Genomic DNA, 57,671 nt, shown 5'->3' on the forward strand with positions numbered 1-57,671 from the left:
GATTCCATTCGACTAAGGAAATATTGTAATTTTCACCTAATCGTACAAACATATCTTTCGCGTAGTCAGATATGGCATCGTCAATCACTTTTCTGCGATATTTTACGACCAGAACGAGACGATAATACAACAAGAACACTGAATGATTATTATTGTCTAATTCCATTGATATAACAGCCTTTCTTTTATATAAGACTGATTATATCATAGTACAAAAAAAGAGACAACTTTAGGCTACGCCTAACCGAAATTCATCTCCCACTTTCACTGGTGCTGGCGCACCTTCACGTTTAGAAGTAGGAGACTTCTTTCGGAGGGAAGTTAAAATTGGCGGGTTTTTCAAAAACATGCGTGCAATTGCCAAGCGCTGTTTTTGACCGCCAGAGAGCTTTAATCCCCTCTCACCGATTTGCGTGTCATAGCCGTTTGGCAGTGAAGCAATCAAGTCCGTCAAATGCGCTTTTCGCGCTGCCGCTTCAATATTTGCTTTATTTCTTGTTGTAGTGGCTTTACTAGCGTCACGTCGTGCTTATCATGATAACGAGCTGTGTTATAGGCTATAAGCAGCAGGTGTTTATTTCCTATAAGTTCTTCTTTTTCTAAGCGCGTTAGCCAGCTTTCTAAGGTTTCGCCGCGCTTGCGCCCGAACGGTTCTCGAAGTTCTTTTTCAAGCGTAAAGATTTGTTTCCGAATAGGCGATGCAGGTGCTTTGATAGGAACACGCTTATTAGGCATATGTACAAAGGAGTCAGCGGCCATTGCCGTTTCTAGCTGCACGCTATGCCATTGCTTTTTTCTCATCAGGCGAATACAGATATAACTAATTACTGATAACATCACTACCACTGCTAAAATATAAATCCAGTCGGTGACAGAAGTGTTTGTCTGCGTAACACCTTCTGCCCATTTTGGCGTTCCTGCTTTCATCTTTTCAGCAGCTTCTTCTACCTCACTGCCCGCGTTTAATTGTAACCACTCAAACAAAGGCTTTAATATCTCCCCCGCCCCATATGCCAGTAAACCCATAATATGTGCAAGTACAAACCGAATATAGGGAAGGAGCAAGAGTAAGCCGAAAGAGATTACAGAAACTCCCACTATAATGAGCAGTCGAGCCATACTTTGCTTATGATTATGACTCGTCCATACAAGGGTTAAAATCCCTTGTAAAAGGAGTAACAGCCACGACTCTATAGATGCAATCTCCATATGCAAAAAGGTAGCGATTACAGGAATGCCTGCCGTATACAAGAGCATTTCTTTTGGTGTTTTATCCTGTTTTAGAACGAGAACTAAATAAGCACATACAAGCAAAGCTCCGTCTATAATAGGGAAAACATATACAGCCGTTGCGAATTGCATCATACATACAACGACAAATAAACGTTTAAACCTTGCGACTAGTATGTACAAAACACTGCTTAGTGTTAGAAACAGTAATACCTCTGCAATAGGTAGACGTAGCTGTAGACTAAGCAGGATAAGTAAAATAGCATTAGCCGCGTAGCGCAGATAGGTTGGTAACATGCTCCACCACTCCTTTATCGGAAACAATATACATTGGTGCATGAGTAGCAGGTATGTGTTCCTTGTTTACTCCTACAAAAATAAGAGTCGCAGACGGTTCGCGTTTGCTCATATAGTAGTGAACAAAGCGATTTCCTTGAATCAAGACATGCTCTTGCGAAAGGCGAGCTAAGTCTTCTAAAGCCAGTACTACATTTGGAATCCCTTCCTTCATAGAGATATGAACCGGCCCTTTTTCTGTCATCACACTTATGAATAGTTCAAAGGGAATTTTCTTCTCAGCTGCGTATTTGCATATATAAGCTGTATAAGAAATCAACTCTTCCATGTTTGCTTTCCAGCCTACCGCACGGCTTGAAGCTAAGCATAAACAAATGCTCCAAGACAAATTGCGTACAGGCTGATATACTTTTGCCTGTAGTTGTTGCGTTTTTGCAGAGGCCTTCCAGTGAATAGAGCGAAACGACTCTCGTTCATACGGCTTTATGCCTAGCAATTCTGCTTCGTCACGATAATAGGACAACGTTGTCTTATAAGTACCGGATGTTTCTTGATGAAGCTGCTGCAAACCATTTACTGTTTGCAATGCTGGGTACACAAGAATTTCTGTTTTCAGTTTATGTATGGTTGGCAGGTGGATGTGCGTCAGGTGAAATGGATCACTGACGATGCACTCTAAACGTTTTATGTGATAGGCTCCTCGTTTTACTGCTGTAAACGTAAAATCCCATTGCTGACGTGCATGTGCATCTAGCACGAAAGGAAAGGAAATCATGTTTTCGGATACATGATGGGCACTTGTTTCAGATTGTAGTTTGGCATCCGTTCGAAACATGCACGAACCGTTCACAAGCGGCAGCTTAGCACGGTTTTCTATGACAACGCTAATTACACCTGATTCATTTGGAAATAGACGCATGGTTCGCGCACTGTCATGAACAATTATATGATGCTCCATATGTCTAACATAGTGGTGCACAAATGCTGCTAATAAGTAGTACGCAATCAATAAAAAAGACAGCGGCGTGTATCCAAAAAAGAACACACAAACAAACGCAATTGGAATAGTCAGTTTAATAATATGATCCTGAAGCAGCAAAGGAACAATCTCCAAGCGCTGTCCTCTCATCGCCCTTCTATCTCCACAGGAACGTCTACACTTGTTACGATATTGTTTAATGCTTCTTGTTTTGTAACCCGAAGCGTTCCTTCCATTGATAATACTAAGCGATGACTCCATACATAAGGCAACATTGTCTGCATGTCTTGCGGCGTACAATATGTACGACCTTGTAAAAAAGCAAATGCCTGGGCCGCTCGCATCAGCGCCAGGGTTCCGCGCGGACTAATTCCTACTTCGATGTATTCATGCTGACGTGTTGCTTGCGCTAAGCGAATTAAATACTCCTCGACTACGGGGGTCATATGTACGGTCTTTACCTGTTCTTGTAGTGTGCAAATAACAGATGTGTCTATAACTGCTTCTAATGCTTCAAATGGCTGGTGCTGGCGGAAGCGGCGAATGATTTCTAGCTCCTCTTGCGCATTTGGATAGCCGATTGGAACTGTCATTAAAAAGCGATCCAATTGCGCATCGGGAAGCGGAAATGTTCCTTGTGATTCGATTGGATTTTGGGTTGCGATTACAAAAAACGGTCGCGGCAGCGGCGTTGTTCGTCCTTCAATCGTCACTTGACGCTCTTCCATTGCTTCTAATAAACTCGATTGCGTCCGCGGCATCGCACGGTTAATTTCATCAGCAAGCAGGACATTCGCAACAACAGGACCAAGACGCATCGTAAAGTCACCAAGCTTTGGATTAAAATACTCCATACCTGTCACATCGCCAGGCAGAACATCTGGTGTAAACTGAATTCTTGAAAATTGTCCCCCAATACTTTTCGCCAACGTTTTCGCTAACAACGTTTTTCCTGTACCTGGTACGTCTTCAAGTAAAACATGTCCATCAGCAAGCAACGATACGAGCAATAAATCTACCACATGTTCTTTACCAATAAAAACGGAAGAAATATTCCTCTTTAACTCTTGTAGCATATATACCCACCCTCATCAAAATGTAATTTAAAACCAGTTCATATTATTATAATATAAATAACCGCGATTTTTAATTAAATATTCAGAAATTAGATAAGTAGAATTTGTGATATTTAGTGAGATTAGGACTTAAGAGGAGCAACTATCTCGTAAAATCATACATACGCGATGAACGTTATTCTACATAGAAAAAGCACAGCTTTTCGCTGTGCCTCTTCCTTACATTCCTTCTGCTGTAGCCTCATTTCTTCTCTTCTTCATAAGCGGTACAAGCGTCAAAATTCCAAGCGCTAGAAGGACCGCGGCTACTTCATAAATATATACGATGGACATATGTGTTTTTAGCCAGCCAGATGCAGACATGCTAATCACCATCGTTCCCATGAAAAGAGGATTGAGTATGCCGTTTACACGTCTTATAAATTTTTGAAACAGTTGTCCAAAGCTAGCTTTTGTACCTTCCATTGTTTCAGACATAACAAAGCCTCCTGTTTTTTCTAGACAGGAGGCTTTCTCAGGGCAAAACGAGATAAAACACGTCTACAGAAATGTTTTATATACATTTTGTTCTCAAAAGGCTGCACTAATCCTATCCAGAAAAGTATTTCGTATTTCCTTTACGACTTTTTCTACATAGAAATTAGTTCATCATCACCCTTTGCTAACCCTTCCGTAAGTTGTTACTTCTATACTATGGCATTTATTATAAAAAAATTAACAAAAAACAGAACAAATATTCCCTTTAGAGAAGAACTGACATTGTACAGTTGCGATCAGTTCTTAAAAAATGGACGGACTACATAAGGTCTTCTTTTTGTTCCATTCTTCGCTTTACAATTTCTTTTTCCATCATTACATACATATCCTGCACACCGCTTTCACATGCTCGGAACTCAAATGCATTTTCCGCATGAATGCCAATACTTTTTGCTTCTTGAGCCGCATCTATATTTGCGCCTAAAAATAAAAACTCCCAGCTGTATATTTCCTGTTGGTGCGTAATCATTTCTTTTATCTTTTTATACGTGAATTCCTGGCTGGCATTTTCCTCTCCATCTGTTGTAATGGCAAAAATCACTTTACCAGGGCGCTGCGCCTCGTTTGTTTGTGATAAGCGGCGACCTACCTCAATAATACTTTTGCCGATTGCATCTAATAATGCTGTACAGCCTCTTACTTGATATTCTTTTTCCGTTAGTGTTAGCCCCTTGGCATCCACACCGTCCCATACCACTTCATATTCATCGTCAAAAAGCACAACAGTAACTTTTGTTTCACCTTCCATTTGATTTTGCTTACGAATAAGCGCATTAAAACCGCCAATCGTGTCACTTTCTAGCCCCGACATAGAACCACTCCGGTCTAGCAAAAACACAATTTCTGTTAAATTCCTGTTCATCTCTATTATCCTCCTCAGCTAGCAATCATGATATGATAATAGCAACTACTACATATCTTATGGTCGCTTCTAAAGCGACATTTGTAAGGAGGAGCTATGCTGGATCCTAAGACACTTCTAGAACTGCAACTCTATATTGATCTTCACCTACAAACATCAAGCTTGCTTTGCAGTACAGAACCCCTTTATTCTCTGGAGCTTATGGAGCTAGATTTGGAGAGCTTTGTTAAAACACGCCGCAAGCCAACCTTTGCACAGCTGTTGTTTGCACATATTGATAAACGGGAGCTGCGAGATGCACAGGTGTATAAAAAGGCCGGTCTCGACCGCAAGCTCTTTTCCAAAATAAGATCTAATCCAAATTATCGCCCGCGTAAGCATACCGCTATTGCACTAGCACTAGCGCTTGAACTGAATCGGAATGAAGTTGATACATTACTGGAGGCGGCCGGACATGCTTTATCAAAAAGCGAGACTGCGGATTTAATTCTATTATTCTGCTTAGAACGCGGGATTTACAGTATCGATGATGTGAATGCGGCACTTCATCGGTTTGGGTGTAAGACACTAAATTAAGGATTCTCGCCAAATTATATTAAAAAGTTGCCAGATTATCTGTACAAGTCGCCAAATAAACTCTCAAACCCGCCAGTTTTTTCATAAAACTGGCTAAATTCCTTTTTTGGCGATACAAAATAGGCGCTCCCGGGCTAGGAGCGCCTGTTTCTTATGCTTTTAATCTCTTTAACACTGCTTGATAACGTGCTTCTAATTCTTCTTTATTATCTTTTTTGGTTGGCATGGACAGTCTGCCGATAATTTCATTCAGCTCACGCTCTAGTATAAGCTTAGTTTCTTCATCAGGTTGGTGTGTTGCTTCCTTGCTCGCTAGATATGCATTGTAGTTTCCTTCTACAAATGCTACTGTACCACCTTTTTCAATCGCCAGCGTATGCGTGGAGACTCTATTCATCAAGCTGCGGTCGTGTGTCGCAAACAAGATTGTACCTGGGTAGTTTCGCAGAACTTCTTCTAAGTTTTCCCGTGTTTGTATATCTAAATAGTTCGTCGGTTCATCGAGAAGCAATACATTATAATCGCCAAGCAGCACCTTCGTTAGTGCGACTTTGCCCCGTTCTCCTCCGCTTAAGACCGATACTGTCTTATATACGTCTTCTCGTTTGAACAAAAGCCTTGCTAATATCGTTCGGGCAAAGGTTTCCGTATACTTCGTATCTTCCATAATATTTTCTAAAATACTCTTATCAGGATTTAAAATCTCAAGCATTTGGTGAAAGTAACCCATCTTCACACTACCAGATACCGAAATGCCTGCTTCCCCATTTACAATCATATTGAGTAGTGTTGATTTTCCTGTACCATTTCCTCCAACGAGCGCGACCTTCGCTCCCGGCGGAATAATACCTGAAAAAGATTGATATAATATCCGGCCTGGAATAGATTTTGTCACACGGGTAAAGGAAATGGCATACTTACCTGTCATAGGTGTGTGATTTTGGATATCAAACTTCACGTGATCTAGTTCACGCGGCTTTTCTTTCTTTTCTAATTGATTGAGACGTGATTCTAGCGCTTTCACTGTCTTCTCCATTTTTGCTTGTCGACTGCCAGCTGCTACTTTTCCTAATTTTGACTCGCTGTGACTTAATCTCTTAGGCTTAGAGGCACTTCCTTTTGCTCGTTCCTTCTTCGCAGTGATAGCACGCTCCAAATGAGTTCTTTCTCGCTCATAGTTCTCAAACTCCTGCTGCGCCTGCTTAGCAAGAAGCTGTTTTTGTGCCAGATAGGCAGAATAGTTGCCTTTGAACAAGGTTAATACCCCATGCTCTAGCTCTAAAATCTTTGTACAAACTGCATCCAAGAGAGAACGGTCATGAGATATCAGTAATACGCTTCCTGGAAAGCTTTTTAATTGTTTTTCAACCTCTTCAATTCCTGCAAGGTCTAAATGGCTGCTCGGTTCATCTGCTAATAAAACATCTGCATGCTTTTCCAAAGCAGCCGCAATTTTGAGACGCGTTTGCTCGCCGCCGCTCATTTGTGCACTGCCAGTCGGGACACCCCAGCGCTTTTGCATTTCTGGGCTGATGTCTTGCAGAGTTTCATGCAATTGCTGAATAACAGCTAGTGAGCCTCTTCGTTCCACTGTTCCTTTATCCGGCTGTTCTTCTCCAGCCAGCACCCTCATGAGTGTTGATTTCCCGGCTCCGTTCGCACCGACAATTCCAATACGATCGCCCTTTTCTACGGTAATGGTATCAGCAAGCTTGAATAATAAGCGCGTTTCTATATATTTTTCTAATCCTGTCATTTTCATGTTGCACATAAAAAAACCTCCTTCTAATCCTAGAGAGGAGGTCTGCTTTATATTTTAGAATACCACAAATAAGCCTATAGCAAGGCTAATAAAGCTCCGTTAAAGGAAGGGTATTCGAAAAATGGGCAGACTAATCCTATCTCTGGCGTACATGTCATTCGTTATAAAACTGTAACGTATGCGTAGCTGAAATAAAATTAGTTATCCATGTCTCGAGAGCACCTTTTCCTTTCTTGAAATTACTACCATTATAGTATATACGAATGTATGTTAGCAAGATACATTATAAGTGTATAAGTATAACTTCTCTTTTTTACTACAAATTAAATATGATAGCAACTACATACAAGGAGAATGTGTAATGAAAAACATATTAATCATCAACGGGCATGAATATTATGAGTTCGCACCAGGGAAATTGAATAAAACCATTTTTGATGAGATTGTAGCAACATTAAAAGGAACTTATGAGATACAAACAACCGTTGTTCAAAATGGTTATGATATTGAGGAAGAACACAAAAAATTCACTTGGGCAGATGTAGTTATTTATCAAACACCCATTTACTGGTTCAGTGTACCAGGTCTACTCAAGACATACATAGACCGCGTTTATTCGTATGGTGTCTTTTTTGCAGGTTCAGATGTTTATGGAAAAGGCGGTTTAATGCAAGGTAAAAAAGTAATGTTTTCAACAACATGGAATGCACCTGAACATGTATTTGAAAACGTAAACGAGTTTATGGAAGGTAAGTCGTTAGAGGAAAGCTTGTTGTCTTTACATAAAGCACACGAATTCGTAGGGATGGAATCTCTTAAAACCTTTTCTTGTCACGATGTTGTTGCTAATCCAGATATTGATAAGTATATGAGAGACTTACATAAACATTTGCAAGATGTATTCGTTGTATAAAAATAGGACTGCAGCGCGCAGTCCCTATCTTCACATATTTACAGACACAATATATCCTTTTCCTCTAATATTCTCAATCATTAACACACCACTCGTTTTTTTGCGGATGCGGTACATCAATGCATTCAACTCTTCTGGACTTACATCTGAGCTTCCTTCTATATGAATCCGCTCTGACCATACCCATTTCTTTAGTTCTTCCTTAGACACAAATTGGTCTTTCTTTTGCAGTAAAAGTTCTAAGCATTTGTACTCTTTCTCCGAAAAAGAATATGTTTCATTTTGCACAGTAATCTCTTGTTTGATTGCGTTGAATCTTAAATCTTGAGAGCCGTTTTCTTCATGTATTTTAATAGGTGCCAGCTCGAGTGTCTCATCTATGTTTTGCGACATGAAGGAAAGAATAATCTGACCACTTGCCAGTGAAATTCTGTCATTGTGCTTTAGCATAATTCCTTTGTTAGGAAGCAGCTGTGTGTCATTTAAAAAGGTTCCGTGCTTGCTTTCTAAATCTTTGATAAAGTAGCTTCCATTCTTATAATAAATTGCGGCATGTCGTCTTGAAATAAACACATTTTGAAAGGAAATATCAGGCTCCCATCCGCTTCCTCTTCTGCCTAGTATCAGTAACGACTGCTTTAACGAAAACATGTTTCCTTCTGCAAAAGGAACTCCGCGTTCTACCATTAAAAAAGAGGATGTATCCATTTTGCACGCTCCTAACCTGTCATTTCTCACTATATAAGTTCGTATAATTTTCCGGTATATAGATAGCAACGAAGCAAAAGAGTCAGAACACCTCGCAAGATGTCTACTCTTGCGCATAGACCGCAACCATACGTCGTCGTTTTTTCTATCCATACTTATATAATTAAGAAACTTATTATGTATTTATCACTTTTTCGTCATTGTGTCATTTTGAAAAAACGATATGATAAAACAAAAACACTCTTAATCTTACAATGATAACGGAGGTTATAAAAGTGAAACTTAAAAAAGCAGGACTTGTTTTTTCTTTGTTAGTTATCTTTATGCTTATTAATAATAGTTCTATATTCAGTAGAAACCAAAGTGGGGAACCTCTTTTACTTGCACATCGTGGACTTGGACAAACCTTTAGTATGGAGGGCATTACAGGAGACACTTGTACAGCAGAAAGGATATTCCAACCAGAGCACCCTTATCTAGAAAATACCATACCATCAATGGAAGCGGCTTTTCGTGCAGGGGCTGACGTCGTAGAACTTGATATTAGACCAACAAAAGACGGACAATTTGCAGTGTTTCACGATTGGACATTAGATTGCCGGACAAACGCTACAGGCTTGCCGGCAGATTATACAATGGATGAGTTAAAGGAATTAGATATCGGCTACGGTTACACGGCTGACAACGGAAAAACGCATCCGTTTCGCGGAAAAGGCGTGGGACTCATGCCTTCTTTGGACGAAGTGTTGACTAAGTTTCCTAACCGTGAGTTTTTGATTCACATCAAAAGTGATGATCCGGCCGAGGGGATACAATTGGCTCAATATTTATTTGCTTTACCGGAAAAACGCTTAAATACATTGACCGTTTACGGTGGGGATAAGCCTATTGAAGTATTACAGGAGCAGCTACCAGAACTGCGTGTCATGTCAAAAGCGACCTTAAAGCGCTGCCTGTTATCATACGAGGCCATAGGCTGGACTGGGAAGATTCCTTCTTCATGTAAAAACACCCAACTACATATTCCGGAAAAATACACCTCTTATCTATGGGGATGGCCGAATAAGTTTCTACAACGTATGGAGGAAGCAAACACCCGCGTCATTGTTGTGGCGGGAGACGGAAATTGGTCAGAGGGATTTGACACAAAAGCAGATTTACAGCGTTTGCCTGATGGCTATACAGGGGGAATATGGACAAACCGAATTGATAGAATCGGCAGTCGACATGAAAGCAAAAGAGAATAAAAAAGACGTTTGCTATCTTGACACAATTCTCTCAAATAACTAGAATGTTAACTAATCAATTTACGAACAATATAGAATCCACTCGTATAATATTGGAGATATGGTCCAAAAGTTTCTACCAAACCGCCGTAAATGGTTTGACTACGAGGAGGATTGGGTTTCCCTACCCTTTTTCGTAGGTGAAGCACCTCTTTTCTCCTTCTCTATGTCAAACCTTAGGTACCTAAGGTTTTTTATTTTGCATGAAGGAGACGAGAAAAATGACAACAAGAAAAGAGCAATTAAAAAAACACATTATGGCGGCGGGTAAGCAAACACCTGCAGATGTTGTAATTAAAAATGGACGCATTATTGATGTATTTAACCTAGAGATTATGGAAGGCGACGTAGCAATTTCAGATGGTATATTCGTTGGCATTGGAGAATTTGAAGGCAAGCAAATTATCGACGCAAAAGGTCGCTATGTTTGCCCGGCTTTCATTGATGGTCACGTTCATATTGAATCTTCTATGATCAGTCCCGCAGAGTTCGCAAAGGTCGTTCTTCCGCACGGGGTGACCACTGTAATTACAGACCCACATGAAATCGCAAATGTATCTGGCGCCGCAGGAATTCAATACATGCTTGAAAACGCAGAGGACATTCCACTGGATGTACGTGTTATGCTTCCTTCTTGTGTACCTGCGACTCCTTTTGAAAATGCAGGCGCAGAGCTACATGCCGCTGATTTAGAACCGTTCTTCCAGCACAAGCGCGTTCATGGTTTAGCTGAAGTGATGGATTATCCGTCTGTCTTGCACGCAGAGGACAGTATGCTTGATAAAATTACAACTACATTAACACATAGAAACCAAATTGATGGTCATCTGGCCGGACTTGACACAAACGCTATAAATGTCTATAAATCCGTAGGCATTACCACCGATCATGAATGTACAACAGCTTCTGAGACGTTAGATCGAATCAGACGAGGTATGTACGTATTGATTCGTGAAGGCTCTGTCGCCAAGGATTTACATTCTCTTATACAAGCTGTGACGATTCATAATGCACGTCGCTTTCTGTTTTGCACAGATGATAAACATTTGGATGACTTAATCAAAGAAGGTAGTATTGATCACAATGTACGTTTAGCCATTCAATATGGCATCTCTCCGCTGCTTGCGATTCAAATGGCTTCCTTGAATGCGGCAGAGTGCTATAGCTTGCATACAAAAGGAGCCATCGCACCGGGATTTGAAGCGGATTTCCTGTTACTTGATGACCTGGAGTCAGTTACAATTTCAGAGGTGTTTAAGGGCGGAACACTTGTTGGAAAAAACGGTGTGTACGTCGGCGAAGAATTGTCCAAGGATAAACCACTGCCGCAGCTGACAGAAACCGTTCATATTCCCGAACTTACAGAAAAAGACTTGCAAATTCCAATTGGAGAGTCCAAGCAAGCTCATATAATCGGTATCATTCCAAACCAGTTAAGAACACACAAGCTCATTGAAAACGTACAGGTGAATGAGGGATACTTTTGTCCTTCTGTGGAAGATGATCAACTCAAAATAATAGTCATAGAACGACATAAACATACAGGTAACATAGGGAAGGGCATTGTAAAGGGATTTGGCCTAAAAGAAGGAGCAATTGCCACAACGATTGCGCACGATTCTCACAACATTGTTGCGGCAGGCACTAACGACTGCGACATTTTGACTGCAATTAAGGCGCTTAAGAAGTTCAACGGAGGGCTTGTGATTGTAAAAAACGGAGAAATCCTGCAGTCTCTACCATTGCCGATTGCCGGATTAATGTCTGAAAAAGATTTTCATACAGTAAATGCAGAGCTGAGCATGTTGAAAAAAACATTACCTCAGATTGGTTTTACAGGTAACTTTAATCCATTTCTAACACTTTCATTCCTAACACTGCCTGTAATCCCTGCCTTAAAGCTGACAGACACAGGTTTATTTGATGTTGAACAATTTATGCATATTGAAGTTGCAGTTCAAGTACCTCCCCTGCGTCAAAACATCATAGATTCCTATATACACATATATAAGAACAAAAATTCAATGACATAAACGACTGCATATTGCACACAAAAAGGTAGGCTTTACAAAAAAAGCCTGCCTTTTCATATAGATGTATTCACTGAAAATACTTGTATTCCTCTCCTTTATTATCTTATTTAGTAGTATAGTACAAGCAATCTTTACAAAGTATTCATAAACTATCTTAAACACTTGATAAAGGAGAGCTGTAATGAACGCCTCATACGCGATTACTATTCTCGGAAGTGGTGGAGGGGTCGCTAAGTCCGTATTATCTATACTGAATCGATCCATCATAGATAAGCAAGATCCCTTACACCATATCCTTTCACACACTATATTCTATTTAATTGATATAAATCAAAAACCGATAGATTATTATGCTCAATTATTCCCAAACTTGAAAGACAATCTTATCCTTCTAGAATTTGATTTACAAGATAACAATAAGTTTCATAAACATTTAGAAACGACACATACAAAAGTTGTAATAGATGTGTCATGGGCAGATACCATTGAGATGCTTGCATGCTGTAATGCATTAGGAGTTTATTACATCAATACAGCCTTAGAAAATACTATGGTTGATGAAGACAGCAGTTTATACGGTTTTCCACTCACAGAACGCTATCGCCGGTTTGAAAATAGAAAAAAGGACTTTACAAACACGAAAGCAATTATAAGTTCCGGTATGAATCCAGGAGTCGTGCAGTGGATGGCACTTAAATTAATACAAGATAATCCTGAAGAGAAACCCTTAGCCTGCTATATTGTAGAACATGACACATCCTTTTTTGCCGACAAGAAAATGATTAAATCCGAAACCATATATACATCATGGTCGGTAGAATGTTTTCTTGATGAAGCTATTTTAAGTTATCCTATGTTCGTTAAAAATCATCTCCCCCTTTACTTGTATGAAGAAGTATACGAATCAGAGTATAAAGTAAAGCTAGGAAAGAGAGAGTTTTATGGCTGTCTGATGCCTCATGAGGAAGTTCTAACTCTAGGAAAATCATATGATATGGAAATAGGATTCATATACCGTGTAAACGAGCACACTACTGAATTAATTCGAAATAATCTTAGTGATACGGATAAACTCTGGGACTGGAATCAACAGGTGATTGACCCTTCTGAAGGGGAGGTAGAAGGTGACGATCTTGTGGGCGTGCTGCTTGTATATGAAAATCACGAAAGATACATGTATAATTCAATGAAGAGCAGTGAAATTTTTCAGACATACAAAACCAATGCAACTTATTTTCAAGTCGCTTGTGGCATATATGCAGGATTGAGTAGCTTACTTTTGGATGCAATTCCTACTGGTGTGTACTATGTCGACGAACTGATATCTCATACAAAAAGCCAATACGGAAAATATGCAACCTACTATATGAGCGAGTTCGTAATTGGCCAAAATAATCATTCTGATGGTTTTTTACATCAGAGAATGAGAAGGCTATAGCACAATGAGTAGGCAAGAAATTGAGATATTTGTAGGTGTTCGTGGGGGATTCTACACTTTTAGGGAGAGTTCAAATGCTCACACCTTTAAAATGAAGACGGAAATGCATGGTTTGCATTTCCGTCTCTTTAACGATATTTATCCTTCCATACGCAACCAAATCTCCATCTCTTCCTCTAACTCCTGACTCAATGCATCCTTTTGTTCGTATAACTCACTTAGTTTCTCGTATCCTACATCTGGATTTGTCATAGCTACATCTAACGCTTTCATTTTCCCTTCTAGCTCTTCAATTCTTTTCAGCACTTTTGCCTTTGCCATTTCGTCTTTTTTATTATCAGCAACAATACTTGGCTTGGCTGTCTTCACACTCTTTTTTTCTGGTTCTTCAACTTGCTTCGCTTTAACACTTTTATAATAATCGTAATTACCCATATAGTTTGTAAACGCATACTCCTCAATTGCTACGATACGCTCACCAATTTTATTCATAAAATAGCGGTCATGCGAGATAAAGAAGATTGTACCGTCAAAATCCTCAAGCGCTTCTTCTAGGGTTTCAATAGATTGAATATCAAGATGATTTGTCGGTTCATCAAGAATAAGCAGATTCACATCCTGATACAATAACATACCTAGTTTCAAGCGAATTCGCTCGCCGCCCGACAAATACTTCAACTTTTTAAACACGCTCTTTTTATAAAACATAAACTTCGCTAAATACTCGCGCGCTTTTCCCTCTGGCAGCGAGATATTTTCTCTAAAGCATTCTAATACGGTCATTTCTTCATCGTGAAATGTAATGTGCTGCGGTAAATACGCTGCCATCACATTCGCACCTAACTGCACCATGCCGCCATCCGGTGTTTCCTCACCAAACAGCATTTTTAAAAATGTTGTTTTTCCGCTGCCGTTTGCGCCAATAAGGCCCACTCTTTCTCCGTAGCGCACCATGAGATGCGCATTTTTAAAAAGCCGACGCTCGCCATAGCTTTTAGATAAACCCTCTGCCTTAATCGTTTCATTGCCAGAGCGCTGCGCCGCCTTTACATCCAGCCTCATGTTTCGTCTTGCCAAAATCGGTTTATCAATGCGCTCCATTTTGGCCAGCTTCTTTTGGACGCTCGCTGCTCTTTTGAAGAACTTATTATTGTCAGCCCGCATCGCCCAGTCGCGCAGTTCCGTTACCGTCTTTTCCATAGCGTTGATTTTCTTTTGCTGTTCGCGGAAATGCTCATATTGGATACGCATGTTTTCTTCCTTCTGTGCTACAAAAGCAGAGTAGTTGCCCTTATAAGAAATAGACTTCATATCTTCAATCTCTACAATCTTGGTCACGACATGATCAAGAAAATAGCGATCGTGAGACACAATAATGATTATGCCTTTATAGCTTTTTAAGTAGCTCTCAAGCCACTCCACAGCTTCCATATCAAGATGATTTGTTGGCTCATCAAGCAGTAAAATATCTGGGTTGTGAATGAGCAACTTTGCTAGCGCTACTGTTGTTTTTTCGCCTCCGCTCAACAAGTCAAAATCTTTGTTTAAAAACGCTTCGCTAAACTTCAGCCCTGTACACACTTTACCTAGCTTTTCTTCTATTTCATAACCGCCCTTTGCCTCATACTGCTGAACGAGATTGCTGTACTTGTGTAACACCTTCTCTAAAGCCTCCGCTTCAAGTGTTTGCATCTGCGCCTCAAGTGCACGCATCTCCTTTTCAATCGTATAAAGTTCTTCAAAGGCTAAATGTAATACGTCCACTACTTTTAATCCCTTTGCATAAGATGGTGATTGCTCCAAATACGCAATCGTTGCTCCCCTTGGTCTGTGGATAAGACCTTCATCATAACCTGGGCTTGACGTTTGGGGATAACCTGGATAATAATGCATCGGTTCAATCCCGGCAATCAATTTTAAGATGGTACTCTTACCACTGCCGTTTGCACCTACAATTCCAACCTTGTCACCCTCATATACCTCAAAGCTCACATCTTTAATAACCAGTGTGGCGTCCATATACTTTTTAATACCTTGCACTAACAATTCAAACATACAATTCCCTTCTTTCCTCCGTAATAAAAAGTTACACTTTTTATGGACAGGACAAAGAAGAACCTCGTTACTATTTGGTTTTTAACATAAAAAGACCGTAAGAGAAGATAGTCCTCCTACGGTCTAAAATGGTCAATGAATATAATTTATTTGTACATAGTCAAATAAGCACGCATCTATGCACACTGTTCATAAATTATCATTCCGATTTTAGTAAGTAAGTTACCTTCTAATTTGCCGTCATTCCATAAAGAGCATAACAAATAAACCTAACCAAAGTAGGTATTTTGCGACTCGTTACAAAACTCGTATTAATTTTTAAAATTAATACTGGCAATTAGTTGGTTCCATACACTTACTTCCTCCCTTCGGAATTTTCTTTATTATCTCATTTTTCTTTCTTTTTGTAAAGATATTACCTTTCATTTATTAGGTTATTCATATTACATTGCTATATGCAACTGATTACCTCCATTTTTTTAGATAGATACAGTGCTTTGTCAGCTGCCTTTTTTAAAAGATCTACAGTATGTCCGTGCAGGGGATAATATGCCGCGCCACCGCTTGAACAATTTTTCTGGCTCGTATAACATCGGACGTGTAATTTTCTCCAAACTCAGTTACGTCTTCTGGATACAGCTTTTCATTGTCAATTAACAAGGGAAAACGAATAAACGTATCTCCTTCATTGTATAAAGCAATATAAAAAGTCTGTTGGCATAACTTGCGATACCATTGTATACGCTTTTTGCATTAACTCATCTTCATTTAAAGTTTTTGTGCAAGTTTGTGCGAACTCATGCAAGATGCGATAATGGTCCACGAGCCAACGCATATTTTCCATTTGCTCCTCTACTTGCTGTAGCTGAGATGATATAATAGCCAACATTTCTCTGGCTTCTTGATTTTGAACTTCATAGGTCAACATCTTATCTCTGTTTTCAGAGTGGCTTAACTTTTTAATCCAGGAACTGACGATTTTTAATGCTCTCAATTCCACTTCTATTTCTTCCATAGTTACCACCTATAATTAGCCAATTTTAACCTAATAATAGTCCAAAAATTTAAATAATTCAATTGATACTTCTATTTTTTTCCTGTATTTTAAATTGTAACCTAAAAAAAAACGTTTTTTATATCCATACAAATAAAAAATTAATATTCCATTGAACTTGCTGATGTAAAAAAGATAGAAAAATTAACACATACATTGTAAAATTAAATAAATCGATAATTCTTATTATTGATTCAATTAGTGGAGGCTGATGAAGATTGGCAACAGAGAAAAAAGAATCTACTATTTTTAGTCACACTGGTAATACAATTCAAACAGCAGATCGAGACGTTCACATTATTGCCAAATTAGAAGAGCCGCTCGTTGTTGTGTTAGGAAATGTATTAAGCGATGAAGAATGTGATGAGCTTATTCAACTGTCAAAAGACAGGATGGAGCGCTCTAAAATTGGATCTGCACGTGAAGTTAACAGCTTACGAACGAGTAGTAGTACATTTTTACCTGAAGATGAAAGCGATATCATTAATAGAATTGAAAAAAGAATCTCGCAAATTATGGGCGTTCCCGTTGAGCATGGAGAAGGCATCCAAGTTCTAAATTATAAAGTAGGACAAGAGTACAAAGCACATTTTGATTTCTTTGAATCAGCGAAAAACCCCAGAATTAGTACGCTTGTTATGTATTTAAATGACGTGGAGAGCGGCGGCGAAACATACTTCCCGCACCTAAAGCTTTCAGTGTCTCCGCGAAAAGGAATGGCAGTTTATTTTGAATACTTCTATGAAGATCATGCTTTAAATGAATTAACGCTACACGGCGGCGCACCGGTCATCATTGGTGATAAATGGGCAGCTACACAGTGGATGCACAGACAACAATTTCGCTAATAGCAGCATATAGACACTACAAACGAATACAATTGAACTTAATTTAATACAGCTCTCTTTGCGTAAAAACTTACAATTAGCAACAAGCAAAAACTAATAACAGAGGCTGGGAAAAAAGGTTTTCAGCCAAAGAAAAATCCGAACTATTAGTCGGAATTCTCTACACAGAATTCGATTGAGTTCGGATTTTTCCTTTATGAGTGTTATTTATTCTCTATCCTTTCGGCTTTAGAGTTACATGATGCAGTGATGTCCCGACCTCTTTCTTCACATACGCTTATAATAAAGCTTCAATGTCTTTTTCAATATCTATAATATCGGTCGTCGCTTCAAAACGATGTAGCACATTACCGTTTCGATCTAAAAGAAATTTAGTAAAATTCCATTTGATTGAATTGCCATACATATAATGCGGAAACTTTTCATTAATAATCGAGACTACGAGTTTTGAAACAGGGTGAGACATGTTAAAACCTTTAAATGGTTTAACTGCGGTTAAATAGTTGAATAATGGATGCGCTTCTTTATCTCTTACATGCAGCTTAGAGAACATAGGAAAGGTCACACCATAATTTACCTTACAAAATGTTTTAATTGTTTCATTATTCCCTGGTTCTTGATCGTCAAAATGATTAGATGGGAAACCTAAAACAACAAATCCTTTATCCTTATATCTCGTGTATAGTTTTTGTAAATCTTCATATTGATATGTAAATCCGCACTTGCTTGCCGTATTTACAATTAGCACAACTTGTCCTTTAAATTCCTCTAACGAACGCATATTTTGATTAATGTCTAGTGCATGAAAATTAAAATCATATATACTCACAATAATTCCCCTCTTCTTTCTATAGATGCGAAGTATGCTACTTTCATCTTTATGATTATATATGTATCTATTTTAAAAGTGAAATATAAATGAATGTTACGTCTAACAGAGAACTACACCGTCATCTTCCAGCTTGATAATGCCAGCCACTTTTCCATCTCTTTATATTCTGGCATAATACTTCCAACAAGACGCCAAAAAGAGCGGTCATGATTAAGATGAACCATATGACACATCTCATGTACCACTACATAGTCAATGACCCGGGGCGGTGCCATCGCCAGCCGCCAATTAAATGTGAGCTGTAATCTAGCATCACATGTCCCCCAGGTGGTTTTATCATCAGAAATCCTGATAGAGCGCGGTTTCGTTTTAAAGTGTCTTTGATAGTTCTGAACACTTTTTGTCACTAACGCTTTACACTGCTGATAATAAAATCGTTTTAACGCCTGCTTGATCCGCTCATCGACAGCCTGCTTTACATAAATATGTAGCACTTGATTTTTAAATACTACATGGTCTTGTTCAATACTGCTGTCATGAGAAATCTGAATCGGATACGCTTGACCTAAATAGAGAAACTTTTCTCCGTACCCGTACGTCTTCTCCTGTGGTCCCTCCAGCCGGTTTTTCATCTCCTGTGAGGTTTGTTTGATCCACTCCCATTTTTCTTCGATGACATGTAAAATTGCTTCCTGTCGTACTCCTTTTGGCGCACGTACCTCAATATGACCGAACACATCAACATATACACCGATTGACTTGCGTTTTTTGTATTGTACGGTAAAATCAATGGTCTCTCCTTGATAAGTATGTATCATAATTCACCCCACAAAATAAGAGCAGGAATACCCGCTCTCATCATACACCTCTATATCTAACTGCTAATCCCTTTAAGAAATTGCGCGCGAATTTATCGCCGCACTCTTTATAGTTTTTATGCCCTTTCTTGCGTAGCAATGCGCCCAATTCTCCCTTTGAGACCCTGATGCCAACACTGTCCCATATATCGAGCATATCCTCTGTTGTAAGAGAAAGTGCTATTTTCACCTTTTTCAGCAACATATTGTTCACACTTTCCTTTTCAGGCCGCAGTACAGGTTGAAAAGGTTTCGGCTCTTGCTTACCTCTTTTAAATGTAATGAAACCATTTAAAAAGGATTCCAACATTTTATCATTACATCTAATTACATCCTCATTCTCATCGACTTCATCATAATAATCATCTTTTACTTTTGTAAGAATTTTTGATAATTCTTCTCTTGTTACCGATACACCACCAAGTTTGAATATTTCTATCATATCCTTATCCTTGATGTCCAAGGCATATCGTAAACGAATTAATATATCGTTGTTAGTCATGCTCATTGCTGAAACCTCCTGAAATATAAAACTTGCTCTAAATTAATACTGTATCATATTTTGCTCGAAAACAGAGGAAACTTTCATCGCAAGTTACGATTTCGGCTAGTTTTAGAACTATTTCAGCTACTTTTCACATATTCCGGTCACTTTCACCTACAATTCGGTCAATCCAAACAAATATTTCGTTTGAGACTGATACACCTTGCCTGCTTCTAAAATGGTAGACGGCAAATGTGGGTGATGTATATTATCTGGAAAACCTTGTGTTTCCAAGCAAACACCCAGATATTTTCGGCATTGTACGCCGCGAATCGTATAATCAGATGACAGCTGTGAACCTGAATATAATACAACGCTCGGCTGATCTGTTTCAATAGTTAACATACGGCCGCTCTCTTTGTCTCTTAGTTCAATTTCCCGATTGTTGTGTTCGTTTAACACAAACGGATGATCGTAGCCGCCTGCCAATTTATTTTGTGGATGTTGGAACTGTATGCCGTCTTGCAGCTTGCGTCCTTGCCTAAAATCAAACGTTGTTCCTTGAACTGATAGTAGTTCTCCTGTTGGAATCAAGTCCTCTCCTAGCTCTAAAAAAAAGTCACTCTTGATTGTCAGTTCATGCTCAAGCGTGTCTCTTTTTAAATTACCTGATAAGTTAAAATATGAATGATTCGTCACATTTAAAAGAGTGTTCTTGTCAGAAACTGCTTCGTAAGAAATTGTTAATTCATCACGATCTGACAACGTATAAATCACTTTTATATGAAGATTACCAGGATAGCCTTCCTCACCATCCGGACTCAAATAGGAATATACTACCTTAGCTTCTTGCTCTCCCATCACAACTTCAATGTCCCAAATTGCCTTATCAAAGCCCTTTACCCCGCCGTGCAAATGATTTTGACCGTTATTTCTCGGTAGGTGGTACGATACACCGTCTAGTGTAAAGCTACTGCCTTGAATTCTGCCGGCAAAGCGTCCTACCACCGCCCCAAAATACGGAGAGTGCTTTTTATATTCCTCCAACGAATCAAAGCCGAGCACGATATTTTCTTTAATGCCATATTGATCTGGTGTCAGGATACTTGTAATAATGCATCCATAGTTGATGCTTGTCACTTCCATCCCACGACGATTAATCAACGTTGTAGCGGTAATAATCTTTCCTTCCATTTCACCAAATCGCTCTTGTACAATCCTCATAAGTTCTTCCTCCTTAAACAGGCATTCGCCATAGACGAATGCCTGTTTATCATAATGAATATACAAATTTACGGAAGGCTTCTTGCCCCTTTGGGTCACGCTTAAAAACACCCGCATCTTCGAGAACACGTAAAAATTTCAGCCCTACCTCCTTTTTTACAATATCATGAACAGCTTCACTAGCAAGATCCTGTCCGTAACGAGCATGTATATCCTGTGCCCAAGGAAGGTGATAATCCGGCATGTCATGTTCTTTTCCAAGTAAATAGTTCTCGACTTCTTCTAGCTCGCTTTTTAACCGTGCCGGCAGAACAGCCAAGCCCATCACTTCAATTAAGCCAATGTTTTCCTTTTTGATATGATGCACATCGTCATGTGGATGAAAAATACCTAGCGGATGCTCTTCACTTGTACGATTGTTTCGTAATACAAGATCCAGCTCGTATTTCCCATTTCTGTAGCGAGCAATCGGTGTGATTGTATTATGTCTCGTATCACCACTATAAGCTTTAACTCCAACTTGAGAATCGCTGTATGAAATCCATTTGTCTAAAATATACGCCCCCGCTTCTGCGAGCTCCGCTGTCTGTGTGCTTTTCAAGCGAATAACAGACATTGGCCATTTAATTATCGCCGCTTCAACAGCTGAAAAGTCCTTCATCGTAAATGATAGCTCTTCCCCTGCTTTTGCCATCGCAAATTCGTAGTTTCCGCCCTGATAATGATCATGACTTAAGATAGAACCGCCGACAATTGGCAAATCCGCATTGGACCCAGCAAAATAATGTGGAAATTGTTTGATAAAAGCAAGCAATCGCAAAAATGTGTCTTTGTTAATTTTCATATCGCGATGCGCACCGGAAAGTAAGATACAATGCTCATTGTAATACACATAAGGAGAGTATTGGAGAAACCAAGCTTCTTCCTCTAGCTGCAAACGAATCAATCTATGATTTGCACGCGCTGGGTGACCAATTCGCCCTTCATAGCCCTCGTTTTCAACACATAACAAGCATTTTGGATAATTTGTTGCTTGTAATGACTTCATTTCCTTTTCTAAGGCGATCTCCTTTGGGTCTTTTTCCGGCTTTGATAAATTGATAGTAATATCAAGTTCACCATACGCTGTGTCTACTGTATAACTGATATTTTGCGCAATGCGCTTTGTTTGAATATAGTTGCTATTTTGACTCATATCGTAAAAAAATGTAGTCGCCTGTTGCGGGTCGCTTTTATATCTATCCCAAAACATACGGTTTAGGTCGGAAGGGCGCGGCATAAACACATTCATGATTTTACTTGCAAACATTTCTTTCTCATCCAACAAGTTCTTGATCAAGCCTTTTTTCACCGCGAAGTCCTCTAGCATTTCAAGCAAATCAGGAATAGTTGCCTCCACCGCATACACTGGACTTTCAAAGCTGTTTACGTTCAAAATATCCAGAATTCGATTGCGCGCATACACCTCATCCTCAGCTGCAATCAATCCTACCTGTTTTACTTGATCAAGAAGTCCTTGTATGACAGCATATATTTCCATGCGAGTCCCTCCTACTGATAACCATGAGGGTGTGCTTGATGCCATTTCCAAGCATCCTCAATGATTTGTTTTATATCATTGCGCTTTGGTTCCCAGCCAAGCACTCGTTTTGCTTTAGCGGAAGCTGCAATTAATTGTGCCGGATCGCCCGCGCGGCGCGGCGCTATTTTTACCGGGATACTATGTCCTGTTACTTCTCTGACCGCTTCAATCATTTCCTGAACAGAGTAGCCGTTGCTACTGCCAAGGTTAAACACATCACTTTTTCCACCGTTTTCTAGGTAACGAAGCGCCAACATATGCGCTGCGATTAAATCCTCTACATGAATATAATCACGTATACATGTGCCGTCCGCTGTTTCGTAATCATCACCGAATACTGAAATGTATTCACGTTGGCCGAGTGCTACCTGCAAAATAAGGGGAAGCAAATGTGTTTCAGGTGTATGATCTTCCCCAATTTCGCCAGTAGATCTAGCCCCCGCAACATTGAAGTAACGAAGCGATACATAGCGAATATCATGTGCGACACTGCACCATTTCATTAGTTGTTCCATTATTAGCTTTGTCTCGCCGTATGCATTTGTTGGATTTGTCGACATTTCTTCTGTAATGGGCATGACTTGTTGCTCGCCATACGTTGCAGCTGTTGAGGAAAACACAATATGCTTCACATCAAATTCGACCATTACGTCCAGTAAAACCTGTGTACCGTACACATTGTTATCAAAATACTTAATCGGCTGTTCCATTGATTCCCCCACAAGCGAGCTTGCGGCAAAGTGCAAAACACTAGAGATAGCTTCCTTGGAAAATACCTCTCTTAAAAACTCTTTATCTCGAATATCGCCTTGATAGAATGTAGCTTGGGGATGAACTGCTTGTTTGTGCCCTGTTTGCAGATTATCAATTACAATAACATCATAGCCGTTATCAATTAATTGATATACGGCATGCGAGCCGATATAACCGGCACCGCCAAGAACGAGAATACTCATTGTATCATCTCCATTTGTATTTCTTTTGCACCGTCCCCTATACTTGCAACATAAAAGGCTGCTTCATATCCAATTGTGTCCTTATACATTTTGCCTACATTTTTGATAAAACTTTCTACTTTATCTTCCTCAACAAGTGCAATTGCACATCCACCAAAACCCGCTCCTGTCATTCTAGCACCGAGCACACCTTCCTGCTTCCAGGCTGCTTCTGTAAGTGTATCAAGCTCCAAACCTGTCACCTCATAATCTTGTTGTAAGCTTTTATGAGATTCGTTCATTAGGCTACCAAATACTTGTAGTTTACCATTTTGCAGTGCTGTCAAAGCTTTGAGCGTGCGCTGGTTTTCATATACTGCATGACGTGCTCGCTTTACTAGTGTTTCGTCACGAATCACAGATTGATTCGCTTCAAACTCCTCTTCTGTTAGTTCACCAAGCGCACCAATCGGAAGAACGGTTTGCAGACATTCTAAAGCTGCCTCACATTCACTACGACGCTCATTGTATTTAGAATCCGCCAACTCTCTACGCTTATTTGTGTTCATAATGACAATTTTGTAGCCATCCATGGAAAGCGGAGCATATGCAAATTGTAGCGTATTGCAATCCAACAAGATGCCGCAATCCGCTTTCCCCATACCAACTGCAAATTGATCCATAATTCCGCTGTTTACACCGATGAACTCGTTTTCGACTCGCTTACCGATTTTCACAAGTGTCAAACGATCCATATTTAAATCAAAGATGGCGTCAACCGCCACACCAATTAACATTTCGAGCGAAGCCGATGAAGATAACCCAGCACCGTTTGGAATATTACCGCTAACCAATATATCAAGTCCTGCTGGTAAGTTACCTACAGCTTCTTGCATGTAACGAATCATTCCCTTTGGATAATTGGCCCATGCATGTGCTTTATTGTGCTCTAATTCATCTAGTGAAAATTCAATCATACCTTCTTCTTCAAAATTTAAGGAATACAGACGTATGATACGGTCAGTTCGTTTTCTCACCACACCATATGTTCCATATGTGATAGCACTCGGGAATACATGTCCACCGTTATAGTCCGTATGCTCACCGATTAAGTTGATTCGCCCTGGAGAAAAAAATACCCTGATATCGTGTTGTTCGTTTTTGTTAAAAAGCGCATGAAATCGTGTAATGAGTGCTTGTAATTCCATAGTACCCGTCCTTTCATTCTAGAAGTATGCAGAGGAGAAGCATCTCCTCTACTGCTCATATATCGCATGATTTTATAAACTCTTTATAAAGAAGAACTTCTATCTAATACAAAAACTTATTGTTATACAACAAGAAAATCACGGCTCCAAAACGCCTCGCTACATGTGTATGTTCTTACTTGACACGCGTATCTGTTAGGAACTGACCGCAACCATACATTGCCCGCTCTTCTTTCCGACCCAAAAAAGAATGTCGGTTTTTCTAGTTGTACTTATATAGTTGTAGCTATATACTGGTATTCTCTACCCATTTCACATAAAACACTTCAGATTGATAGTCACCGCCGCGCTTTGCTGTAGCACCGTTCACACCATTGAATTCCGTCGGAAGCGGCAGACCAATTGTCATAAGTTCATCACCGTAAAACTGTTTGCCACACACTTCGTATACGCGATTCTCATCCAGACCTGCTAATCGCAATGTTTTATGCTTAGGAGGGTTGGCCGATGTTAACACTTGATACCATCCAACAAACGCCTCGGCTTGGTCCTCACTTACTACCATCCAAGCTGTTTCATTACCGTTAAACGGACTTAACAATCGGTAAAACTGTCCATCACGAATTAACGCACGATGCTGCTTGTATACAGCGATTTGCTTCTTAATTTCTTCCTTCTCTTCCTCATTCATTGTCAGCGGATTTAACTCGTAGCCGAACGTCCCAAAATACGCAACATTTGCCCGCATTTGAAGCGGTGTTGTACGAAGCGTTTGATGATTAGGTGTTGCCGATACGTGCGAGCCAATGCTGTACAGCGGGTAAGCAAGTGAAGTACCGTATTGAATTTTCAAGCGCTCCACCGCGTCTGTATCATCGCTTGCCCAGGCCTGCGGGGCATAATACATCATACCCGGATCGAAGCGCCCGCCCCCGCCCGCGCACGATTCAAACAGAACATGTGGGAATTCCTTTGTTAAGCGTTCATATAGGTTATATACACCCAGAATATAACGGTGAAAAAACTCACCTTGCCGATGCACTGGCAGCGCGTTTGAAAACGCCTCCGTCATATTACGGTTCATATCCCATTTAACATATGATAGATTTGTCTCACGAATAATAGCGGACATTCTGTTATACATATAGTCCACAATGTCAGGTCTTGAAAAATCGATTACAAGCTGATTGCGCCCCAACGTATATGACTGTCCTGGTACGCCTACTGCCCAGTCAGGATGCTGACGAAACAAATCGCTATTTGGACTAATCATCTCCGGTTCAAACCACAAACCAAATTTCATTCCCGTCGCATTGATTTTATTGGCTAAGCTACCCAATCCGTTCGGTAGCTTTCGCTTATCAACATACCAATCCCCAAGAGACGATGTATCATTATCACGCTTACCAAACCAACCATCATCTAGCACGAACAATTCAATTCCAAGCTCGCTGGCGGATGTCGCGATTTCAACCAACTTTTCTTCATTAAAGTCAAAATAAGTCGCTTCCCAGTTGTTGATTAAAATTGGGCGCACTTCTTTCTTCCACTGCGCCGGAATTAAATGATTACGATACAGCCCATGAAACGCCTGGCTCATACCGTTTAAACCCTCGTTTGAATAGACCATCACGACTTCAGGCGTTTGGAAACTTTCCTTAGGGTTTAGTTCCCATTGAAAACCGTAGTGATGAATGCCAGCTGTTAGTCTCGTCACGTCATAATGATCCACTTCGACCTGCATGAGGAAGTTACTGCTGTAAACAAGCTGAAACCCGTATACTTCGCCATGCTGCTCAGTTGCATCTAGTCTTTTTAAAGCTAAAAACGGATTATGATGATGCGAGCTAGCGCCGCGAATACTGCTAATAGACTGGATACCTGCTTCAAGCTTTCTTTCCTTAATGTGCCGCTCTCGTGACCATGTACCAACTAAGTGAAGCATTAAAAAATCTTTATCCGGTAAATCGATGGAAGCACCCATCAACCGATTGATGATAATAGCATTCTCTCCCAAATTCCGCAGCAAAACACTACGCGTAATAACTGGCTTATCACGAAAAATCGTATAGTTTAAGACAAGCTCAGCCTGTAAAAATGCATCTTGCAGTACAACTTGAAGCGTCTCGGCTTCTTCAGCAGTGGCATAGGTTGCCGGCAAACCTTCTAGATTAGGTTTCCCTGACAATATGCGGTATGAATGGTATTTAAAATCCGGTACATGATTTTCATTTGGGTTGCGCACGCTAATCGCTGGCTCGCGAAAATCAGAGTTGCCGTAGGCTGGATATTCTTGCCTTATCGTTTCTAGACTAAAGGCTGGATCATCGGCATATATATGACAACTTGCCGCAGTTGGCACATCGTATGTTTGCAAATGCGAAAAATCCAGTCTATGACGAAGTGCTTTTCCGTAATACAAATGACCAAGCTGCCCATTTTTCATCACATGAAAGATATAGCTCACCTGACCGTTTGTTAAATGAAATTGCTGTCTATCTAGGTCTACTTGAATTAACATACAAGCGCCTCTCCTTCTATATGATATAGCTCTGTTAAAGTTTATTGGTGATTGCTCTCCACGGGCGGTCAGGGAGCCTCCTCAGCGCTATGCGCCTGCGGGGTCTCTCTTTGACTCGCTTTTCCCGCAAAATTCTCATCCCTTCACTCCCATCACCAAATGCAAATGATCAACATTATGCTTTAACATAGCCATTTATATAAATATGAAAAATCTATTTACACCCTCTCAATCTTAAACTCAAATTCCAAATCCTGATCCGCCGGAATTAAATATTCGTCATGCACAGGTGCACCCCAGCTGTCATCGCCGCCAACACCCATTTGCTTCCCTGCTACTGTAATAACGCTATAATGACGGTTTGGCAATTCGTACATATGGTAGGCATTCTCAAGCTCCAAAGCTGTATAAGGTGATGCGTTGCACTCTAGGGGTTCACTCGTTGCAATAATTTTGATACCCTGTCCTTGTTTATTTCTTATACACAAGCGTCTTACACCAGTACGGTTTCCGGATTCCTGCGGTTTAATATAGTGCGCAACATTGTCAGTAACAGTATTTGTAAAGATTCCTAGTTTTGCTCCCTTTGAACGGTCAGAATAATTTTCACAAGGTCCAAGCGCATACCATTCCAATTGGTCATAATCAGCTATTGTTTTAAAACTTAGTGCGAACGTCGGCATTTGCGGTAGGTTTGGGGCACCGCGATAGGAAGACTTCACATGAATACTACCATCTCCAGCTACCGTATACTGCACCTTTACCTCGGCAGCTTCGCTAATAGACAGTTTATATGTGAAGGCAACTGTTGCCGTTTCATTTTCTTCCGTTACTTCCACATGCACGCATTTACGCGCAAGGCTAGCTGCGTACCAAATACCAGATTGATAGGCTTGCCCGAAGCCTTTATCGTTATCCGTTGTTGCACGCCAAAATAGCGGCGCTGGCGGAATCGCAATCATCTCTTTGCCATCATATTTGAGAGAAACAAGACTACCGACTTGCTTGGAGAAAATCGCTGAGAAATCGCGGCCATGAACACCGATATTTACATCACCTTGCACAACGCGCACCTCGCCTTGTATGTTAGGCTGCTCTCCCTGAACGGAGAAGATATACTGCCCGAAGGCCATTTCGTGTCCTGCTTCTGCCCATAGCTGCTTTTCCTTCAGCTGACAAATGACTTGGATACAATATTCACCTGATGCCGTAAGATATTCTTTTGGAATATGAACTGCTATTCGTTTCTCACTTTGCGGTTTTACGTTTACTTCTAGCTGCACACGGTACACCTCTTGTCCTTCTAAAAGCACTACATAAAAAAACGCATAATTTGAAGTATCCGTAAACAAATTTTCATTTTGGATAAGTACACCAGATGTATCTGGATATAATTTAATAGTTTGATATAAATATTTAACCTCTTGCATTTTCGGTGTAATCGTTCGGTCTGCATATACCAATCCGTTCCCGCAGAACCAATAATCCGTTGGACGGTCATCAAAATCACCGCCGTATGCTAAAAACTCTTTGCCATAACGATCCTTTTTCGCTAATGCCTGGTCAATGAAATCCCAAATAAAGCCGCCTTGATACATAGGATACTTTTGCTCAAGATCTGTGTATTTGTACATACCGCCAAGCGAATTGCCCATCGCATGCATATATTCACAGCTAATATACGGTTTATCGGGATTTTCCGTTAGATACTTTTCAATATCAGCCGGCTTGGCATACATACGCGTTTCCATATCGCTAGTTTCACGATATTCTGGCGTGTAAAACACGCCTTCGTAATGAACAAGACGGTCTGGATCAACACTTTTAAAATAACGAGACACGTTTAAGATTACTTCTCCCCCGTACGATTCGTTACCACATGACCAAATTAAGATGGAAGGATGATTTTTATCACGTTCATACATAGAAATAGCACGATCCATCACAATTTCCTGCCACTCTGGCTTATTACCAGGGATGTTCCAAGACGGTTCAACAACGCCCATCTTCTGCCAAGAGCCGTGTGTCTCTAAGTTCATTTCATCAATCACATACAAACCATATTCATCACATAGCTCATACCACTCTGTTTGATTTGGATAATGAGAGGTACGCACTGCGTTGATATTATTTTGCTTCATGGTCTGGATGTCCCACAGCATATCTTCTTTCGTAATCGTTCTTCCCGTATAGCAATTAAACTCATGTCGATTTACACCTTTAAAAACAATGCGCTTACCATTTAAATGCATCATTTTATTCTTGATTTCAAATCGTCTAAAACCAACTCGATGCGGGATTGCCTCCACTAGCTGACCCGCTTCGTTATACACCGCTATCAATAGCTTATATAAATACGGACTTTCCGCACTCCATAGCTCTGGTTGGTCCAGTTCTATTGTAAATGCAGCACTCTCCGCTTCCTGCGTTGCTACTACATTTCCTTGTGCGTCTAATAGCTCTGCGGTAATTTTGCTTGGCACGCTACTTCCTACAAGCTTGAGTGCTGCACTAAGTGTTCCTTTGGTATAGGTATCATCGAGTGTTGCACGTACATCTAAATCCGCCACATGAATTTCTGGAACTGTATACAAATATACATCGCGAAAAATACCGGAAAAGCGCCAAAAGTCTTGGTCTTCAAGCCAGCTTCCCGTACTGCGCTGATATACCTCAACTGCCAGCTTATTTTCACCCTCGATGATAAAAGAAGAAAGATCGAATTCCGCTGGTGTAAAGGAATCCTCACTATAGCCAACAAATTGACCATTCAACCATACATAAAACGCCGATTCTACGCCTTGAAACGAAATGTATACCGGCTTATGCTCCATGTTTGCTGGAAGCATAAACGTTTTAACGTAGCTTCCAACAGCGTTGCGGTCCATCGGAATTTCTGGCGGACGAACTTCAGAGATTCCGTCCCAGGGATACATTGTGTTTACATACTGCGGTGTGCCGTATCCCTGTAGCTGTATATGTCCGGGTACCGTAATATCATCCCAGTTTGCACAGTTAAAGTTTGGCTCAAAAAATGTTGCGGGGCGGCTGTCTGGGTTAACTGCATAATGAAACTTCCAGCTTCCGTTCAAGCTATATCTTAGCTTCATCGGCGCATTGCGCTTTGCTTCCTCCATCGTCTCAAAATACACATGATCGGAATGAGCAGGCACACGATTTACGGCGAACACATCCAAATCAGACAGCCACTCTATGTTAGAAATCGATTTCATTTTGTAAAACTCCCTTCTCCTTCTTACTTCACAGAGCCCATCATGCCGGCAACAAAGTGTTTTTGCATCACAAAAAAGATAATTGCTACTGGCAGAGTGGCAATTACGATTGCTGTCATAATTACACCGAAATCAGGCGCATAGCTCGATCCTAGATTTGAAATCAACAATGGAATCGTCATCTTTTCTGGTGACTGCAAGATAACGAGCGGCCACAGATAGCTGTTCCAGCTCGCCATAAAGGTAATAATGGCTGCCGCAGCGTACGTTGTTTTCATGGTTGGAATGTAAATTTTAAAAAATAAACCTAGCTCTGATAATCCGTCGATTCGTCCCGCCTCTAAAATCTCCTTTGGAAACATTTTTGTACTTTGACGGAAGAAGAAAATTAAAAATGCCGTTGTCACTGTTGGCAATACAACAGCGGTTAAAGAATCGATTCCAATCATCGGAAATGTTTGAGAAAGATCGCCGAACATTCTAAATAAAGGAACCATCAAGGCCGCAAACGGAATCATCATAGAAAGCAATAACACATTAAAAAGGATATCCTTTGCTTTGCTTCGATAAATCTCAAATCCATAACCGGCCAAAGATGCAATTAACATTGCCAAAACGGTTGTAGAAATCGAGATTTTCGCAGAGTTTACAAGTGCCGGTACTAAGTCCACTGTATTTAATAGATTCGAAAAGTTTTCAAAAAAGTTTGTCCCCGGTAGTAGACGTCCCTTCGTTACGTCTACAGATTTATTTGTCGCGCTGACGACCATCCATAAAAACGGAAAGATTGAAACAAACGCTGCCATTGTAAGAATTGTATAAGCCGCTATTGTCTTTAGTTTAGTCATTTTTCTCACCTGCCACTTTAAATTGAATAATTGCCAGGAATACAATCATGATTACGATGGCATAAGAAACCGTTGCCGCATACCCAAAATCCGGTGAATACTTAAACGATAAATTGTAAATGTACTGCGAAATGGTCATCGTACTGTTTCCCGGTCCGCCTTTTGTAATATTCATAACCTCGTCAAACAACTGCAGTGTACCGATTGTAGACGTAATAGAAGTGAATAGGATAATTGGCTTTAGCATCGGCACAGTAATTTTGAAAAACGTTTGTATAGAGGAGGCACCATCCATTTTCGCTGCCTCATAAATTGACTGATCAATATTTTGAAGTGCGGATAAAAAGAAAATCATATTGTAACCGGTCCAACGCCATGTGATTGCGATAATAATGGTTACCTTTGCCCAGAATGGATCTGTCAAAAAGGGAATAGGCGCATTAATAATAGATAACTTCATGAGCATAATGTTGATAATACCGTCTTGCCCAAACAAGTATTTAAAAATAACGGAGTATGCAACGAGAGACGTCACAGCTGGCAAGAAAATAGCTGTTCGGTAAAACCCCTTCCATTTCAATGCTTGATTGTTTAATAGAACAGAAAAGAAGATTGCCAAAATAATCATTAAGGGTACTTGGATAATCAAATAAAGTAAGGTGTTCTTTACTGTTGTAAGAAAAATAGGGTCTTTCAGCAATCTTGCGTAGTTCTCAACACCGACAAAGGAAAGATTAGCTCCTTTTCCAGATTGAAAGCTTAAAATAAGTGCTTGAATCATTGGATAAAAATAAAACATAAAAATCATTGCTGCAGCGACAAGAACGAATGACCAGCCAATTAATGTGCTTTTTAAGCGCAGGTTACGGCTGCTTGTCTTCACTTGCGGATGCGTATTTGCTTTTGCAGGTATCATTTTAATCAGCTCCTTGCCTCTCTTAATAAGAAAACCTCGGAAAGAACTCGCCTGGTACATCAGTGACTTCTGTACACTCTGTCAGAAGAAGCCGGCGAATTTCCGAGGCTTTTTATTATGCGGTTATTTTTATTTCAATTGTGCTTCGGCTTGACTTTGTGCATCCTTCAGCATTTTATCAAGGTCCTTACCCTTCATATAGTTTTGCGCTTCTACGACAAGAATGTCTTCAATTGCATATGTGTGAATACCGTAGTTAACTTGTGGAATCTGCTCAATCCATTTAGAGAAATCCGCTACAATTTTTTGACCGCCAAAGAATTCGTCAGCGCGTTGGTACACATCATCATTAGCAGCAGGCTTGTATGTGCCGATTGCACCCATTTCCTTATTTAATGTTTGGTAAAACTCTTTATTAGAACCAAACGTTTTCGCTAAGAAGTCTGCTGCTTTTTCTTTACCAGGTACGTTCAATACATACCAAGAGCTTCCGCCAAGGTTAGATGCGCTTACTGACTTCTCTACACCAGGAAGTTTAGGGAACGGTACAACTGCCCATTTACCAGACTGAGAAGCTTCAGCTTTAATAGAAGGTGTAATCCAGTTTCCTGTAGGAACAGTTGCTACATCTCCGCTGTTAAATGCTGCTACGAATTGACTCCAATCCGAAACAGGTTTCACTAAGCCTGAATTCATAATTTCTTTGTACATTTCAAATGCTGCTTTTAATTCTTTATTACCTGCTAAATAAGGCGTTTTACCGTCTTCTTTTGTATACCAAGAACCTGCCGTTTGTGCCATCATACGAACTAAAGACAGTTCGTTCGGATCTTGTGTCATCATTTGTTTGCCTGTCGCTTCTTTTACCTTTTTACCAATTTCTAAATACTGTTTCCAATCAATGTTTTGCAAGTCTTCGACTTTATAACCTGCTTTTTCTAAGTAATCTGTTCTTACATATAAACCTGCCACACCTGTGTCAAACGGAACGCCGTAATTTTTACCATTTACACTTGTCGGCGCTACCTTATAAGCAGCAAAATCGTCCGCTTTAAATGTGCCTGTCATATCATGAAACATATCTGGATAAGCCTGCAGGAAGCTTTGTGCACGGTAGTCTTCAATCAATACGATGTTTGGAAGACCCTTTGTTGTGCCAGAACTTAAGCTTGTGTTTAGCTTTTGAATAATGTCAGCCTGCGCATTTTCAACAATTTTAATATTTACGTCTTTATTGTTGTATGTTTCTTTTGCAATGTTTAGTGCTTTAATGTTAAAGTTTGGATCCCATGCCCAAATTGTAATCGTATTTGTATCTTTGCCCTCGCTTGATGCTTTATTCGTCTTTGAACCGGACGAACATGCTGTCAACATGAGAATACTGACTAAGAAAAATGCCAATACTTTCTTCATTGAGCTTCCCCCTACATTTTTAGTTTTGTAAGCGCAACCATCCTTACATGCAATTATCATACTATAAATAAAAACGCTTTCATTAGCATGATATTTTCTATCTTTTGTACTATTTTTACAAGATAAACAAGTTCCAAGTTTGGGATTGAGATTATTTTTAGAAGTTTGGATTATTTTTAGGAACATACTCTCCTATATAAGTATAACTAGAAAAACCGACATTCTGTTTTTGGATGGGAAAGAAGAGCAGGCAATATATGGTTGCGGTCAGGACTTAAGAGCTACGCGTGTCAAGTAAGAACATACACACGGAGCGAGGCGTTCTGGATATATGGCAAAAAAACATCTCGACTTATATAGATGGGAGAGAAGAACAGGTGATGCCTGGCTACGGTTGGGACTTATGAGATGATTGTGCTGGGTTAAGTTATTTATTTTGGTACTTTGATTTCTTTTCTGTTTATCACCCAAAAGAGTGGTAATGCTCCTATCTAAGGTAACATGGAAAAATAGACCACCAGTGAAAACCAAGCAAAATCAAGAGTTTCAGAGGTGGTCTATTTCACATACTTCGGTTAAATTTTATCAACAAGGGGCTTTTGGATTAGCCCCTTTTCTTAGTCTTTGTTAATTGGCATGGTGATATGTACCTTTGTCCCCTCTCCTAGTTCGCTAGAGATGGTGACGCCGTATTCTTCTCCGTACATAAGTTGAATGCGTTCATGTACATTTTTTACACCAATGCCTGAGAATAATTGCTGCTTACGCTTTTGCTTTGGTAGTTTTGTTTCAGCAGAAATCTCCATACCGTCACCATTGTCTACGGTTTCGCAAATCAAAGTGCCGCCATCCTTCCAAATGAGAACATTAATAGAACCTTCATGCTTTTGATTAAAGCCGTGGAAAAAGGCATTTTCCATAAACGGCTGTAGCACTAACTTTGGCACTTTGTAAGATAGGCAGTCCGGCGAAATAAAGTAATTTACTTTAATACGCTCACCATATCGTTTTTGATTAATCAATACATAATGCTTTAAATTTTCAACCTCTTGTGCCACAGTAATGGTTTCACTCACATTACCTACTGTATTTTGCAGAAGTGAAATGAGCGCATGAATAGTTGCTTCTGTTTCTGCCTTCTCACCTTGCTGCACCATAAATTTAATGGATGTAAGCGTATTATAGAGAAAATGTGGATTGATTTGCTGCTGGAGGGCAGCAAGCTCTGCATTGCGCCGGAGCTGCTGCGAAAGGACTAGCTCATCCATATACTCTTGAATTTCATCAAGCATTAAATTAAAGGCTTGACCAATCTCCTTAGTCTCATACGTGCCTGATACAGGCACATATTCATCGAAATCATTTTTAGATGCATTAATAATTTTGCGAACCAATAGAGACAATGAATTTGTAACGCGGCGCGTGACTAAAAATACGATTATCACTGCAAGGAGCACAATGCCAAGCACGATAAAAATCATATTCTTTTTATCAATTAAATCACCGAACGCTGTTTCTTTATCAATGACATTAAACATGTACATATCAAAGAAAGGAAGATATTCTTTTAGAATTAAATACTCTTTGCCTTTTATTTTGCCAACAAGATAATGGCTGTTATCAGCTTCCATTCTTTCTGCATACGTAAGAAGCTTTGTTTCGCTTGTGCCAATTCGCTCCTCTTGACTGCTAGAAATAATCGTTCCTTGGCGGTCTAAGATGTAGAAATCATTTCCCGGGCTTGTATAGTTATCATACGTACGATGTTTAAACTCGCTCTCCTTGACTGCGAAGTACATCGCACCGTAAATGTTTCCCGTACTGCGCTGCATCAGTGCTTTCGATGCAATCATAAACCGTTCTTCACCCGTTCCTGCATTTTTGCGCGGCTGATAATGATAGTGATACATCAGCTTGCGTGGCTGCTTCATAGTTTGCTCAGTAATTGAGCTATCCTTCAATTCCATGTCCGATATGGGCCAGTAACTGCGGTCTGTCGTATAGACAAGTCCATTTTTCCCCATAACAAGTACGCTAATATCCTTGCCTGCCATATACGGCTGCAGACGCTTCATCTGCTGTCCTAGCGTATAGTACGCTTCCATTGTTTCTTGATCCCCCGCATCCTCGGACAGTACACTTTGTACCGTTCCATTTTGAAGCAGATTATTAGATGCAAGCACAATGGAGTAATTGTAATACTCCATACTGTCCTTTACCTGGCTCATTACCTTGGCGTTCATAATACTGAATTTTTCGTAGAAAAAATTCTCGGACATTCGAATGGTTGCCCAGGTGATGGCAACTGACACAATTGTGATAATAAAAATAGTAATGAAGAACATAATCGTAAATAAACCATTATATCTAAAGCGCTTTGATATCCATTTCATGGGCAGCATCTCTTATTTAAAAATTTGTTGTCTTCTAAATTGACTTGGTGAAGATCCTTGTATCTTTTTAAATACTTTACAGAAATAACTATGGTCAGAATAGCCTACCATGCTGCTAATCTCAGAAATTGGTGCCGTATTAGCAAGTAGTAGCTTTGTAGCCTCTTCAATTCTGACTCGATTTACATATTCAATAAACCCTTCATCATTATGAGATGAAAAATAGTTAGAGAGATACGATGGGTTAAAGTGAAAGTGCTTCGCTACTTCCTTAAGTGTCAACGGCTCTGCATAATGCTCGCGAATATATTGCATAATTTCCTTCAAATTTAAATCCTCCTGATAAGCAGGCACCGCTTCAATGCAAGCTCTTACTTCCTCTATAAATTGCTGCAGTAGTTGAAGGGTTTCCTGTGCAGAGCTTGCTTTATCAATTGCTTGAAAATACGAATATCTTGCCTTTTCAAGCTCCTTTACATCATAGTTCATTTGACTTAATAGCACCGTTGTATGAAAAATGATGTTCCCTAAAAGCGACTTAAATTCAAAAACATCTTTTGTATAGCAACCGGATAAATTTGACATTTCCTTATCCAAATAATCAAATGCTACGTCGAAATCTCTGCGCTTAAAATCTTCCGTAAAGCGCTCCATCTGGAAATCATCTGCTTGTGAAGCAGGTGGTAAGGTTTGTTTCATCAACAGCGCTTTTTCCGGAAAATAAAAACGGTATTGAAGCAGCTTCAAAAGCTCTTCCTTTACAACCTTACCAACCTCTAGGAAATCTACAAAGGGCTCTGACAACGCATAACAAAGCTCCGTACTTTCCGCTGTCATTCTCTCTATAAATGAAAGTAAATTGGCATCATTTTCGTGCTCATAATTTAATAAAATGATAGCTGTATTTTGATCGTATGAGACTGGATGTGCCGAAAATACAAATTCACCTCCTTGTAACCGTGCTTCCCATTTTTTCTTCAAGCGCTGCAAAAAATCGGCACTTCCCTTCTCAGAATGCAGCTTTACATCCACACCTAGCACACGAAGGCGTGAATGCGGCAGTAGGTGTCGTTGCGCCTGCTCCAGCTCCACCTCATAGCCTGAAAGTAACTTGCCAATGATTTGCGAGAGAGACTGTTCCTTTTCTTGCATTAGCTGAAAGCCTGGAATTCTCATCATTGCCTTTTGCAAGGCACTCAGCAGCCCTTTGGCATCTAGCTTCGGCTTTAATATATAATCAACCACACCGCTTTGGAAGGTGGAACGTACATAGTCAAAATCACCAAAGTTGCTTAAAATAATAATTTCAATGTGCGGATAGTGGCTTTTAATCGTTTTTGTCAGTTCTTCTCCATCCATAATCGGCATCACCATATCTGTCAGCACAATATGCGGATTTGTTTGTTCAATGAGTGCAAGAGCCTCCTGGCCGTTAGACGCTTCTCCCACAACCGCAAATCCTTCCTGCTCCCAGTTGATATAATGCTTAATTCCCTGTCTAATTAACAGCTCATCGTCTACAATTAATACTCTACAAAGCTCCCCCATACAAACACTCCCCTCAGAGCTCAATGTAAACCTTTTCATATATTGTACTACAACTGTCGTATTGCGAAAAGAATCGGCTTCTGAGTAAAGCAGCTGTTTTTCCGGTCAGTTTTCGTAAGATTTCGGTCACTTTTTATGAGATTCCGGTCAGTTTGTTGTATATATCAGCTACTTTTTCCGTATTCTGGTCACCACCAAACAAAAGTAGCCCTCTCATTTGAGAGGACTAGCTTATCTCTTCTTTATAAACGCTTCAATCTCCGTCACTGTTGGCAACGCACTAATTCCGCCTTTTTGCGTTGTTGTCAATGCCCCACTCGCATTCGCAAAAGCAAGCAATTCGTCGGCATACTGCTCCACAAACTGTGTCAGATTTGTTGTCTCTACATTCTGCTCCAGCAGCTTAAACAAAAAGCCACCGATAAAAGCATCACCCGCGCCGGTCGTGTCGGCCACCTGCACCTGATAGCCCGAACCAAAGCGCTCAAACTGTTTGGTTATAACTGTCGCTCCGGCGCCTCCTTGTGTGTAGACAACAACTTCCACATCACCTCGAAACAGAGAACGCAGCGCTTCTGCCTCTTCTTCAATGCCTGTAATAAACGTAAGCTCTTCATCTGATATCTTTACAATGTGTGCAAGCGGCAAAAATTCTAAAATCGCCGCGCGGCAAGCTTCTTCACTTTCCCAAAGCGGCAGGCGCACGTTCGGGTCAAAACTGATGATGCCTTGCTTTGCTTTTACGAGCTCAATTGCTCGTTTATGAGCAGCTTTCATTGGCGATTCCACCAAATCAACTGAGCAAAAATGCAAATAATCTCCTGTTCCAAAGCTTTCTTCATCAAGCTCGTCCGCCTCTAAAAGCAGGTCGGCGGAAGGATTGCGGTAGAAGGTGAACTGTCTTTCGCCCTCACTACTTAATGCGACAAAAGCAAGTCCTGTGTTCGCCTTATCTGTGCGCAAAATATGTGAGGTATCTACGCCAAGGTTTGCTACTGTTTCAATGAGAAAATCACCAAACGCATCTTTTCCGAGCTTTGTGATAAGCCTAGAGGGTGCACCGTATTTAGCAACAGCAGCTGCTACATTTGCCGGCGCGCCGCCCGGTGCTTTTTCGAAAGAGATAACATCCTTTAATGCTGTACCTTTTTCTTGTGGGATAAAATCGATTAACATTTCTCCAATTGCATGCAGTTTCTTCATCATATCACCCTCATATTGAAATGCCATCTTTCATCGTATATTTTGTAAATGTGTATGCGACTGTACCGTTGCTAAATACATTGATGCCTTTTGAATCTTCCTTAGGAAACACGCGTGTCGTGAAAACAACTTCTCCATTATTAATGAAGATTTCGGCAATGCTGCGGTCGACAAAGATGTGTACCTTTACATCGCCGGAAAGGTTGATTGCTTCACTTCTTACAAAGCCGTATTCACCGCCAAAGGCATTTTCAAATTGCTCACGGTTTACGGTGACAACCTGGGCGTCTTTCTCGAACGTCAAAACAAGGCGCTCTTCCTCTGAGGCAAACAGCTCAACGCCAAACTTTGTGGCATCAGCAGGCTTGAAATGAAGCTCAAGTTCATAAGATGTATCTTCATTCGCAACTGCTTCATAACCCTGCACCTCACCTTGACCGGAAATAAGTTGTCCGCGCAGCAACGCCATTTGCTTTGCTGGTTTCTGCAGAAACTTGCCGTTTTCAATGCTTAACTCACGCGGTATGCTTAAGCAATGCGCCCAGCCTTCCTGATCTGTCGGGTACGCCACCTCTCCGCTGCCTGCCCAGGCAAACAACATACGTTTGCCGTTCTCATCTTCAAACGTTTGCGGTGCATAAAAATCAAAGCCTTTGTCCAATTCTTGATAAAACTCCACTTCAAATTGCAGCTGTTTTACATTAAGTGAGCCCACCGCTACTACAACATTGTATACATTATGATACGAATGACCAGAAGGGGCAATGCCCTGCGGTGAGAAAATAAATACATCTTTACCATCGAGCTCAAAATAATCCGGACACTCCCACATATAGCCCTGCAGATCGATAGCCACATCCAGCTCACCTTTAAACGTCCAGTTCAGTGCATCAGATGATTCATACACCACAATTGCACCTGTTAAGTCCTCTCGCTGCGCACCTAAAAGCATATAATATGTGTCGTCCTTACGAAATACCTTCGGATCGCGAACATGACCGGTATAGCCCTTTGGTGTACCAGCTACAACCGGATTGTGTTCGTATTTTGTAATATGGCCGCTTTCTTCCATAATGGCTAAGCACTGATTAGCAGACCGTTCGACCGGTCCGTATTTAAGGTTGCCTGTATAATATAAATACAGCTTGCCGTCCACTTCAATAGAAGCACCGGAGTATGCACCATGTGATTCATAATCCTCAATAGGCACAAGTGCAACTGGCATGCGCTCCCAGTTCACAAGATCCTTCGATTTCACATGCGCCCAGTGCTTCATACCGTGCATCGCATCGAACGGATACCACTGATAAAATACATGATACTCTCCTTTATAAAACGCCAAGCCATTCGGATCGTTCATCAACCCAAATTGCGGATGGATATGAAAGCGCGGCTTCCATATAGAGTGAAGTGACTTTTCTCTAAGTGCCTCCAGCTCTCCTTTACCAGCTTCTAAAATCGTTCTGTACTTTGGCTCTCTATATCGATTCATATGCACGTCCCTTTCTACTGTTGTAACGTAAGAAGAGAGGAATTTCTTCCTCTCAATCTATTATTCAAAGTTTATTTTTTTCATTTTGGAATACAGCAATGTCAAAATAAAGCCTACTGCTAACGCAAGTACGTTTGCGATCACATACTGCAAGTGTCCGCCACCATTTGTGGAGACAATTGCAAAGCCGGGAATTGCCGTTGCGCCAAAACCAATCGCTTTTACTTTTGTAAAGTACACATATGCACCGCCAATCGCACCCGCGATACATCCCATAATAAGTGGGAATTTATACTTAATATTCACACCGAACAGTGCCGGCTCTGAAATACCAAAGAAGGTAGACCCGAATGCGGATAAACCGATTTGACGCACTTTTTCTTGCTTCCAATGTGCAAGCGTAAAGCCGAATACAGCGCCCGCCTGTCCCATCAATGCAACCGACATAAGCGGCATTAAAAAGTTTTGACCTGTGTTGGCGATTAACTGCGCTTCTACTGCCCCAAGTACATGATGCAGACCAGTAATTACTAGAACCTGCTGTAATCCAGCGAATAGCATGAAGCCAACTGCACCAAAGTTTGTTACAGACCACATTAAGCCGGATGTAATGGTGTCAGCTAAGAAACGTCCGAACGGACCAACGATAGTAAATAACAATAGTCCAGAAATAACAACTGTCGCAAGCGGCGCAACGAATAATTTGATTATATCAGGTACTTTACGGTTAAAAAATTGGTCAAGCTTTGCAACAACAGCTCCCATCATTAAAGCAATAATAATGCCACCTTGAAAACCAACAAGTTCCACTTTTAAACCAAACAAATTGATTATTTCAGGCTTCACCTTTCCGCTTCCCACATCAAATGCATTACCAAGGTCGGGATGCAGCATAATGGCACCCATCACAAGGCCGAGAACCGGGTTACCACCAAAGCGCTTCGTTGCCGAATATACAACAAGCAGCGGTAAGATAGTGAAAATCCCTGTCGACATAATTTGAATAAAACGGTTCAATCCAGCAATCGCAGGATACATTTCTACAACGGATTGCTCACCGAAAATTCCTTTTTGTCCAAGCAATCCCGTGATACCCATCAATAAAGCTGCGGCCAGTAGACCTGGAATAATTTGTACAAACACGTCTGATAGCGCTTTAATACCACGTTGAAAAGCATTCTGTTTTTGTGCTGATTGCGCTTTCACATCACTTAGTGACATATCCTGAATACCAGCTTCTACACGGAACGCTGCATATACATCGTTTACAGTTCCTGCACCAAAGATTACCTGGAGCTGATCACCAGCAAGAAAAGCACCTTTTGCGTAGTCTAGCTTTTCTATTTCCTTTAGATTCATCAAATCATTGTCATGCAGTACAATTCTCAAGCGCGTCGCACAATGTGCGGCACCTTGGATGTTTTCTTTACCGCCGATTAGTTCAATCAGATTTTTTGCTACTGCTTGATACGTAGCCTGTTTATTTGCAGCCATCTTAGATCCTCCTTACGTTTGCTTCCCAAAAAGGAAACGGTTCCATGAATATATACACTAACTTACCATCTTTTTATTTTGAACCTGTGCCTCTTTCGGCAGTCGTATAGGCGCCATATAGAAATCAACCGAACGGAACCGGTTCCAAAAACGGATAAAAAATTTCCTCTGAAACCGGTTTACTGTTTCTATACTAGTGGAACCGGTTTCAAGAAGATTATATGAGATATCCTATTTTGTTGTCAACACTTTCTCTCTGGATAAATGTATGCGGCGAAATGGTTACGAACGGTACCTGCTCCCCGTGAATGAGCTTAACAATATTTTGCGCCGCTAATCTGCCGGCATCTTTATAGTAAAATTTCACTGTCGACAAGCTTGGATGAATCACCTCGGTTATATCATAGCCGCCAAAACCTGTGATAGATAAGTCGGTAGGGATACGCAGACCATTGACATACGCTGCCTTCATAACACCAAGGGCAATATTGTCGGTCGCACAGACGATAATAGATGGCCGAAACTCTTGCATAATCCGCATCGCTTCCACCTGAGCATCCTCCATTTTAAAGCTTGTCTCATAATAGCGTACTTCACAATCCTCTCGCTCACCAATGGCACGACGAAAGCCTTCCTTCCTTTTTACACCTACAGCAATATCCGTTTCTGTAACACCTAAAAACGCAATTTTTCGGTGCCCCATTTCTAGCACATGCTTGCCGAGCTCATACGCTGCTTCTTCGTCATTATGAATCACACTGTAGACACCTTCATATTGCTGTCCGACAAGAAAAACAGGCAGTTGTACCTCTTGAAACGCTTCTAAATGTGCCGGGGTAACCTGCGCTGCCAGTAAAATAATGCCGGCTACCTTCTGTCTTTTTAAGCTGTATATATTTTCAATCTCGCGCGTTACATCCTGACTCGTATTTGCAATCAACATCTGAAAGTTTAGCTCTTTCAGATGTTCATCAATCCCAATTAATGTTTGCGAAGTTGCAAATGAATCAAGTCGTGGAATAATTGTACCAATTATATTTGGCTTTTTCGCCTTCAAGCTTTGCGCAAAGGTGTTGGGAATATAACCTGTCTCGTTAATCACCTGTTCAATCTTTCGCTTCGTCGCCTCACTCACCGACCCACCATTTAAATAACGTGACACCGTGCTTTTTGCTACACCCGCCATTTTGGCGATATCTAAAATAGTATTGCTCATTGTATCATCTCCATTGCCTACGCCTTTACCTCTAGTTTTCCTGATTATAACATACGACAACCCGTCTTTTTCCATAAAAAATACGGGTTGTTGGTTTAGAAACTTTATTTTCCTGTCGTTTTATCTGATTTTGTAACCCAAAGTATGCTTTTTCTCCATCTCAGCCAATGATGTCTTTCCATCACACACCGCACTTTTTTGAATATTTTATGAACATTACACTCTATAAGTACCCAGAAAATTTACTACACAAAAATTAAATATGAGTGTACACATATGTAGATCTACAACAAAAAACCCCTCCATATAGGAAGGGGAACAAGCTTGTTTTAGCGGAATTTACCTTTAATATCCAAAATGTATTTAATCATGATAGCAATTCCACTAATAAAATATGATTAGAATCCAACCCGTAGGATCGATTGCAATTAAATTTCCTAACAAATAAAATAAGCTTTTTGGGCCTTATTCAGCCGCCATAGCATCGGCCTTTGTCACATGCACAGTACCATATGGATGCTGCGGAGGTGCGTAGATTGAGTACAGCTTCATTGGAATATTGCCTGTATTAATGACATTGTGCCAAGTTCCAGCCGGTATCATCATTGCATAATCATCCGACACCATAGCTTGCAAATCTACTTTTTCCTTCGTTTTGCCCATTTGGACAACACCCTGTCCTTGCTCAACGCGCAAAAATTGATCGAGCTTCGGATGAATCTCTAACCCAATATCTTCGCCAACATTAAGGCTCATTAGCGTTACCTGCAGATTCTTCCCCGTCCATAAAGCAGTACGATACGTATTGTTTTGCTTTGTTGCTGCGTTGATATCAACAACAAACGGCTGCGGACCGTAATCCTTTAATTCAATCGCGCGCATATTAAAATACGGACCAGCAGCATGTCTTGCGTAATACGCTGGATATACATAAGGCGCATAATACATGGATACCACCCTTTCATGTAGTTATCACATTATGCTATGCATGGTGGTTTTAAATTGTGCCTAGCGTTTCAGACAACCATCAAACAGACTAAATATTTTTAATAGTTTTATTTTATTAAACACTATTGAATAAATATACAAAAACACCTATTATTATGTTCTGTTAGATTATATTTCTATTAAGTTTAATTTCATGTTTTGTTAGCAGAAAACATGACACAGCTCAATCGCATTTGGAGCTAACGCTTAAGACTGTAAAGTCCTCATATCTATATAACATAAAGGAGAATATACATCATGACAGCTATAGATAAAAAGAAGCTCGGTGTGTTAGGTCTATGCTTAATTAGTGTAAACACCATTATGGGCTTAAAAAACATTCCGTTTGCGGCTACGATTGGACCGTCAGCTATGGTATTTTGGGTTATTGCTGCGCTATTGTACTTTATTCCAATTAGCTTAATCGTCGCAGAACTGTCGACAACCTATCCTGATCAAGGCGGCGTTACCGCATGGGTAAACCGGGCATTTGGTGAAAAAGCAAGCTTTTTATGCGGCTGGTTTTACTGGGTTGCCAATTTTACTTATTATCCGTCTCTTATGCTTGGTATCATTATTAACATCGCTTATGCGACCAACTATCAGGAACTTACCGATAACACTTGGCTAACTACCCTGATTGCGATTATCATTTTCTGGACTATCACGCTACTTACATTACGCGGTACACAAATGAGTGGAAGGCTTGCCGCAATCGGAGCGCCGCTTGGCGTAGCGATACCGGCCATTCTTATTTTCGGCTTTGGCTTAGCAAGTATGTTTACTGGACATGAATCCGCGACCAAGTTCACAGCACAGTCCATTATGCCAAATACAATTTCACTCGATACCGTTATGTTTGTGTCGACATTGATGTTTGCCTTTTCTGGAATGGAAATGCTGGGTACAATCGCAAGGGACGTAAAGAACCCGCAAAAAACATTTCCAAAAGCAATCTGGATTTCCTCCGCCATCATCGGCGGCGCTTATATAATTGGCACAGTTGCCTTTCAATTTGTCATCAACGTCAAACCAAATCAAACGGCAACCGCTCTGTACGACTTTGCGGACAAAATGACTGCGCAGTTCCATCTGCCGTTCAACCTGTCGCAGCTGCTTGGCATCTGTTTTGTAATTGCCACTTTAGGTGCTTTATCATTTTTAATTCTAAATCCAAGCGTTGTTTTCTATGAGAGCGGCAGACATATTTTGCCGCAAACACTCACCAAAACAAACAAAGCCAACATGCCTGCCAACATGATTCTTTGGCAAGCTGTAGGCGTATCTTTTATCTTATTGTGTTCTGGTTTTGTGCCAACTCTATCAGAAGCACTGAACATGCTTATTTTCATGGCAACACTAGCTTTCTTTATTCCGTATGTCTTTTTAATTTGTGCGTATGTGAAGCTAAGAAAAACTGACAAGCAAGCTGTAAGACCGTTCAAAGTGAAACACAACAAGCTTGCTTACCTTGTTGCGAGTATCGGACTGTTTTCTGTAATTGGGACCATCGTACTAACATTGATTCCTTCACCAGGGACAACTATCGCAGAATATGCGCCGCTCGTAATCGGACCTGTCGTATTCGCTGCACTTGGCTTTTGGTTTTACCGATTGGGATCAAAGGAAAAAGAAACACCTATGAAGAATGTGAGTTAATTTTTTAGACAGAAAGAGGCTGAGACAAAAGGTTTTCAGCCAAAGAAAAATCCGAACTATTAGTCGGAATTCTCTACACAGAATTCGATTTAGTTCGGATTTTTCCTTTATGAGTGTTACTTTATTCTGTATTCTTTCAGCTTAGAGTTATATGATTCAGTTATGTCCTGGCCTCTTATTTCTATATAAGTCTACATGGTCTTTTTCGACATAGAAACAGCAAGAAAATCACAGCTCCAGACCCCCTCGCTACGTGTGTCTGTTCTTACTTGACATGTGTATCTCTTGGTCCCTGACCGCAACCACATATTGTCCGTTCTTATTTCTCATTCAAAAAAAGAATGTTACTTTTTCTAGTTGTACTTATATAGATAAATTTGCGCAACTGTTGCCGTAGACCAAATAAACAGATATGTATTTGCAAAAAGTATGCATCCACAAGGGGTAACATACTTTTTTTGGGGGATACTAAGAGATAACATTAATGCCCTTAGTAAATACGGAGTTGATTGCAATAAGAAAGAATTTATTCAACAAAATATTCTACTTGATCGCTGCAAATATCGTGATTTCACTTTTATTTTTATCTGTATATAAATTATTTATATATCATTTTAATATTGATACATTGATTCATAATGAGTATAGCAATCTAAGCAAGTTTGGATTTAATATCATTATTTTACTCCTCATTTTTGGATTGTCTGTGAAGTGGCAATTAAGAACATTTCAATATCTTAAAACGAAACCGTGGGTGTTATTCTTTTTTAAGGTGACTTTTATGTTACTGGTTTCCTTAGCTGCGTCACTTATTGTGAATTATTACTTTCAGTACTTTCAACACCTAATGGATCCCATTTCGACAAACACATGGATTATTGAAAACACAAGAATTTATTTTGCTGGTGCTTTATATTTATTTTTTTTATTTTTATTCATGTATGCGTTAATAGGAAGTGTTTTCGTCAGTTCTTTTCTCACAAGTTTCTTTTTAATAATGATTGGATTTGTTCATTACAATAAATTGCTTATTCGTGTAGAACCGTTATATCCATTTGACTATAAGCAGATTTCACAATTAAAAGATGTTATACCGATGATTTCAGCGTATGTATCACTACCAAAAATGATACTAGCTATTATCTCGTTTTTGCTTATCATGGCTTTGATGATTTTCTTGCCCAATATAACAATAAGCCTTGGGTTAAGAGGAGGAATACTCGTTGTATCCTTAACTATGTTGTATGCATACTCCTTTTTTCCAAAAACTTTTATGAACTCTTTTATGAAAAAGAATCATGTAACGATTGTAAAGTGGAATCAAATTGAGAATTATCAAGTAAATGGATTCCTCTTCGGCTTTATTTCAAATTTGCAAGATGAGGGTTTTCAAAAACCAAAAGGATACTCAAAGAAAAAAGTTCGAGAGACGGCGAAAAAATATATCAGTAATTCAGATAAGAATTCTATCCACACAAATCAATTACCAAATATTATTTATCTTATGAGTGAGTCGTTTTGGGATCCAACAAAGATTAATGTTGCGTTTAGCAGTGATCCCATACCACATCTTCGCCAATTCATGAATAAATATTCTTCTGGATATGTTCTTTCTCCTGTATTTGGCGGTGCGACGGCAAATGTTGAATTTGAGGCACTAACAGGTTTTACGACTTCCTTTCTTAATGCAGGTGTAATACCCTATCAGGATATAATGGATAAAAAAACATTTGTTCCATCTGTTGTTAGTGATTTAGAAAGAAAGGGCTACAGTTCACTTGCTATTCATCCTTTTAATAAAGTGTTTTATAAACGCAACGTCGTCTATGATACGCTAGGTTTTGACAAGTTTTTAGATCAAGAAACGATGAAGAACAATGATAAAACAAAAGGTGGAGTCATTACAGATCAATCTTTAATGTTTGAGATTCTAGACAACATAAAAAAACAAGCTAAACCACTTTTTATTCATGCTGTATCCATGCAAAATCATATGCCTTACAATCCTGGCGCTTATGAGGAAAATCAAATTAAAGTGCATGGACTTACACCTGAATCCACGTCAATTCTAGAAGTATATACTGAAGGAATTAGGAAATCGGATGAAGCGTTACAATTATTATTGGAGGAAATACAACAATTACACGAGCCGACGATTGTTTTGTTTTGGGGCGATCACCTTCCGATTCTTGGTGCAAATATGAGCGTCTACAAAGAAGCAGGATACGATGATGGAAATCCAGATATAAATGAATATAGATACTTTGAAACACCACTCTTAATTTATTCTAATTTTGAAACTGAACAAAAGACATATGAGTGTATTAGTCCGTTTTACTTAGCACAGATTCTTTACGAAACATGCGGGCTGCAAAAGCCATCATTTTATAACTTATTGGCTGAGCTAAGGGAACAAATGGGAATTCAAGCCATTAAAGGTTCTATGATAATGGGCAGTAATCGAGAGTCGATTAAAAATCCCACAAAGAAACAGAAACAGTTATTAGAAGATTATAGATTGCTTCAATATGATTTGTTGATAGGGAGACAGTATAGTTTAGATTTACTGTATCGTTAAAAAGCTGAAGATTCATTGAGAATACTTCAGCTTTAACTCTGTTTCCTATCAAACGCTTACTTGTTTAAAGATTTTAAACGAGGGCTTATCGCTACTCTATTCCTATTTTTGCATTTTTTTACAAAAGTATATGAACTAAGAAGGGCCATCTAAACTTGTACAAACACATAAGGAGTTTTTACAAGTCGTATTGAGGTCACCAGTCTGTTAAAGCGCACCAAAAATAAAACGATTACAAATAACCCAAATATTGTTACAAACCTTCATTCCCCTACTTTCACTATTTCTACACATCGTTTATGTTATGATAAAGATAACTAATCGGATGTGGGAGGATTATATGAAAAAATCAATTAAAGTCGTCGCAGCGATTATTGAAAATGAGAACCATGAAATCTTATGCGCTCTGCGCTCACCGCAAATGGCGATTCCAAACATGTGGGAGTTTCCGGGCGGCAAGGTGGAACAAAACGAAGAATTATTTTCCGCACTAGAACGAGAAATTGCAGAAGAGCTAGGCTGTAAGGTAGAAGCTTATGAATTATTCAACGATCATACGCATGAATACGAAGCGTTTATCATTAATCTTATCTCTATTAAATGCAAAATCATAGAAGGCACGCCAATTCCAGCGGAGCACTCTAAATTAATCTGGCTGAAGAGAGAAAACCTTGCTTCTTTGAAATGGGCACCAGCTGATATTCCGGCTGTCGAACAGCTCATAAACGAAAGATAGTCCTCTCGATTTGAGAGGACTATTTTGCTGCTTGAATATACTGATATAGTTTGTACACAACGGGCTGTTCCATTATTAAATGCATATGTACAACCGGAATTTCTTTTCCTTTTTTATCGTGCATGACAGTCTGTACAATATGATCTCTATCAGGAAGTGCTTTTCCTAAATAATAGAAATCTATCCCTTCATCATCATCCTTCTTCACAAACACATGAAGATCAATCCCACGTTCCTTTGCCTGTATAATGGTTTTAACCTCTTCTGATTGTAGAGTACGATTGCTTCTTGTCGACCACTTTAAAACATCGGGACTGATGAATTCTTCCGCATAGTTTGTACTCGATTCAATGTCCTCTTTTTTATGATACGTAACAAAAATTGGACAAGTTTGATACTTTGTTTTATAGCCGTACATCGTGGAGCTTTCATCATGCTCCCAATTCAATAGCTTACAGGCGTCCTTCCTTGTATACTTCTCATACAACGTTAACGGACGTTCGCTGCTGTATAAATTACTTTTCTCCCTCGCGCATCGGATAATATCAACAACCAAATCGTGAAAATATGGATTAGCTTGAAGCGCATTTGCAAGCGTTTCATTAAAGGAAATACGGTTGTCATGATGAAATTGTACAATTGGCAGTTCGCCATACTTCATCCTATTAGCCTGTGTAAAGAATGATAAATCCAATATACGCCGAACAGACATCATCGTTCGATCATCCGTGCGACAATTCAATGCTCGAAGTGCTTCAAGAAACGCACCGTAGCTTACTTCTTTTTGATGCAGCAGCATATCCAACAGCACAACTTCATGCCTGCGCTTTCCGTTTAATACTTCAAGTGAAAGCATGGTCAGCACCTTGTTTTCATAATCACTTATTCCCGGAATCTCTTCCTTGATTTTTAATAAAAACTGCACATAGTTGCCATATTCATTCGCAATAACGACTGGGTCAATAGAATGGTTTGTTAAAAAATCATATAATAACGGAACCCTCCCAATTCTGTTTTTCAATTCCTTATATGCCTCTCTTAAGAGCTTTAACGCAGTCAGATTGCTTGTGTTGATCGATTTAAAGATTTGCTTTTTCGCCACTTCTTCAAAGTTAATTGTCGATATCCCTTTGATGTAGCTCGTATCCTTCATACGTCTACGAATATTATCCTTATTCTGCGATTTATCCCCAGACAACGCCATAGGAATTAAGTAATTGTTTTTATAGTTGCCGATAAAGTCAATAATCGTCACGTATTCCTTTGATTCGTGCTTGCGCAGACCGCGGCCGAGCTGCTGGATAAAAATAATGCTCGACTGCGTTTGCCGCAACATTACCACTTGATTGATGCAAGGAATATCAATTCCTTCATTAAAAATTTCCACCGTTAAAATATAATCCAGCAAACCGTTTTCTAGCTCGTTTACACGGCGCTCTCGTTCCTCCTGCGAATCATCTCCAGTTAACGCAACAGTTCGATAGCCTCTTTCATTTAATTGCACGGAAAGCGCCTTTGCTTCTTCTTTTCGACTGCAAAACATCAATCCTTTCACCTTCTCGCCAGAAAAACCGTAGTACGTGATTTTATCAATAATATGCTTCACGCGCTCTTCTGCCACAAGGTGCTGCGTTAGGGTAGCATCCTCAATGAGTTGCCCATTGTATTCTATATCCGTTACGCCAAAATAATGAAACGGACAGAGCATATCCTCTTCTAGCGCCTCCTGCAGGCGAATTTCATAGGCGATGTTGTAATCAAACAATGCATATATATTGAAATCATCGGTCCGCTCCGGCGTCGCAGTCATTCCCATGAAAAATTGCGGCTTGAAATAATCAATTACTTTTTGATATGTTTGTGCACCTGCCCTATGTACCTCATCTATCAAGATATAATCAAACTCGTTACGAACAAATGTGTGTAAATAATTATCTCTTGTAATGGTTTGAATCGTCGCAAATACATACTTTGCATTCGTTTGCTTATTGGAGCCGGATAAAATCCCAAAATCCTCTTCACGACCACCAAAAATCTTCTGAAAATCTGCTTTTGCTTTCTTGAGAATTTGCTCTCGGTGCACAATAAAAAGCATCCTCTTTGGGGCATATCTCCTTACATCAAATGCCGCTAAATATGTCTTTCCTGTACCAGTTGCGGATATAATCAAACCTTTATCCTTACCAGCAGCCCGCAACGCTTCAATCTGTGAAAGCGCAGCCTGCTGCATGTTATTAGGCTTAATCTTTAATGCTTCCTCAATCGGGTTTTCCGGGTACTTTGGAAACGACTCTATCACTCCGCTAAAATCTCTTTGTGGATTACTTCGGGCGTATATTTTTTCATACTCCTCAATCCAAGCTTCCGATAAAACATCGGCTTCTTCCCACACCTCTTCAAACTGATTTTTAAAATGATGTACAATTTCCCCGTTTTCATGCGATGTCAGCTTGACGTTCCATTCATAGTTCACCTTCAAAGCATGCGCAGTAAGATTTGAGCTCCCTACAATTAAAGAATAGTAAGTGTCATGATGAAAGATATAGCCTTTGGAATGAAATCCTTTTATATCCGTCAAACGCACTTCTACATTTTCAATCTTCAACAACTCTTTAAAGACCTTTGGCTTGTTAAAGCTTAAAAATGTAGAGGTTAAAATGCGACCTTTCACGCCCTTTGCTTTCAAATCAAGAAAATGAGACTTCAGCGTAGCCAATCCGCTTTCGGTGATAAATGCAACTGAAAAAAGAAAAGACTTACAACTCTCCAATTCCTCCAGCATCGTGTTCAACACATGCTCGTTTGTTTTCGTGTCATTTACAAGTAGCTGTGGTTTATATTTCCCTTGTTTCCCAAGCTGTTTATCAATGAAACCCGTATGTAATGATACTTCTAAATTTCTAACTAGATTCTCCATTCGATCACCATTTATATCCAAGTTTAGTGATTTAATTGTAATATTGTAGGAAGGTGATTGCAATTTATATTGGTAATCTAGTCAGTTTCATTACAAGCGCGGAAAATACTGTTAGGTGCGCCTCCCACCACAAACAATTACAAGATAACAAATGAGATTTTTCCATCCAAACTATTCTATGAAAATCCCTGTTGTATCCAAATAAAAGTATGCACAACTACTAACACTACCTTATAGTGATAAATACAATCTGGCATTCATAGGTATATATGAGACAATCCTGACTACAACTAGAGAAATCATACAAGAATACAACGCTCTACGTGAGGCATCAAAACATACATATTAAAAACATGTTCCAATGTCTTGATGGAAAGAGGACAAACAGGTGCGCCTAGAGAACAAATGAAGAAAGCATGCCATTCACTCATCTTAAATTTTATAATCATATTTAGATAATAATAATTGTAATTTAAAATTTATTTTAGTATGATTATAAAATAAGAATGATTCTCAATTTTTAGTTTGTATGAAGCTTCATTTCATAAAAGGGGGAGAACATATGCGCACAAAAGATACTGGTAATGCAGGAAAATGCCCGTTTCACCACGGCGGCGCTACGAGTCCAACCTTCAGTGGTACGACAAACCGCGACTGGTGGCCCAATCAATTGAACTTGAATATTCTCCATCAGCATGACAGAAAGTCCAATCCAATGGGAGAAGACTTTGATTATGCTGAGGAATTTAAACAGCTAGATTACTACGCTTTAAAACAGGATCTTCATAATCTGATGACAGCTAGCCAGGATTGGTGGCCTGCCGACTACGGACATTACGGCCCGTTCTTCATTCGGATGGCTTGGCACGCGGCTGGTACATATCGTACCGGCGATGGCCGCGGCGGCGGCGGCACTGGGAACCAGCGCTTCGCTCCACTAAATAGCTGGGCTGACAACAGCAATCTTGATAAAGCGCGCAGACTGCTGTGGCCGATTAAGCAAAAGTATGGCAACAAAATCTCTTGGGCTGACTTGCTGCTTCTAACCGGCAATGTTGCGATTGAGTCGATGGGCGGTAAGACATTCGGCTTTGGAGGCGGACGCGCCGACATTTGGCAGCCAGAGGAAGATATCTACTGGGGTGCGGAAACAGAAATGCTAGGTGATAACCGGTACACAGGCGACCGGGAATTGGAAAACCCGCTCGCGGCGGTGCAAATGGGACTTATTTACGTAAACCCAGAAGGTCCAAACGGCAATCCAGACCCGCTCGCAAGCGCTCATGACATTCGCGAAACATTTGCTCGTATGGGTATGAACGATGAAGAAACCGTTGGGCTTATTGCTGGCGGACATACCTTTGGTAAGGCGCACGGTGCGGGCGATGCCGCTCAAGTGGGCCCGGAGCCAGAAGCCGCTCCAATTGAAGCGCAAGGCTTAGGTTGGCTGAGCACACATGGCAAAGGAAAAGGCCGCGATACCATCACAAGTGGTATCGAAGGTGCTTGGACGGCAAATCCAATACAATGGGATAATGGCTATTTTGACGCGCTCTTTGGATATGAATGGGAGCTTACAAAAAGTCCTGCCGGCGCGCATCAGTGGGTTCCAATTAACCCTGCCAAGGAGCATCTAGCACCTGATGCAGAAGATCCGTCCATTCGTGTTACAACAATCATGACCACTGCGGATATGGCGATGCGCATGGACCCTGCATATGAGAAAATTTCGCGCCGCTTCCATGAAAATCCGGAAGAATTCGCAGATGCATTTGCTCGTGCTTGGTTCAAGCTGCTGCACCGTGACATGGGTCCTCGTTCCCGCTATTTAGGCCCAGAAGTGCCAGAGGAGGAGCTCATTTGGCAAGACCCTGTGCCAGCTGTTGACTACACCTTAACAGAAGATGAAATTGAAAAAATCAAAGTGTTAATTCTAGACTCCGGACTTACCATCAGCGAGCTTGTCACAACCGCTTGGGCCTGTGCTAGCACCTTCCGCGGCTCGGATATGCGCGGCGGTGCAAACGGCGCCCGCATCCGTCTCGCACCACAGAAGAATTGGGAGGTTAATCAGCCGGAGCAGCTTGAAAAGGTACTTGGTGTACTGGAAGAAATCCAAAGCCACCTCGATAAAAAAGTTAGCCTCGCTGATTTGATTGTACTGGGTGGCAGCGCGGCAATTGAAAAGGCGGCATGTGATGCAGGCTTTGATGTGAAGGTTCCGTTCACACCTGGGCGCGGCGATGCATCGCAAGAACAAACAGATGTGGAAAGCTTTGCAGTACTGGAGCCTATTGCTGACGGCTTCCGCAACTACCAGAAGCAACAATACAGCGTAAGCGCAGAAGAGCTTCTTGTCGATAAAGCGCAGCTACTAAACCTTACCGCACCAGAAATGACCGTCCTAATCGGCGGCATGCGTGTCCTTGGCACCAACTATGGCGGCACGAAGCATGGTGTATTTACAAACCGTGTAGGCACGCTTACGAATAACTTCTTTGTAAACCTCCTTGACATGAATGTAGCATGGAGACCAATAGAAGGCGGCGTATACGAAGGTCGCGATCGTAAAACGGGCGAAGTAGTACGAACAGCAACGAGAGTTGACCTCATATTCGGTTCAAACTCTGTTCTACGTGCAATCGCCGAGGTATATGCACAGGACGATAACAAAGAAAAATTTGTACGTGACTTTATCGCTGCATGGGTAAAGGTCATGGATGCTGACCGTTTTGATATCAAATAAAAAGAAACAGCACGCAAGCGCCGTTTTTACGGAAGCTTGCGTGCTGTTTTATTTAAACTTTTACGAATAAGCCCCCCGTCCTCTCATATAATGGCTTTGAACAAGGTAACAAACACCCAAGCATCCTGTTACACACTACGAGAGGGGGAGAAACATGGATATCTTTCTGACTGTTTTGAATATCGCACTGTTTCTTGGACTTATTGCTATTTTATATCGAATGCAACAAAAGCAGGTTTCCTTTTCTAAGCGCGTTTTTGCCGCTTTAGGGTTAGGTCTTATTTTCGGTCTTATTCTGAATCAAGTTTATGGCATAACATCTGAGGTGACAAGCGAATCCATCAATTGGTTTAACATCGTCGGCAGCGGTTATGTAAAGCTCCTGCAGATGATTGTGATGCCGCTCATTTTCGTATCCATTGTAGTTGCTTTCACAAAACTGAAGCTTACCAAAAACATTGGCAAAATCAGTGTCCTTGTTATCGGTATTTTACTTGGCACAACCGCTATTTCATCAGCCATTGGAATTGGTGTTGCTTTAGGCTTTGGCCTTGACGGCATTGAATTAGACCAAGGTGCTGCCGAAACAGCGCGAAATGAATTATTAAAGCCAAGAGCTGCGGCAGTGCAAGAGATGACACTTCCGCAACAAATTGTTGAGTTTCTGCCAAGCAACCCGTTTCAAGATTTAACTGGCGCACGTCCAACATCTACTATCGCGGTTTTAATATTTGCAGCTATTATTGGTCTTGCCTATCTCGGTGTGAATCGCAGAGACCCTGAGCAAGGCGCATTTTTCGCAAAAATCATTGATACACTTTACGCGATTACCATGAGAGTCGTCACCCTCATTCTGCGTTTAACGCCATACGGCATTCTTGCCATTATCACCAAGGTTGCCGCAACAAGCGACTATGATGCCATCGCCAAATTAGGGAAGTTCGTCATTGCTTCATACGTTGCACTGATTCTAATGTTCATCGTGCATCTGCTTTTATTGATGCTCGCAAAACTAAATCCTTCTCAATATGTCAAAAAAGCATTTCCGACTTTAACATTCGCCTTTACGTCACGCACAAGCGCTGGTACGTTACCATTAAACATTAAAACCCAAACAAAGGATCTAGGTGTGTCCGAGGGCATCGCCAACTTCGCCGCCTCCTTTGGACTTTCTATCGGCCAAAATGGCTGCGCCGGCATTTACCCAGCCATGCTAGCAGTCATGGTCGCACCAGCGGCAGGCGTTGATCCAACCAGCTTCTCTTTCATTCTTACACTGATTCTAGTTGTCGCAATTAGCTCATTCGGTGTTGCGGGTGTCGGGGGCGGTGCCACCTTCGCGGCTCTCATCGTCCTATCCGTCATGAATCTTCCGGTAGCCATTGTCGGTCTCCTGATTTCAGTGGAGCCCTTAATCGACATGGGACGTACCGCCTTAAATGTTAGCGGCAGCATGACCGCAGGGGTACTGACAAGTAAGGCGACAGGTGAATTGGATACTGCTGTTTATGCGCAAAAAGAGCTTGCAGAGGCATAAACTTCTAAACAAACGTTTGTTTAAACAGCAAAAGAGGTGGGCTATATGCCCGCCTCTTTATTATGCTAGTCTACTCCTATTGCCCTTGCCCTAATGAATAGCCTCTCTCGCCATTAAACTTGTATAAGTTTTCGATTTTGATAAAGTCTAAATCGATTTGATAAATTCGGTTTAACAGCTCCACAATTTCTTTGTTGCTATTTCCTAGCACCTCGTTACATTCAAATCGGCAACGCCAGTGATCTGTTGTAAATGTTTCTGGAAAGCCTTGCGGATATACCTTTACGCCCCGATTTGTAATCAACGCCAAATTGAAATGCGGACCAGCTACTTCCTCTAGCTTTTTCCCAATCTCGTTAGGAGTAAGCTCATTGTTAAACAGAAACACATCTACTCCAACTAACTCACGAACCACATCTGGTTTCGGACGATTCTTTACCGCTGGATCACTTTGAAATTGTGTAGCTTCCTTAGATGCTACAGCCTTATACTTGATTGGTGTATACGTAATAGGCTGTTGACCCAATCTTTGAATGACCGCTTCTGCAAACTCCATTGTCCCAACGGAACGGCCGCCCTTCGCGATATCTACCGTATGAATACCATCTTCTAATGTTTTTAACCATGCGTTATGAATACGAGCAGCCACCTCAGGCTGACCAATATGAACGAGCATCATAATCGCGCCGTGAATAAGACCTGATGGATTGGCGATACCCTTACCTGCGATATCTGGCGCACTGCCATGAATCGCTTCAAACATCGCAATCTGGTCGCCGATGTTAGCAGAACCGGCAAGCCCTACACTGCCTGTTAGCTGCGCGGCTACATCAGATGCGATATCTCCATACAGGTTAGGCATAACAATCACATCAAAGTCTTGTGGCGCATCCGCAATTTTCGCCATGCCAATATCAATAATCCAATGTTCTGTCGCAATTTCCGGGTACTCCTTAGCAACCTCTTTAAATACTTTATGAAACAGACCATCCGTTAATTTCATAATGTTGTCTTTCGTAAAGCACGTTACTTTTTTTCGATTATTTTTTCTTGCATACTCAAACGCATACCTTACGATTTTTTCCGTTCCCGGACGGGTAATCAATTTAAGACATTGCACAACTTCCGGTGTTTGTTGGTGTTCAATTCCCGCATACAAATCTTCTTCATTTTCACGGATAATCACAAGATTCATATTTGGATGCTTTGTTTCCACAAACGGTGCATAGGAAACATTCGGCCGCACATTAGCATACAATCCTAATGTTTTTCGAATGGTTACATTTAAGCTTTTATACCCTCCGCCTTGCGGTGTTGTAATAGGTCCTTTTAAAAACACCTTTGTCCGTCTAAGTGATTCCCAAGCCTCTTCCGGTATGCCCGAGGTATTACCTGACAAATATACACTTTCCCCAATATCAATAAACTCCGGCTGAATCATAGCTCCCGCGCATTCTA

At 40.5% G+C, this 57,671-nt stretch carries 42 protein-coding genes, 1 pseudogene and 1 riboswitch (1 of these 44 running past the window's edge); of the genes and pseudogenes, 11 read left to right on the plus strand and 32 right to left on the minus strand.

Annotation, left to right across the window (positions count from 1 at the left end):
• The 7 genes and pseudogenes from EEJ45_RS11740 to EEJ45_RS11770 form a co-directional block, all read right to left on the minus strand.
• A partial coding sequence (locus tag EEJ45_RS11740) for a transposase (protein ID WP_187695356.1) occupies positions 1–166 on the minus strand: 166 nt, incomplete at its 3' end.
• 156 nt (positions 167–322) lie between these two features.
• A pseudogene (locus tag EEJ45_RS11745) lies at positions 323–481 on the minus strand (ATP-binding cassette domain-containing protein); the annotation flags it as partial.
• Positions 451–1,569 carry a DUF4018 domain-containing protein gene (locus tag EEJ45_RS11750; RefSeq protein WP_342769360.1) on the minus strand — a complete coding sequence of 373 codons (1,119 nt, stop codon included), beginning with the start codon at positions 1,567–1,569 and terminating at the stop codon, positions 451–453. The gene EEJ45_RS11750 and the pseudogene EEJ45_RS11745, both read right to left, overlap by 31 nt.
• Positions 1,496–2,641 carry a DUF58 domain-containing protein gene (locus EEJ45_RS11755; RefSeq protein ID WP_164464269.1) on the minus strand — a complete coding sequence of 382 codons (1,146 nt, stop codon included), beginning with the start codon at positions 2,639–2,641 and terminating at the stop codon, positions 1,496–1,498. The genes EEJ45_RS11750 and EEJ45_RS11755 overlap by 74 nt, the downstream gene beginning before the upstream one ends.
• An 11-nt stretch (positions 2,642–2,652) precedes the next feature.
• Entirely contained in the window at positions 2,653–3,582 is a 930-nt protein-coding gene (locus tag EEJ45_RS11760) for an AAA family ATPase (protein ID WP_124565015.1), read from the minus strand.
• Between the two features lie 219 nt (positions 3,583–3,801).
• Complete coding sequence (locus EEJ45_RS11765) at positions 3,802–4,059, minus strand: hypothetical protein (RefSeq protein ID WP_124565016.1); 258 nt, start codon at positions 4,057–4,059, stop codon at positions 3,802–3,804.
• 319 nt (positions 4,060–4,378) lie between these two features.
• Positions 4,379–4,981, minus strand: a complete 603-nt coding sequence (locus tag EEJ45_RS11770) for a vWA domain-containing protein (RefSeq protein ID WP_124565017.1) — start codon at positions 4,979–4,981, stop codon at positions 4,379–4,381.
• Between the two features lie 96 nt (positions 4,982–5,077).
• On the opposite strand from EEJ45_RS11770, the gene EEJ45_RS11775 reads away from it, so the two are divergent.
• A complete protein-coding gene (locus EEJ45_RS11775; RefSeq protein WP_124565018.1) occupies positions 5,078–5,557 on the plus strand; it encodes a hypothetical protein in 480 nt (159 codons plus the stop codon).
• A gap of 151 nt (positions 5,558–5,708) precedes the next feature.
• Here the strand turns inward: EEJ45_RS11775 and abc-f (EEJ45_RS11780) are convergent, their stop codons facing one another.
• On the minus strand, positions 5,709–7,328 hold the full coding sequence (gene abc-f / locus EEJ45_RS11780; protein WP_124565019.1) for a ribosomal protection-like ABC-F family protein: 1,620 nt from the start codon (positions 7,326–7,328) through the stop codon (positions 5,709–5,711).
• Positions 7,329–7,680: 352 nt separating this feature from the next.
• On the opposite strand from abc-f (EEJ45_RS11780), the gene EEJ45_RS11785 reads away from it, so the two are divergent.
• Complete coding sequence (locus EEJ45_RS11785; RefSeq protein WP_124565020.1) at positions 7,681–8,232, plus strand: NAD(P)H-dependent oxidoreductase; 552 nt, start codon at positions 7,681–7,683, stop codon at positions 8,230–8,232.
• 30 nt (positions 8,233–8,262) lie between these two features.
• Here EEJ45_RS11785 and EEJ45_RS11790 read toward each other — a convergent pair whose 3' ends face one another.
• Positions 8,263–8,940, minus strand: a complete 678-nt coding sequence (locus EEJ45_RS11790; RefSeq protein WP_124565021.1) for an FHA domain-containing protein — start codon at positions 8,938–8,940, stop codon at positions 8,263–8,265.
• Between the two features lie 254 nt (positions 8,941–9,194).
• Between EEJ45_RS11790 and EEJ45_RS11795 the strand changes: the two genes are divergently transcribed.
• The 3 genes from EEJ45_RS11795 to EEJ45_RS11805 all read left to right on the plus strand — a co-directional run bounded on the left by EEJ45_RS11795 (position 9,195) and on the right by EEJ45_RS11805 (position 13,697).
• Positions 9,195–10,187, plus strand: coding sequence for a glycerophosphodiester phosphodiesterase family protein (locus EEJ45_RS11795; RefSeq protein WP_124565022.1), 993 nt, complete (start codon positions 9,195–9,197; stop codon positions 10,185–10,187).
• Between the two features lie 62 nt (positions 10,188–10,249).
• Positions 10,250–10,351: riboswitch (purine riboswitch) on the plus strand.
• A gap of 96 nt (positions 10,352–10,447) precedes the next feature.
• Positions 10,448–12,259 (plus strand): adenine deaminase, encoded by a 1,812-nt coding sequence (gene ade, locus EEJ45_RS11800; protein WP_124565023.1) that lies wholly within the window; start codon positions 10,448–10,450, stop codon positions 12,257–12,259.
• A gap of 181 nt (positions 12,260–12,440) precedes the next feature.
• Positions 12,441–13,697 carry an S-adenosylmethionine decarboxylase related protein gene (locus EEJ45_RS11805; protein ID WP_124565024.1) on the plus strand — a complete coding sequence of 419 codons (1,257 nt, stop codon included), beginning with the start codon at positions 12,441–12,443 and terminating at the stop codon, positions 13,695–13,697.
• Positions 13,698–13,835: 138 nt separating this feature from the next.
• Here the strand turns inward: EEJ45_RS11805 and abc-f (EEJ45_RS11810) are convergent, their stop codons facing one another.
• Together abc-f (EEJ45_RS11810) and EEJ45_RS11815 are read right to left on the minus strand one after the other, a co-directional pair.
• Positions 13,836–15,752 carry a ribosomal protection-like ABC-F family protein gene (gene abc-f / locus EEJ45_RS11810; RefSeq protein WP_124565025.1) on the minus strand — a complete coding sequence of 639 codons (1,917 nt, stop codon included), beginning with the start codon at positions 15,750–15,752 and terminating at the stop codon, positions 13,836–13,838.
• Positions 15,753–16,437: 685 nt separating this feature from the next.
• Positions 16,438–16,767 carry a hypothetical protein gene (locus EEJ45_RS11815; RefSeq protein WP_124565026.1) on the minus strand — a complete coding sequence of 110 codons (330 nt, stop codon included), beginning with the start codon at positions 16,765–16,767 and terminating at the stop codon, positions 16,438–16,440.
• Between the two features lie 257 nt (positions 16,768–17,024).
• Here EEJ45_RS11815 and EEJ45_RS11820 point away from each other — a divergent pair, with 257 nt between their 5' ends.
• Positions 17,025–17,654 carry a 2OG-Fe(II) oxygenase gene (locus EEJ45_RS11820; RefSeq protein ID WP_124565027.1) on the plus strand — a complete coding sequence of 210 codons (630 nt, stop codon included), beginning with the start codon at positions 17,025–17,027 and terminating at the stop codon, positions 17,652–17,654.
• A gap of 277 nt (positions 17,655–17,931) precedes the next feature.
• Here EEJ45_RS11820 and EEJ45_RS11825 read toward each other — a convergent pair whose 3' ends face one another.
• The 19 genes from EEJ45_RS11825 to EEJ45_RS11915 form a co-directional block, all read right to left on the minus strand.
• Positions 17,932–18,483: a glutathione peroxidase gene (locus tag EEJ45_RS11825; protein ID WP_124565028.1), complete on the minus strand. Its 552-nt coding sequence runs from the start codon at positions 18,481–18,483 to the stop codon at positions 17,932–17,934.
• 113 nt (positions 18,484–18,596) lie between these two features.
• Entirely contained in the window at positions 18,597–19,304 is a 708-nt protein-coding gene (locus tag EEJ45_RS11830; RefSeq protein WP_124565029.1) for a M48 family metallopeptidase, read from the minus strand.
• Positions 19,305–19,344: 40 nt separating this feature from the next.
• Entirely contained in the window at positions 19,345–19,851 is a 507-nt protein-coding gene (locus EEJ45_RS11835; protein WP_124565030.1) for a YehS family protein, read from the minus strand.
• Between the two features lie 150 nt (positions 19,852–20,001).
• A complete protein-coding gene (locus tag EEJ45_RS11840) occupies positions 20,002–21,051 on the minus strand; it encodes an aldose epimerase family protein (RefSeq protein WP_124565031.1) in 1,050 nt (349 codons plus the stop codon).
• 49 nt (positions 21,052–21,100) lie between these two features.
• On the minus strand, positions 21,101–22,591 hold the full coding sequence (gene galT / locus EEJ45_RS11845; RefSeq protein ID WP_124565032.1) for a UDP-glucose--hexose-1-phosphate uridylyltransferase: 1,491 nt from the start codon (positions 22,589–22,591) through the stop codon (positions 21,101–21,103).
• Between the two features lie 11 nt (positions 22,592–22,602).
• A complete protein-coding gene (gene galE, locus EEJ45_RS11850; RefSeq protein WP_124565033.1) occupies positions 22,603–23,589 on the minus strand; it encodes a UDP-glucose 4-epimerase GalE in 987 nt (328 codons plus the stop codon).
• A complete protein-coding gene (locus EEJ45_RS11855; RefSeq protein ID WP_124565034.1) occupies positions 23,586–24,776 on the minus strand; it encodes a galactokinase in 1,191 nt (396 codons plus the stop codon). The genes galE and EEJ45_RS11855 overlap by 4 nt, the downstream gene beginning before the upstream one ends.
• Before the next feature lie 286 nt (positions 24,777–25,062).
• Positions 25,063–27,297: an alpha-galactosidase gene (locus EEJ45_RS11860; protein ID WP_124565035.1), complete on the minus strand. Its 2,235-nt coding sequence runs from the start codon at positions 27,295–27,297 to the stop codon at positions 25,063–25,065.
• Between the two features lie 218 nt (positions 27,298–27,515).
• Positions 27,516–30,530, minus strand: a complete 3,015-nt coding sequence (gene lacZ, locus EEJ45_RS11865; protein WP_124565036.1) for a beta-galactosidase, LacZ type — start codon at positions 30,528–30,530, stop codon at positions 27,516–27,518.
• Between the two features lie 23 nt (positions 30,531–30,553).
• Entirely contained in the window at positions 30,554–31,378 is an 825-nt protein-coding gene (locus tag EEJ45_RS11870; protein WP_124565037.1) for a carbohydrate ABC transporter permease, read from the minus strand.
• Positions 31,371–32,294 carry a carbohydrate ABC transporter permease gene (locus EEJ45_RS11875; protein WP_124565038.1) on the minus strand — a complete coding sequence of 308 codons (924 nt, stop codon included), beginning with the start codon at positions 32,292–32,294 and terminating at the stop codon, positions 31,371–31,373. The genes EEJ45_RS11870 and EEJ45_RS11875 overlap by 8 nt, the downstream gene beginning before the upstream one ends.
• A 129-nt stretch (positions 32,295–32,423) precedes the next feature.
• Entirely contained in the window at positions 32,424–33,707 is a 1,284-nt protein-coding gene (locus EEJ45_RS11880) for an ABC transporter substrate-binding protein (protein WP_124565039.1), read from the minus strand.
• A 617-nt stretch (positions 33,708–34,324) separates the two neighbouring features.
• Positions 34,325–36,100, minus strand: a complete 1,776-nt coding sequence (locus EEJ45_RS11885) for a cache domain-containing sensor histidine kinase (RefSeq protein ID WP_124565040.1) — start codon at positions 36,098–36,100, stop codon at positions 34,325–34,327.
• Positions 36,101–36,112: 12 nt separating this feature from the next.
• Positions 36,113–37,648, minus strand: coding sequence for a response regulator transcription factor (locus EEJ45_RS11890; RefSeq protein ID WP_124565041.1), 1,536 nt, complete (start codon positions 37,646–37,648; stop codon positions 36,113–36,115).
• Between the two features lie 231 nt (positions 37,649–37,879).
• Positions 37,880–38,851 (minus strand): carbohydrate kinase family protein, encoded by a 972-nt coding sequence (locus EEJ45_RS11895; RefSeq protein ID WP_124565081.1) that lies wholly within the window; start codon positions 38,849–38,851, stop codon positions 37,880–37,882.
• A gap of 10 nt (positions 38,852–38,861) precedes the next feature.
• Positions 38,862–40,343, minus strand: coding sequence for a glycoside hydrolase family 32 protein (locus EEJ45_RS11900; protein WP_124565042.1), 1,482 nt, complete (start codon positions 40,341–40,343; stop codon positions 38,862–38,864).
• 60 nt (positions 40,344–40,403) lie between these two features.
• Positions 40,404–41,837: a PTS transporter subunit EIIC gene (locus EEJ45_RS11905; RefSeq protein ID WP_124565043.1), complete on the minus strand. Its 1,434-nt coding sequence runs from the start codon at positions 41,835–41,837 to the stop codon at positions 40,404–40,406.
• A gap of 217 nt (positions 41,838–42,054) precedes the next feature.
• A complete protein-coding gene (locus EEJ45_RS11910) occupies positions 42,055–43,053 on the minus strand; it encodes a LacI family DNA-binding transcriptional regulator (protein WP_124565044.1) in 999 nt (332 codons plus the stop codon).
• A 465-nt stretch (positions 43,054–43,518) separates the two neighbouring features.
• Positions 43,519–44,001, minus strand: coding sequence for a cupin domain-containing protein (locus tag EEJ45_RS11915; RefSeq protein WP_124565045.1), 483 nt, complete (start codon positions 43,999–44,001; stop codon positions 43,519–43,521).
• 297 nt (positions 44,002–44,298) lie between these two features.
• On the opposite strand from EEJ45_RS11915, the gene EEJ45_RS11920 reads away from it, so the two are divergent.
• From EEJ45_RS11920 to EEJ45_RS11930, 3 genes are all read left to right on the plus strand, one after another.
• Positions 44,299–45,699 carry an APC family permease gene (locus EEJ45_RS11920; protein WP_124565046.1) on the plus strand — a complete coding sequence of 467 codons (1,401 nt, stop codon included), beginning with the start codon at positions 44,299–44,301 and terminating at the stop codon, positions 45,697–45,699.
• Between the two features lie 484 nt (positions 45,700–46,183).
• Positions 46,184–48,277 carry an LTA synthase family protein gene (locus EEJ45_RS11925; protein ID WP_124565047.1) on the plus strand — a complete coding sequence of 698 codons (2,094 nt, stop codon included), beginning with the start codon at positions 46,184–46,186 and terminating at the stop codon, positions 48,275–48,277.
• Between the two features lie 340 nt (positions 48,278–48,617).
• A complete protein-coding gene (locus tag EEJ45_RS11930) occupies positions 48,618–49,013 on the plus strand; it encodes a (deoxy)nucleoside triphosphate pyrophosphohydrolase (RefSeq protein WP_124565048.1) in 396 nt (131 codons plus the stop codon).
• Between the two features lie 19 nt (positions 49,014–49,032).
• Here EEJ45_RS11930 and EEJ45_RS11935 read toward each other — a convergent pair whose 3' ends face one another.
• Positions 49,033–51,930 (minus strand): DEAD/DEAH box helicase, encoded by a 2,898-nt coding sequence (locus tag EEJ45_RS11935; RefSeq protein ID WP_124565049.1) that lies wholly within the window; start codon positions 51,928–51,930, stop codon positions 49,033–49,035.
• Positions 51,931–52,492: 562 nt separating this feature from the next.
• On the opposite strand from EEJ45_RS11935, the gene katG reads away from it, so the two are divergent.
• Positions 52,493–54,676 carry a catalase/peroxidase HPI gene (gene katG, locus EEJ45_RS11940; protein ID WP_124565050.1) on the plus strand — a complete coding sequence of 728 codons (2,184 nt, stop codon included), beginning with the start codon at positions 52,493–52,495 and terminating at the stop codon, positions 54,674–54,676.
• Positions 54,677–54,830: 154 nt separating this feature from the next.
• Positions 54,831–56,213 (plus strand): L-cystine transporter, encoded by a 1,383-nt coding sequence (locus EEJ45_RS11945; protein WP_124565051.1) that lies wholly within the window; start codon positions 54,831–54,833, stop codon positions 56,211–56,213.
• A 76-nt stretch (positions 56,214–56,289) separates the two neighbouring features.
• Here the strand turns inward: EEJ45_RS11945 and EEJ45_RS11950 are convergent, their stop codons facing one another.
• On the minus strand, positions 56,290–57,671 hold the 3' portion of the coding sequence (locus EEJ45_RS11950) for an NADP-dependent isocitrate dehydrogenase (RefSeq protein ID WP_124565052.1). 79 nt of this gene lie beyond the right edge of the window; only the last 1,382 of its 1,461 coding nucleotides appear in the window; its start codon lies beyond the right edge, outside the window; its stop codon occupies positions 56,290–56,292.

The sequence above is a fragment of the Ectobacillus antri genome, assembly GCF_003852715.1.
Lineage (GTDB): Bacteria > Bacillota > Bacilli > Bacillales > Bacillaceae_G > Ectobacillus > Ectobacillus antri.

What these genes read in the sequence shown, in the direction of transcription:
- EEJ45_RS11905 (WP_124565043.1), bottom strand. Translation starts at nt 41,837, where the DNA reads ATGGCTGCAAATAAACAGGCTACGTATCAAGCAGTAGCAAAAAATCTG.
- EEJ45_RS11860 (WP_124565035.1), bottom strand. Translation starts at nt 27,297, where the DNA reads ATGTTAATTCAAGTAGACCTAGATAGACAGCAATTTCATTTAACAAAC.
- EEJ45_RS11925 (WP_124565047.1), top strand. Translation starts at nt 46,184, where the DNA reads ATGCCCTTAGTAAATACGGAGTTGATTGCAATAAGAAAGAATTTATTC.
- EEJ45_RS11855 (WP_124565034.1), bottom strand. Translation starts at nt 24,776, where the DNA reads ATGGAATTACAAGCACTCATTACACGATTTCATGCGCTTTTTAACAAA.
- EEJ45_RS11880 (WP_124565039.1), bottom strand. Translation starts at nt 33,707, where the DNA reads ATGAAGAAAGTATTGGCATTTTTCTTAGTCAGTATTCTCATGTTGACA.
- galE (WP_124565033.1), bottom strand. Translation starts at nt 23,589, where the DNA reads ATGAGTATTCTCGTTCTTGGCGGTGCCGGTTATATCGGCTCGCATGCC.
- EEJ45_RS11785 (WP_124565020.1), top strand. Translation starts at nt 7,681, where the DNA reads ATGAAAAACATATTAATCATCAACGGGCATGAATATTATGAGTTCGCA.
- EEJ45_RS11900 (WP_124565042.1), bottom strand. Translation starts at nt 40,343, where the DNA reads ATGAATCGATATAGAGAGCCAAAGTACAGAACGATTTTAGAAGCTGGT.
- abc-f (WP_124565025.1), bottom strand. Translation starts at nt 15,752, where the DNA reads ATGTTTGAATTGTTAGTGCAAGGTATTAAAAAGTATATGGACGCCACA.
- EEJ45_RS11875 (WP_124565038.1), bottom strand. Translation starts at nt 32,294, where the DNA reads ATGATACCTGCAAAAGCAAATACGCATCCGCAAGTGAAGACAAGCAGC.
- EEJ45_RS11945 (WP_124565051.1), top strand. Translation starts at nt 54,831, where the DNA reads ATGGATATCTTTCTGACTGTTTTGAATATCGCACTGTTTCTTGGACTT.
- EEJ45_RS11870 (WP_124565037.1), bottom strand. Translation starts at nt 31,378, where the DNA reads ATGACTAAACTAAAGACAATAGCGGCTTATACAATTCTTACAATGGCA.
- EEJ45_RS11795 (WP_124565022.1), top strand. Translation starts at nt 9,195, where the DNA reads ATGATAACGGAGGTTATAAAAGTGAAACTTAAAAAAGCAGGACTTGTT.
- abc-f (WP_124565019.1), bottom strand. Translation starts at nt 7,328, where the DNA reads ATGTGCAACATGAAAATGACAGGATTAGAAAAATATATAGAAACGCGC.
- EEJ45_RS11885 (WP_124565040.1), bottom strand. Translation starts at nt 36,100, where the DNA reads ATGAAATGGATATCAAAGCGCTTTAGATATAATGGTTTATTTACGATT.
- EEJ45_RS11910 (WP_124565044.1), bottom strand. Translation starts at nt 43,053, where the DNA reads ATGAGCAATACTATTTTAGATATCGCCAAAATGGCGGGTGTAGCAAAA.
- katG (WP_124565050.1), top strand. Translation starts at nt 52,493, where the DNA reads ATGCGCACAAAAGATACTGGTAATGCAGGAAAATGCCCGTTTCACCAC.
- EEJ45_RS11750 (WP_342769360.1), bottom strand. Translation starts at nt 1,569, where the DNA reads ATGCACCAATGTATATTGTTTCCGATAAAGGAGTGGTGGAGCATGTTA.
- EEJ45_RS11915 (WP_124565045.1), bottom strand. Translation starts at nt 44,001, where the DNA reads ATGTATTATGCGCCTTATGTATATCCAGCGTATTACGCAAGACATGCT.
- ade (WP_124565023.1), top strand. Translation starts at nt 10,448, where the DNA reads ATGACAACAAGAAAAGAGCAATTAAAAAAACACATTATGGCGGCGGGT.
- EEJ45_RS11765 (WP_124565016.1), bottom strand. Translation starts at nt 4,059, where the DNA reads ATGTCTGAAACAATGGAAGGTACAAAAGCTAGCTTTGGACAACTGTTT.
- EEJ45_RS11775 (WP_124565018.1), top strand. Translation starts at nt 5,078, where the DNA reads ATGCTGGATCCTAAGACACTTCTAGAACTGCAACTCTATATTGATCTT.
- galT (WP_124565032.1), bottom strand. Translation starts at nt 22,591, where the DNA reads ATGGAAATATATGCTGTCATACAAGGACTTCTTGATCAAGTAAAACAG.
- EEJ45_RS11790 (WP_124565021.1), bottom strand. Translation starts at nt 8,940, where the DNA reads ATGGATACATCCTCTTTTTTAATGGTAGAACGCGGAGTTCCTTTTGCA.
- EEJ45_RS11840 (WP_124565031.1), bottom strand. Translation starts at nt 21,051, where the DNA reads ATGAGGATTGTACAAGAGCGATTTGGTGAAATGGAAGGAAAGATTATT.
- lacZ (WP_124565036.1), bottom strand. Translation starts at nt 30,530, where the DNA reads ATGAAATCGATTTCTAACATAGAGTGGCTGTCTGATTTGGATGTGTTC.
- EEJ45_RS11835 (WP_124565030.1), bottom strand. Translation starts at nt 19,851, where the DNA reads ATGAGCATGACTAACAACGATATATTAATTCGTTTACGATATGCCTTG.
- EEJ45_RS11770 (WP_124565017.1), bottom strand. Translation starts at nt 4,981, where the DNA reads ATGAACAGGAATTTAACAGAAATTGTGTTTTTGCTAGACCGGAGTGGT.
- EEJ45_RS11760 (WP_124565015.1), bottom strand. Translation starts at nt 3,582, where the DNA reads ATGCTACAAGAGTTAAAGAGGAATATTTCTTCCGTTTTTATTGGTAAA.
- EEJ45_RS11815 (WP_124565026.1), bottom strand. Translation starts at nt 16,767, where the DNA reads ATGGAAGAAATAGAAGTGGAATTGAGAGCATTAAAAATCGTCAGTTCC.
- EEJ45_RS11805 (WP_124565024.1), top strand. Translation starts at nt 12,441, where the DNA reads ATGAACGCCTCATACGCGATTACTATTCTCGGAAGTGGTGGAGGGGTC.
- EEJ45_RS11895 (WP_124565081.1), bottom strand. Translation starts at nt 38,851, where the DNA reads ATGAAGAAACTGCATGCAATTGGAGAAATGTTAATCGATTTTATCCCA.
- EEJ45_RS11935 (WP_124565049.1), bottom strand. Translation starts at nt 51,930, where the DNA reads ATGGAGAATCTAGTTAGAAATTTAGAAGTATCATTACATACGGGTTTC.
- EEJ45_RS11890 (WP_124565041.1), bottom strand. Translation starts at nt 37,648, where the DNA reads ATGGGGGAGCTTTGTAGAGTATTAATTGTAGACGATGAGCTGTTAATT.
- EEJ45_RS11830 (WP_124565029.1), bottom strand. Translation starts at nt 19,304, where the DNA reads ATGATACATACTTATCAAGGAGAGACCATTGATTTTACCGTACAATAC.
- EEJ45_RS11930 (WP_124565048.1), top strand. Translation starts at nt 48,618, where the DNA reads ATGAAAAAATCAATTAAAGTCGTCGCAGCGATTATTGAAAATGAGAAC.
- EEJ45_RS11920 (WP_124565046.1), top strand. Translation starts at nt 44,299, where the DNA reads ATGACAGCTATAGATAAAAAGAAGCTCGGTGTGTTAGGTCTATGCTTA.